Source organism: Rossellomorea marisflavi (assembly GCF_009806575.1).
Lineage (GTDB): Bacteria > Bacillota > Bacilli > Bacillales > Bacillaceae_B > Rossellomorea > Rossellomorea marisflavi_A.
On the sequence record NZ_CP047095.1, the window covers coordinates 559043 to 616713 of the forward strand.

The 57671-nt window shown below is 48.5% G+C and carries 60 protein-coding genes and 1 pseudogene (2 of these 61 running past the window's edge); 35 read left to right on the plus strand and 26 right to left on the minus strand.

The genetic code is table 11. From position 1 onward, the window contains the following. The 3 genes in view from D5E69_RS02865 to D5E69_RS02875 are tightly spaced (each overlapping or abutting the next) and all read left to right on the plus strand, a layout consistent with a single transcriptional unit that may run on beyond the window. Positions 1-408, plus strand: partial view of a DUF4350 domain-containing protein gene (locus D5E69_RS02865; RefSeq protein ID WP_053071989.1) — the end only. It extends 717 nt beyond the left edge of the window; only the last 408 of its 1125 coding nucleotides appear in the window; its start codon lies beyond the left edge, outside the window; the stop codon is at positions 406-408. Further along, entirely contained in the window at positions 405-1331 is a 927-nt protein-coding gene (locus D5E69_RS02870; RefSeq protein ID WP_048006773.1) for an AAA family ATPase, read from the plus strand. Before D5E69_RS02865 ends, D5E69_RS02870 begins: the two co-directional genes overlap by 4 nt. Then, complete coding sequence (locus D5E69_RS02875; RefSeq protein ID WP_231888761.1) at positions 1303-2640, plus strand: DUF58 domain-containing protein; 1338 nt, start codon at positions 1303-1305, stop codon at positions 2638-2640. Before D5E69_RS02870 ends, D5E69_RS02875 begins: the two co-directional genes overlap by 29 nt. Here the strand turns inward: D5E69_RS02875 and D5E69_RS02880 are convergent. Continuing rightward, positions 2620-3594, minus strand: a complete 975-nt coding sequence (locus D5E69_RS02880; RefSeq protein WP_048006774.1) for a stage II sporulation protein M — start codon at positions 3592-3594, stop codon at positions 2620-2622. The genes D5E69_RS02875 and D5E69_RS02880 overlap by 21 nt on opposite strands. Positions 3595-3695: 101 nt before the next feature. Between D5E69_RS02880 and D5E69_RS02885 the strand changes: the two genes are divergently transcribed. Next, positions 3696-4496 (plus strand): RDD family protein, encoded by an 801-nt coding sequence (locus D5E69_RS02885; protein ID WP_159129158.1) that lies wholly within the window; start codon positions 3696-3698, stop codon positions 4494-4496. A 159-nt stretch (positions 4497-4655) separates the two neighbouring features. Here D5E69_RS02885 and D5E69_RS02890 read toward each other — a convergent pair whose 3' ends face one another. Together D5E69_RS02890 and D5E69_RS02895 are read right to left on the minus strand one after the other, a co-directional pair. Beyond that, on the minus strand, positions 4656-4943 hold the full coding sequence (locus D5E69_RS02890) for a hypothetical protein (RefSeq protein ID WP_048006776.1): 288 nt from the start codon (positions 4941-4943) through the stop codon (positions 4656-4658). A 96-nt stretch (positions 4944-5039) separates the two neighbouring features. Next, on the minus strand, positions 5040-5834 hold the full coding sequence (locus D5E69_RS02895) for a VLRF1 family aeRF1-type release factor (protein WP_048006777.1): 795 nt from the start codon (positions 5832-5834) through the stop codon (positions 5040-5042). Between the two features lie 211 nt (positions 5835-6045). Between D5E69_RS02895 and D5E69_RS02900 the strand changes: the two genes are divergently transcribed. The 5 genes from D5E69_RS02900 to D5E69_RS02920 all read left to right on the plus strand — a co-directional run bounded on the left by D5E69_RS02900 (position 6046) and on the right by D5E69_RS02920 (position 12659). Then, on the plus strand, positions 6046-6495 hold the full coding sequence (locus D5E69_RS02900; RefSeq protein WP_048006778.1) for a PTS sugar transporter subunit IIA: 450 nt from the start codon (positions 6046-6048) through the stop codon (positions 6493-6495). Between the two features lie 5 nt (positions 6496-6500). Further along, positions 6501-6821 carry a PTS fructose transporter subunit IIB gene (locus D5E69_RS02905; protein WP_048006779.1) on the plus strand — a complete coding sequence of 107 codons (321 nt, stop codon included), beginning with the start codon at positions 6501-6503 and terminating at the stop codon, positions 6819-6821. 20 nt (positions 6822-6841) lie between these two features. Beyond that, positions 6842-7954: a PTS fructose transporter subunit IIC gene (locus tag D5E69_RS02910; protein WP_048006780.1), complete on the plus strand. Its 1113-nt coding sequence runs from the start codon at positions 6842-6844 to the stop codon at positions 7952-7954. 92 nt (positions 7955-8046) lie between these two features. Next, the gene (gene mngB / locus D5E69_RS02915; RefSeq protein WP_148797156.1) at positions 8047-10677 is read left to right on the plus strand and encodes a mannosylglycerate hydrolase; all 2631 of its coding nucleotides are present in this window, start codon (positions 8047-8049) and stop codon (positions 10675-10677) included. Between the two features lie 68 nt (positions 10678-10745). Next, positions 10746-12659, plus strand: a complete 1914-nt coding sequence (locus D5E69_RS02920; protein ID WP_053072513.1) for a BglG family transcription antiterminator — start codon at positions 10746-10748, stop codon at positions 12657-12659. Positions 12660-12755: 96 nt separating this feature from the next. Here D5E69_RS02920 and D5E69_RS02925 read toward each other — a convergent pair whose 3' ends face one another. Beyond that, on the minus strand, positions 12756-13298 hold the full coding sequence (locus D5E69_RS02925; protein WP_048006782.1) for a GNAT family N-acetyltransferase: 543 nt from the start codon (positions 13296-13298) through the stop codon (positions 12756-12758). A gap of 856 nt (positions 13299-14154) precedes the next feature. Here D5E69_RS02925 and D5E69_RS02930 point away from each other — a divergent pair. Further along, positions 14155-14340: a hypothetical protein gene (locus D5E69_RS02930; protein ID WP_148797147.1), complete on the plus strand. Its 186-nt coding sequence runs from the start codon at positions 14155-14157 to the stop codon at positions 14338-14340. Positions 14341-15177: 837 nt separating this feature from the next. On the opposite strand, the gene aldA is transcribed toward D5E69_RS02930, so the two are convergent. Then, positions 15178-16623, minus strand: a complete 1446-nt coding sequence (gene aldA / locus D5E69_RS02935; protein WP_048006785.1) for an aldehyde dehydrogenase — start codon at positions 16621-16623, stop codon at positions 15178-15180. 133 nt (positions 16624-16756) lie between these two features. Here aldA and fosB point away from each other — a divergent pair. Then, positions 16757-17189 (plus strand): annotated as a pseudogene (fosB, locus tag D5E69_RS02940) (metallothiol transferase FosB). A gap of 23 nt (positions 17190-17212) precedes the next feature. Here the strand turns inward: fosB and D5E69_RS02945 are convergent. Both D5E69_RS02945 and D5E69_RS02950 read right to left on the minus strand, forming a co-directional pair. After that, positions 17213-18232, minus strand: a complete 1020-nt coding sequence (locus tag D5E69_RS02945) for an NADP-dependent oxidoreductase (RefSeq protein WP_430757491.1) — start codon at positions 18230-18232, stop codon at positions 17213-17215. A gap of 170 nt (positions 18233-18402) precedes the next feature. Then, positions 18403-18909 (minus strand): peroxiredoxin family protein, encoded by a 507-nt coding sequence (locus tag D5E69_RS02950; protein ID WP_048006787.1) that lies wholly within the window; start codon positions 18907-18909, stop codon positions 18403-18405. Between the two features lie 203 nt (positions 18910-19112). Here D5E69_RS02950 and D5E69_RS02955 point away from each other — a divergent pair, with 203 nt between their 5' ends. Continuing rightward, positions 19113-19826, plus strand: a complete 714-nt coding sequence (locus tag D5E69_RS02955; protein ID WP_048006788.1) for a 5-formyltetrahydrofolate cyclo-ligase — start codon at positions 19113-19115, stop codon at positions 19824-19826. On the opposite strand, the gene D5E69_RS02960 is transcribed toward D5E69_RS02955, so the two are convergent. The 4 genes from D5E69_RS02960 to D5E69_RS02975 form a co-directional block, all read right to left on the minus strand. Beyond that, positions 19811-20371, minus strand: coding sequence for a DUF6434 domain-containing protein (locus D5E69_RS02960; protein WP_048006789.1), 561 nt, complete (start codon positions 20369-20371; stop codon positions 19811-19813). The genes D5E69_RS02955 and D5E69_RS02960 overlap by 16 nt on opposite strands. Before the next feature lie 105 nt (positions 20372-20476). Then, positions 20477-21034 (minus strand): beta-class carbonic anhydrase, encoded by a 558-nt coding sequence (locus D5E69_RS02965; RefSeq protein ID WP_048006790.1) that lies wholly within the window; start codon positions 21032-21034, stop codon positions 20477-20479. An 18-nt stretch (positions 21035-21052) separates the two neighbouring features. Beyond that, positions 21053-21553 (minus strand): hypothetical protein, encoded by a 501-nt coding sequence (locus D5E69_RS02970; protein WP_048006791.1) that lies wholly within the window; start codon positions 21551-21553, stop codon positions 21053-21055. A 128-nt stretch (positions 21554-21681) separates the two neighbouring features. Then, on the minus strand, positions 21682-22332 hold the full coding sequence (locus D5E69_RS02975) for a cobalamin B12-binding domain-containing protein (protein WP_053071995.1): 651 nt from the start codon (positions 22330-22332) through the stop codon (positions 21682-21684). A 260-nt stretch (positions 22333-22592) separates the two neighbouring features. On the opposite strand from D5E69_RS02975, the gene queF reads away from it, so the two are divergent. The 3 genes from queF to D5E69_RS02990 all read left to right on the plus strand — a co-directional run bounded on the left by queF (position 22593) and on the right by D5E69_RS02990 (position 25120). Continuing rightward, entirely contained in the window at positions 22593-23090 is a 498-nt protein-coding gene (queF, locus tag D5E69_RS02980; RefSeq protein ID WP_048006792.1) for a preQ(1) synthase, read from the plus strand. A gap of 118 nt (positions 23091-23208) precedes the next feature. Continuing rightward, positions 23209-24099, plus strand: coding sequence for an EamA family transporter (locus D5E69_RS02985; RefSeq protein ID WP_048006793.1), 891 nt, complete (start codon positions 23209-23211; stop codon positions 24097-24099). 172 nt (positions 24100-24271) lie between these two features. After that, on the plus strand, positions 24272-25120 hold the full coding sequence (locus tag D5E69_RS02990; protein ID WP_048006794.1) for a YitT family protein: 849 nt from the start codon (positions 24272-24274) through the stop codon (positions 25118-25120). A 40-nt stretch (positions 25121-25160) separates the two neighbouring features. Here D5E69_RS02990 and D5E69_RS02995 read toward each other — a convergent pair whose 3' ends face one another. Further along, on the minus strand, positions 25161-25712 hold the full coding sequence (locus D5E69_RS02995) for a DUF6241 domain-containing protein (RefSeq protein ID WP_048006795.1): 552 nt from the start codon (positions 25710-25712) through the stop codon (positions 25161-25163). 357 nt (positions 25713-26069) lie between these two features. On the opposite strand from D5E69_RS02995, the gene D5E69_RS23785 reads away from it, so the two are divergent. The 5 genes from D5E69_RS23785 (at position 26070) to D5E69_RS03015 (ending at position 30918) form a co-directional block, all read left to right on the plus strand. Next, the gene (locus D5E69_RS23785) at positions 26070-26183 is read left to right on the plus strand and encodes an RAxF-45 family protein (protein WP_283957840.1); all 114 of its coding nucleotides are present in this window, start codon (positions 26070-26072) and stop codon (positions 26181-26183) included. Positions 26184-26371: 188 nt separating this feature from the next. Further along, positions 26372-28240 (plus strand): ribosomal protection-like ABC-F family protein, encoded by a 1869-nt coding sequence (gene abc-f / locus D5E69_RS03000; protein WP_159129159.1) that lies wholly within the window; start codon positions 26372-26374, stop codon positions 28238-28240. A gap of 17 nt (positions 28241-28257) precedes the next feature. Beyond that, complete coding sequence (locus D5E69_RS03005; RefSeq protein WP_048006798.1) at positions 28258-29205, plus strand: NAD(P)/FAD-dependent oxidoreductase; 948 nt, start codon at positions 28258-28260, stop codon at positions 29203-29205. 53 nt (positions 29206-29258) lie between these two features. After that, on the plus strand, positions 29259-29768 hold the full coding sequence (locus D5E69_RS03010) for a GNAT family N-acetyltransferase (RefSeq protein WP_048006799.1): 510 nt from the start codon (positions 29259-29261) through the stop codon (positions 29766-29768). Positions 29769-29850: 82 nt separating this feature from the next. Continuing rightward, a complete protein-coding gene (locus D5E69_RS03015) occupies positions 29851-30918 on the plus strand; it encodes a nitric oxide synthase oxygenase (protein WP_048006800.1) in 1068 nt (355 codons plus the stop codon). 39 nt (positions 30919-30957) lie between these two features. Here the strand turns inward: D5E69_RS03015 and D5E69_RS03020 are convergent, their stop codons facing one another. The 9 genes from D5E69_RS03020 to D5E69_RS03060 form a co-directional block, all read right to left on the minus strand. Continuing rightward, a complete protein-coding gene (locus D5E69_RS03020) occupies positions 30958-31185 on the minus strand; it encodes a hypothetical protein (protein WP_048012230.1) in 228 nt (75 codons plus the stop codon). Between the two features lie 213 nt (positions 31186-31398). Next, a complete protein-coding gene (locus tag D5E69_RS03025; protein WP_048006802.1) occupies positions 31399-32118 on the minus strand; it encodes an anti-sigma factor in 720 nt (239 codons plus the stop codon). Continuing rightward, complete coding sequence (locus tag D5E69_RS03030; RefSeq protein ID WP_048006803.1) at positions 32115-32681, minus strand: RNA polymerase sigma factor; 567 nt, start codon at positions 32679-32681, stop codon at positions 32115-32117. Before D5E69_RS03030 ends, D5E69_RS03025 begins: the two co-directional genes overlap by 4 nt. A 1332-nt stretch (positions 32682-34013) precedes the next feature. Continuing rightward, positions 34014-35018 (minus strand): rod-share determining protein MreBH, encoded by a 1005-nt coding sequence (mreBH, locus tag D5E69_RS03035; RefSeq protein WP_048006804.1) that lies wholly within the window; start codon positions 35016-35018, stop codon positions 34014-34016. Between the two features lie 641 nt (positions 35019-35659). Beyond that, positions 35660-37318, minus strand: a complete 1659-nt coding sequence (locus tag D5E69_RS03040; protein ID WP_048014766.1) for a methyl-accepting chemotaxis protein — start codon at positions 37316-37318, stop codon at positions 35660-35662. Between the two features lie 26 nt (positions 37319-37344). Then, entirely contained in the window at positions 37345-38316 is a 972-nt protein-coding gene (locus D5E69_RS03045; RefSeq protein ID WP_048012233.1) for a BMP family lipoprotein, read from the minus strand. Between the two features lie 130 nt (positions 38317-38446). Continuing rightward, entirely contained in the window at positions 38447-38950 is a 504-nt protein-coding gene (locus D5E69_RS03050) for an acyl-CoA thioesterase (protein ID WP_082139677.1), read from the minus strand. Between the two features lie 181 nt (positions 38951-39131). Continuing rightward, entirely contained in the window at positions 39132-39260 is a 129-nt protein-coding gene (locus D5E69_RS03055) for a YflJ family protein (RefSeq protein ID WP_082139377.1), read from the minus strand. A 219-nt stretch (positions 39261-39479) separates the two neighbouring features. After that, on the minus strand, positions 39480-40769 hold the full coding sequence (locus tag D5E69_RS03060) for an MDR family MFS transporter (RefSeq protein WP_048012234.1): 1290 nt from the start codon (positions 40767-40769) through the stop codon (positions 39480-39482). A gap of 216 nt (positions 40770-40985) precedes the next feature. Here D5E69_RS03060 and D5E69_RS03065 point away from each other — a divergent pair, with 216 nt between their 5' ends. After that, positions 40986-41705, plus strand: coding sequence for a DUF6944 family repetitive protein (locus tag D5E69_RS03065; RefSeq protein ID WP_048006808.1), 720 nt, complete (start codon positions 40986-40988; stop codon positions 41703-41705). Then, positions 41675-42532, plus strand: a complete 858-nt coding sequence (locus D5E69_RS03070) for an alpha/beta fold hydrolase (RefSeq protein ID WP_063191773.1) — start codon at positions 41675-41677, stop codon at positions 42530-42532. Before D5E69_RS03065 ends, D5E69_RS03070 begins: the two co-directional genes overlap by 31 nt. Before the next feature lies 1 nt (position 42533). Here D5E69_RS03070 and D5E69_RS03075 read toward each other — a convergent pair whose 3' ends face one another. The 3 genes from D5E69_RS03075 to D5E69_RS03085 form a co-directional block, all read right to left on the minus strand. Continuing rightward, positions 42534-42911: a hypothetical protein gene (locus tag D5E69_RS03075; RefSeq protein ID WP_048006810.1), complete on the minus strand. Its 378-nt coding sequence runs from the start codon at positions 42909-42911 to the stop codon at positions 42534-42536. Between the two features lie 119 nt (positions 42912-43030). Then, the gene (locus D5E69_RS03080; protein WP_063191774.1) at positions 43031-44263 is read right to left on the minus strand and encodes an aminopeptidase; all 1233 of its coding nucleotides are present in this window, start codon (positions 44261-44263) and stop codon (positions 43031-43033) included. Positions 44264-44467: 204 nt separating this feature from the next. Beyond that, a complete protein-coding gene (locus D5E69_RS03085) occupies positions 44468-44926 on the minus strand; it encodes an RrF2 family transcriptional regulator (RefSeq protein WP_048006812.1) in 459 nt (152 codons plus the stop codon). Between the two features lie 161 nt (positions 44927-45087). Here D5E69_RS03085 and hmpA point away from each other — a divergent pair, with 161 nt between their 5' ends. Next, positions 45088-46260, plus strand: a complete 1173-nt coding sequence (gene hmpA / locus D5E69_RS03090) for an NO-inducible flavohemoprotein (protein ID WP_063191776.1) — start codon at positions 45088-45090, stop codon at positions 46258-46260. 38 nt (positions 46261-46298) lie between these two features. Here hmpA and D5E69_RS23335 read toward each other — a convergent pair whose 3' ends face one another. Then, positions 46299-46466: a hypothetical protein gene (locus D5E69_RS23335; protein WP_197084330.1), complete on the minus strand. Its 168-nt coding sequence runs from the start codon at positions 46464-46466 to the stop codon at positions 46299-46301. Positions 46467-46596: 130 nt separating this feature from the next. Here D5E69_RS23335 and D5E69_RS03095 point away from each other — a divergent pair, with 130 nt between their 5' ends. Next, positions 46597-46974: a DnaJ family domain-containing protein gene (locus D5E69_RS03095; RefSeq protein WP_048006814.1), complete on the plus strand. Its 378-nt coding sequence runs from the start codon at positions 46597-46599 to the stop codon at positions 46972-46974. A 51-nt stretch (positions 46975-47025) separates the two neighbouring features. On the opposite strand, the gene D5E69_RS03100 is transcribed toward D5E69_RS03095, so the two are convergent. Further along, entirely contained in the window at positions 47026-47211 is a 186-nt protein-coding gene (locus tag D5E69_RS03100) for a hypothetical protein (protein ID WP_048006815.1), read from the minus strand. Between the two features lie 152 nt (positions 47212-47363). Here D5E69_RS03100 and motA point away from each other — a divergent pair, with 152 nt between their 5' ends. The 11 genes from motA to D5E69_RS03155 form a co-directional block, all read left to right on the plus strand. Then, positions 47364-48155, plus strand: coding sequence for a flagellar motor stator protein MotA (gene motA / locus D5E69_RS03105; protein WP_048006816.1), 792 nt, complete (start codon positions 47364-47366; stop codon positions 48153-48155). Next, positions 48142-48933, plus strand: coding sequence for a flagellar motor protein MotB (motB, locus tag D5E69_RS03110; protein ID WP_048012240.1), 792 nt, complete (start codon positions 48142-48144; stop codon positions 48931-48933). Before motA ends, motB begins: the two co-directional genes overlap by 14 nt. Before the next feature lie 163 nt (positions 48934-49096). Next, the gene (locus D5E69_RS03115) at positions 49097-49636 is read left to right on the plus strand and encodes a nucleoside deaminase (protein WP_148797134.1); all 540 of its coding nucleotides are present in this window, start codon (positions 49097-49099) and stop codon (positions 49634-49636) included. A 54-nt stretch (positions 49637-49690) separates the two neighbouring features. Further along, entirely contained in the window at positions 49691-49867 is a 177-nt protein-coding gene (locus D5E69_RS03120) for a hypothetical protein (protein ID WP_159129160.1), read from the plus strand. Between the two features lie 130 nt (positions 49868-49997). Then, positions 49998-51389 (plus strand): alanine/glycine:cation symporter family protein, encoded by a 1392-nt coding sequence (locus tag D5E69_RS03125; protein ID WP_048006818.1) that lies wholly within the window; start codon positions 49998-50000, stop codon positions 51387-51389. A gap of 819 nt (positions 51390-52208) precedes the next feature. Beyond that, complete coding sequence (locus tag D5E69_RS03130; RefSeq protein WP_159130313.1) at positions 52209-53159, plus strand: ABC transporter permease; 951 nt, start codon at positions 52209-52211, stop codon at positions 53157-53159. Continuing rightward, positions 53152-54102, plus strand: a complete 951-nt coding sequence (locus D5E69_RS03135; RefSeq protein ID WP_048006819.1) for an iron chelate uptake ABC transporter family permease subunit — start codon at positions 53152-53154, stop codon at positions 54100-54102. The genes D5E69_RS03130 and D5E69_RS03135 overlap by 8 nt, the downstream gene beginning before the upstream one ends. After that, positions 54099-54860, plus strand: coding sequence for an iron ABC transporter ATP-binding protein (locus tag D5E69_RS03140; protein ID WP_048006820.1), 762 nt, complete (start codon positions 54099-54101; stop codon positions 54858-54860). Before D5E69_RS03135 ends, D5E69_RS03140 begins: the two co-directional genes overlap by 4 nt. Positions 54861-54889: 29 nt before the next feature. Further along, a complete protein-coding gene (locus tag D5E69_RS03145) occupies positions 54890-55825 on the plus strand; it encodes a siderophore ABC transporter substrate-binding protein (protein ID WP_048012243.1) in 936 nt (311 codons plus the stop codon). Positions 55826-56264: 439 nt separating this feature from the next. Further along, positions 56265-57359, plus strand: a complete 1095-nt coding sequence (locus D5E69_RS03150; protein ID WP_053071998.1) for a carbohydrate kinase — start codon at positions 56265-56267, stop codon at positions 57357-57359. Positions 57360-57377: 18 nt separating this feature from the next. Further along, positions 57378-57671: the 5' end (the start) of a pseudouridine-5'-phosphate glycosidase gene (locus D5E69_RS03155; protein ID WP_048006822.1), read on the plus strand. 642 nt of this gene lie beyond the right edge of the window; 294 of the gene's 936 nt are visible here — the first part of the coding sequence; it begins with the start codon at positions 57378-57380; its stop codon lies off the right edge, out of view.

The following is a 57671-nucleotide window of genomic DNA, read 5'->3' on the forward strand; positions in this document are numbered from 1 at the left end:
TTTTTGTTGCAGCTCATCATCTTGACCATCCTCTGGCTCTGGCTGAAAGGGAAGCGCTTTGGAGCCATCGAAACGGTCAGGGAAGAAACGGTCAGGTTCAGCGATGAACGGATACGGGCACTGGGCTCCTGGTACATAAGGAGGAAGCTTTATAAGGAATCCCTCCACATACAGGCGGACTTTGTAAGGCAATCCCTTCAAGACCGCTGGGGCATCCCGACATCAAAGGAATGGCCGGATATACAGGATTCCCTGAAGAGAAGGGTCAAGCTTCTCCCCGATAAGAAGATCATGGCGATCACAGAAGGGCTACCGGTCGTCCTGCAGAAAACACGGTTGGATCAAGTAGAATACGTAAAATGGTCACAAGCGATTGAAGAATTGAGGAAAGAGGTGGAGGATCTGTGAATCAAGAAATAAGCGTACTATTGAATAAATATGAAGAGAGAATCATCGGTCAATCTACGAACCTGAGATTATTGCTTTCTGCTGTACTGGCAGGGGGACATGTCCTCGTGGAGGGTGTGCCGGGTACAGGGAAGACGCAGATGGTGAAGACGCTGGCAAGATTGATCGGCGGTGGATTCAACAGGATCCAATTCACCCCTGACCTTCTCCCGAGCGATATTACGGGGAGCACCATCTACAATATGAAAGAAAGCTCCTTCCAAACACTGAAGGGACCGATCTTCACCAACATCCTATTGGCGGATGAAATCAACCGGACACCTGCAAAGACTCAGGCGGCCCTGTTGGAAGCGATGGAAGAGAAACAGGTCACCATCCAGGGGAAGACGTATACCCTCGAAGAAGTATTCTTCGTCGTAGCAACACAGAATCCTTTGGAGTTCGAAGGGACGTACCCACTTCCGGAAGCCCAGCAGGATCGCTTCCTCTTCAAGCTTGATGTCGATTTCCCTTCGTTTGCAGAAGAGAAGCAGGTACTGGCACAGGTGATTGCGGGGATTCGAACAGAGTCGGATGCTCCGGTCATGGACCTTGCCACCTTCCTCTCCATCAGGAATGAAATTGAAGGGGTGACCATCAACGACGCCGTGTTGGATTACATCATGCAGATCGTCCGGCGTACCCGTGAGACGGAATCAATCCGCTTCGGAGCAAGTACACGTGCCGCCATTTCCATTGCGCGGGCTGCACGGGCATGGGCATACCTTCAGGAGAGGGACTACGTGACCCCGGATGACGTTAAGATCGTGGCGAAACCAGCTCTAAGGCATAGGATCCAGCTATCCCCGCATGTAGAATTGGAGGGATTGACCGTTGACCAAATCATCCAGGAACTTGTTGGGTCGGTTACTGTTCCAAGATAAGGGGATCCTGCCGACAGGAAAACTCCTCATGGTACTCGGGATCGCTTCGATCCTCCTGGTCATAGCAGGGGGGTTCGGTCTGCCGTGGCCCCTTGTTTTCATGATCGATGGACTTTTGATCGCGCTCAGCCTGTGCGATCTTCTCCTATCACCCAAGAAAAAAGAGGTGGGGATGTCGAGACAGATTGAGAATCAGGTGGAACGTGGCCTCGAATATAAAGTGGACCTTCACATCCATAACGCTTCCCATCATGAGATGCTCATAGAACTGAAGGACGGGCTCCCGCAAGTATTTGAAGCCCGCTTCCCTCTGAAGGGCAAGATCCCGGCTTCGAGCAGTTTAAGCGGAGGCTATAGCATGGTCGCACCTGTCCGGGGGGATTACAATCTTAGTCGTATCTATCTTCGCTACAGGAGCCGATTGGGGCTATGGGCAAAGCAGAAAACATTTGAAACGGACGATGCTGTCAGGGTCATTCCGGATCTTACCGAGACGAGGAAGGTTCTTGAAGACGCCCAGCAGTACCTTATGTATGAAGGACAGAAGATCAGGAAACAAAAGAGCGGATCAGGAGAGTTTGCTAAGATCCGGACATATGTCACGGGTGATGACCCACGTATGATCAACTGGCGTCAGACCGCCAAGCTCCAAGAAGTCATGACCAACGAGTATGAGCCGGAACACGGGAAATATATCACCATCCTGATCGATTGCGGCCGGATGATGGGGGCAGAACTGAAAAAGGGAAATCGCCTTGAAAAATCACTTGAAGCAGCCATGACCGTTGCGGCGGCTGCATTGAAGAACGGTGACTATGTTTCCGTCATTGCCTTCAGCAGGGAAATCAAGGTGTATGTGCCACCGGCTAAAGGCATGGCCCATATGCAGACGATCCTTGAACAGATTTACTCGCTTCAAGTGGATGCAGCGGAATCAAATTATGCCCTTGTGTTCCAGCATATCCAGTCGGTGCAACGAAAACGCAGTCTCCTTCTTTTATTCAGTGATGTGCATACATTCTTGAATGAAGATAGTCTCCTCTTTCATTTCCAACGTTTGAGGAGGCAGCATCTATTCCTGACAATCGGAGTGGAAGATGAGACGGTTATGGAAAGAAGTAAGGATGAGCCAGTCGGTGTGAAAGCGGCCATGATCAAAAGCATGGCGCAGCAACAGATCATGGAGAAGAGGAAAGAAAAGATGAAATGGGAAAAACAAGGCCTCCATATGCTGGAGGCCCGTGAGGAGAAACTGGCTTCAACGGCCGTTTCCCATTATATCGATGTGTTAAACAGAGGACTCTTGTAATCTGTTCCTTCCCAAAAGGAGCTTCCCGATGGCGACATAAAGGATGAGTCCCAGAACGGTCACCAGTGCCACTCCATACTTCATGGACAGCGGTATCGCTGCCGGCGTGATGAATCCCTCGATGAGGCCGGCGATGACGAACAGCGGAATCGTTCCGAGAACGAGCTGAACGGATCGTTTGGCCTGCACCTTGAGGTGATATCCCCTCGAAAGTGTGCCGGGGACAAAGAGTTTATACCCCATGAGAAGCCCGGCTCCACCGGCAATGAAAATCGCTGTCAGCTCGATCATTCCATGAGGGACGATATATGCCCAGAATTCATAGGTATGTCCGGCATTGGTGAACACGGCAGCGAGGGCTCCAAGTAGGATGCCGTTCATGATGAGCACGTAGGTTGTCAATAGACCGAATGTGATGCCGCCTACGAATGCGAGGAAGGCAACCTGGATGTTATTCGTCATGATGGCTCCAGACATGGTCGGTGAGTCGACATTTCCATCGATTTCACCGGTTGAGGAAGGATCGACGGATTGGGCCATGTTGTCGGGCAGGATCGAATAGGCCGCAAGGGGGTCGCCGATGACGGCAATGAAAGCCCCTGCTGCTCCCAGGAAAAACAGGATCATGGCGATGACGACGGCTTTCCACTGTTCGAGGAGAAGGCCGATAAAAGTAGTGGAGAAGAATCGTCGTACCTGTTTTCCACTGGACAGCTGGTCATTGTATAAGAGATTATGAGATTTGGAAACAAGGCCGTTCAAGTATTGAGTGACATCTTCTTTTGGATAGTAGGTCTGGCTGTAAGAGAGATTCTGGGCCGCCTTTTGATAGAGCTTATTGAAGCGCCGGATTGCATCCCCTGAGGTATTTTTCTTTTTCTGGAGGATCGTCACCATCTCTTCGAGGCGCTTCCAGTCCTCCCGATGCTGTTTAACGAACTGTTTGACGTTCATGAGCACACCTTCCTGTCGTTAATGATACCTCTTATTATAGTAATTTTAGGAAAAAATAGAAACTGTTTCGCATGAAATTCAATCGAAAGGAGGTTATTTCCATGATGGAAGAAAAAGTCGAAGTCAAAACCCCCGAATACGTTTCATTGAGATTTGAACCGGCAGGACTCGGAAGCAGGGCAGCGGCCCTCATCATTGATCAGGCAATCATAACCGTTGCAGTTTTATTGATCCTGCTCGTCACGGTCTTAGGTATGTGGGGATTCGATATGTATTTAGGTCTTGGATCGGTATCGCCTTATCTGATCTTGGGAGTCGTGATTGTGCTGTTCATCCTTAGCTGGGGATACTTTGCAGGCCTTGAGTATTTCTGGAATGGGAAGACGATCGGGAAGAAAGTACTCGGCATCCATGTGATGCAGGAAAATGGCCATCGTATCACGCTTCTTTCTTCAGTTATCAGGAACTTGATGAGGATCATCGATCAACTGCCTGCTTACTATGTATTGGGGATGATCATGGTGTATGCCCATCCGAAGCATAAACGTCTTGGCGACCTTGTTGCGGGAACGATCGTGGTTCATGAACGAAGGGCAAAAAGTAAGCGGATGAGCAGGCTGGATAAGGAGATTCAACGAAGGAATCTCAAGAGTGAAGATCTAAAGATCGAGGAATGGAATATGAAACAGCTTGGTGAGAGGGACTGGACCTTGTTGAAAGGATATGCGGAGCGTTTCACCAATTTGCCGCTGGCGAAGCGGAATGAGCTGACGAAGAAGATTGCCACCGTTTTGTTTCCGAAGCTGGAATTGAGCAAGGAGCAGAAGACGTATGAGCAGCTTGAGAATACGCTGCTGATCCTTTATCTGAAGCTTCGCGATGAGTGGGAATATGAATTATAGAAGGGGGCTCTATGCGGTTTCACTGCATAGGGCTTTTTTATTGTGCGCTCTGAATAGCCAGGGGTGAAACATCGAGTGGAGGGTTCCGGTCTCTCCATTATGTAGGTTTACTTTGGAGGAGAATAATGAAACCATTATTCTCCGTTTTTTTTGAACTGATCACTCCATACCAGGAGCCTTTTGGATTTCAAAAATGAGGACAATCGCAGTGATGGCATGGGCGATAAGCCGGATGACAGGGAAGAAATTAAGGAAGGAAGCGATGATTCCAAGTACACTTCCAAGAACGGGCTGGTCTTCCGAGCGGGAAATGAAGAATACTCCCAGGTGCCACAAGGAAATGAGACAGAGAAGATACGGGATGGCTTCACCGGCAAGATTTCCGAAAATCGGCACGGCCAAGAAAAGCTCGATTGAGAAAGATAACCATTTAATTCGTGATAGCATAGGCGCACACCTCCTGTTTTCAGTGTATGAATGGAATGGGCGGATGTGCATGAAAGAATGAAAGATCCCGCCGGTTTCCGGCGGGATCTTTCCGTTCTACGCTAGGATTTTTTCAATTACTTTGTGTTCATTTTCATTGAGGAGATTCTTTCCGATCGTATCATGCACTTCCTTGTTCATGTTTTCCTCCAATACGGCCGCTTCTTCTTTATTGCCTACGAGGACGATGCGGTCCCACTTTTCATCGGCTGCTTTTTTATCCAGCATGCTGGCGAGACTCTTCCACCAGCGCTGCTGGTTCGCCTTGACCCGGTTTTCGAACTCTTCTTTCTGGTTCGACTTGGAGCTTCCCATGCTGGCGTCTGCATGGTGGGGACCTTCGTATTTCCGCCAGTCATCGGTGTCGAGATCGAACTCCATGGATTCGTTTGACAAAAGGTTGCCGAAAGCAGACGTCAAGATCTTGACCTGATTCTGCTGAATGAGGATGAGACCGGTATGGGGGTAGGCCCGTTGCAGTTCCTTCAGGTCGTCAAGCATAGGGTCTTCTTCCCAATAGAAGTTGGTTTCCACCGGGACCTGAAGCTCGATGGCTTCCCAGATGCCGCTGTCCCGGGAGGCGAAAAAAATGAAGCTCCGCGGAAGTTCACGCTCCATACTGTACACATACTCTTCGACTTTTGGACGCAGATCCTTCAATCGCTCCTGTTCCTCGGGGGCGCTTTCCAGGTATTCCTCGAGCCTGTTGAACCCGTTCTTCAAGGCGATTTTCCATTCTCCGCCCTGCTGATCGGGGTCGCTCCGGTCGGTATTCAAATATACGGTCAGCATCTTATCGGGGGCGTGCAGGTGCAGATTCTCCAACTTCTTAATCAGTTTAGGGAAACTCATGGTACTCCTCCTTTAAGCTGTGTATGGTATGTATTTAAACGGAGGGGAATCGTTTTAAACATATATAGGTAAATTTGTATGGAAATAGTGTGTCTGATCTTACGTGTACACTTTTTCCGATTGTTTTGGAAATTCTTTATATTCATCTATGATAGCGATTTCATTATGATTGATTCATAAGCAAATCACAACAATATAAGGGGTGACACAATTGCTACTATCACCGGAGCTGATCTTCCTGGAGAAGGAATTCGACACGAAGGATGATGTCATGAACTTCATCGGGGATGTATCGGTTAAATTCAACATAACAGACAACAAAGAAGCATTGGTCAGGGACCTCTGGCAACGGGAGAAGGAATATTCAACAGGACTAGCTGAATCCGTCGCCCTGCCTCACACAAAGAGCGACGCCGTCATGGAGGCAAGGATTTGCTTCATCCGTTTGAAGAATGAAGTAGACTGGAACTCCTTGGACGGAAAGGACGTAAAGTACGTCTTCGGGATCCTCATGCCGAGCAGCAATCTGGAGAATCTCCATTTGAAAGTCATCGCTTCCCTGGCAACCAATCTATTAGAGGATGAATTCAAGGAGAAGCTCGAGAGCCTTGAGACGGCAGAAGAATTTTATCAGTACTTTACTAATCAAATAGGAGCGTGACCACTATGAAAATTGTAGGCGTAACATCATGTATCGCAGGATTGGCCCATACACCGATGGCAGCGAAAGCGTTGGAGAAAGCAGGAGTGAAGCTTGGGTATGATGTGAAGATCGAGCAGCAGGGGGCCTTGGGGAAAGTAAATGAAATCACCCCTTTGGAAGCATCTGAAGCAGATTTCGTCATCATCGCGGCTGATAAGGCGATTGAAGATATGGAACGCTTCGAAGGTAAACGCATCGTGCGGGTGAAAATTGGTCAGGCAGTCAGCAAAGCCGAGCTTGTACTTCAAAAAGCGGTAGAAGCCGTTCAAAAAGCAAACGCATAGGGGCTAAAGGGGGACTTAAGATGAAAAAGTGGTTATCGGAAGCAAAACAGCATTTGATGACAGGTATATCGTTCGCCCTACCGATCATCATCGGCGGATCGCTGGTGGTCGCCATCGCGAAAATGATCGGATTCGGATTCGGGGTGAGCAACCTCGATGATTATGCAGACGCATCAGGCTTCCTGCATTATGTGTACCTCTTCCAGGGAGTCGGCTGGACGGCAATCGGACTCCTCAATGTGATCCTTGCTGCTTACATCGCCTATTCGATCGGCGGGAAGCCGGCACTTGCCGCAGGATTTGTCGGTGGAAGCCTGGCCATCAGTACGAATGCAGGGTTCCTTGGAGCCGTGATCGCCGGATTCTTTGCCGGTTACCTCACGATCCTCATCAAGAACAAAGTTCAGATCAAGGGAGCAGCGGCAAGCACCGTACCGTTGATCATCCTTCCGCTCATCACCGTCGGCCTGACGGGGATCCTCATGGCCCTGGTATTGGGTGGACCTCTGGGCGCATTGAATCAGGGACTGATTGATTGGATCAATAGCATGACCCAGAGCGGAACGAATAAAGTCCTTCTGGCCGTCATCCTAGGGGCCATGATCGGATTCGATCTTGGTGGACCGGTCAATAAGGCAGCCTGGATGGCCGGTAACGCCTTATTGGCTTCCGGTATCTATCTACCGAACATCATGATCAATATCGCGATCTGCATCCCGCCGCTCGGCTATGCGATTGCGACCGTCATCCGCAGAAGCAAGTTCAACGCAACATTCCGTGAAGCAGGGAATGGTGCATGGATCATGGGGATGATCGGCATCACGGAAGGGGCGATCCCGTTCACCCTCCGTAATCCGCTGAAGATGATCCCGCTCAATATGATTGGATGTGCCGCCGGTGCAGCGATCACGATCCTGCTTGGTGCCTATGACAAGATGCCACCGATCGGTGGACTATACGGAGCCATCTCCATCGGGAATCCGTTCGCATACTTGATCGGAGGAATCAGTGGAGCCCTCATCATCGCCATCGGTGCGGTACTCCTAGGTAACTTCAATGACGAAGAAGAAGTGAAAACATCCAAAACGGCAAAACCAACAGAAGAGGACGAGATCGAGCTCGTCTTAGAATAAATCAATCGCCTGTCACGGAGAAATCCGTGACACGGCTATTTTCCAAGATCACTCATAAAGGAAGAGGAATCTCTTCTCCTCAGGAGGTCATCATGTTGAAAGCAAAAACAAAAGTACACGTCATTCCCCATACACACTGGGATCGCGAATGGTATTTCACAACATCACGGTCGAAAATCTATCTTGCGAAGCAGGTGAAGGAAGTCCTTGAAACGCTTGAAAACAACGAGGATTTTAAGTACTACCTGCTGGATGCGCAGGCATCACTCCTAGATGACTACTTGAAATGGTATCCAGAAGACAGGGGGCGACTGGAAGCGTTGATCGCGGCTAAGCGCATCATGACAGGACCTTGGTATACACAGACCGACCAGCTGGTCATTTCGGGTGAATCCATCGTCCGGAACCTTTACTACGGACAAAGCATTGCAGAATCATTCGGTCACTCCATGGCGGTCGGCTATGTGCCCGACGCATTCGGGCAGGCGGCTCAAATGCCTCAGATCTACAAGCAGTTCGGCATCGATACATTCCTCTTCTGGAGAGGGGTTGCCGATAATCGCTTGAAGCAGACGGAGTTCACCTGGAAGGGGTCGGATGGCAGTGAAGTCTTTGCCGTTCAGATTCCATTCGGTTACTACTACGGAGGAAATATCCCTGAAGGTGAGGACGATATCCTTCCATATCTCAATGAACAAGTCGGGAAGCTCGAAGCAAAAGCGTCTACAGAGCATGTTTATTTCCCGAATGGCTTTGACCAGGCTCCGATCCGCAAAAATCTGCCTGAGCTTATCAACCGATTCAACGAGGTCGATGAGGAACGTGAGTATGTCTTGAACGAGCCAGAGCGCTTCCTTCAGGAGATCAAAGAAGCAGCCACTTCCCTGCCGGTATTGGAAGGGGAGCTGACAGAAGGGAAACACAGCCGGATCCATAAGACCATCTTCTCGACGAGGGCGGACCTCAAGCAATTGAACAACCAGATCGAGAACTTCATCACGAATACATTGGAGCCTGTCCTCACAATCAGCCATTCCCTCGGACACGACTATCCTCATGAGACCGTAGCAGAGATCTGGAAGCTCATGTTCGAGAATGCCGCTCATGATAGCATCGGCGGTTGCAACAGCGATACGACCAATCAGGATGTCTTCTTCCGGTATAAGCAGGCGCGGGATCTCGGGGACAATTTCCTTGAGCTGCATATGCGTATGATCGCTCAGAAGATCAATCAGGAAGAGACCTTCTCCTTCACAGTATTCAATGCACTGCCTTATGTACGGAAGGGATATGTGGAATTCGACGCCTATCTCCCGGAGAAGGAATTCACGATCCGTGATGTCAACGGTGAACAGTTGCCCTTCACCATCAAAGAAAAAACCGAGTTGACCGATTATGTGCTCAATCAGCATATCTATCTCAATCCAAGCAAGAAAGTCTATCTGCCCGAGAAGGTATATGCAGCCAAACTGGTTGTCAAAGTCAATGACATCCCGTCCCTCGGATATTCTCAGTTCTATTTTGATCTGAAAGAAAACGAACTTGGAGATCAACCGAATGAAAAAGTCGATAGCATTGAAAATGACCACTACCGCATCCAATTTGAAGATGATTGCACCCTGACCATTACGCATAAGCCGACAGGAAGCGTCTATAAGAATCAAATGATCTTTGAAGAAAACGGGGACGATGGGGATTCATACAACTACTCACCGCCGCGCAAAGATCTGATCATCAGCTCTGTCGGGTCGGATGGAACGGTGGACGTGGGAAGGAATGCCGTAGAGGAAATCATGAACATCAATCTGTTGATGGAAGTACCACGTGACCTGGAAGAACGGGCCGATGGGAAATGCTCTGTGGATATGCCTCTGTCTGTAACGGTAGTACTTCGTTCAGGAGATCCGCTCATCCACTTTAACGTAGACTTGGATAACCAGGCACTCAGTCACCGCCTTCGCGTAGTGTTCGCAACGGATATTGCGTCCAAGTTCTCCTACGCAGATCAGCCTTTTGGTATAATCAAGAGACCAGTTGCCCTTCCGGAACTGGATGTGTGGGAAGAAGAAGAGTGGCAGGAAAAGCCGATTTCCATCGAACCGATGCAAAGTTTCGTGAACGTGCATGATGAGGGTCATGGATTCACGGTCTTCACAGAAGGAGTCCGTGAGTATGAAATCATCGGGGAGCACTTCGACACGATTGCGCTCACCCTGTTCCGCACGTTCGGATATATGGGTAAAGAGGATCTTCTATACAGACCTGGTCGTGCTTCTGGGGAGAAAATCATCGAGACTCCGGATGCACAAATGATCGGTGAGCTGAAGTTCACCTTTGCATACCAGATGAATACAGGCGGCTTCGATGATGCAGAGCTTGTCAGGACAGCGAAGGAGTACCTGTCGCCGCTTACGGTGTATCAACTGGCAGACTTCCTTAATGGGCGCTTGATCTTCTCGAATCGCGATGAAGAAGCGCAGTTTGAAAAGGAATACAGCCTGTTTGAAGTCAGTCCTGACCACACAGCTGCAGTGAGTGCCATCAAAAAAGCAGAACGGTCGGATGCTTACATCCTGCGATGCTTCAATCCGTACGAGACTTTAAGTTCCAGGGTTGATATAAAGGATCACACGTTGGAAGCAGTGGCCCTGAACGAAACAACAGCTATGGAAAACATCAAGGACTTGTCACACTGTCAGCTACAAACCTACGTTATAAAATAAATGCAATCATAGGGGTGTTCCCCCTATGATTGTTCTCGTTGGGTGGCAGTCGAAAAGAGGAGATGCAATTGAACTTATTCTTGAATAAACGCCTTGCCGGAATCTTTCAATCGTTCCTGGAGAGGGATGGATGGCTGCCTGATGAGATGGCATCCCATTTTGATGTCTCCACGCGCACCATCAGAACCGATATAAAAAAGCTCAATGATAGTCTAGCATCCTATGGAGCCGAGATTGCCCTTGAACGACAGAAAGGGTACCACCTCCTGGTATGGGAAAAAGAAGCGTTTGAGGGTTTATGTGAGCAATTCAACCGCCAGCATGTGGTCCAGGACGACCCGGATTACCGGGTTCAATACGTATTGAAATCCCTCCTGCTATCAAAAGGATACACGAAGCTCGAAGACCTGGCCGATCAGATGTTCATCAGCAGGGCCACGCTGAACAACGATATGAAAAATGTTCGCAGGATCCTGACAGGGTATCATCTGGAACTGTCTTCAAAACCGGGCCACGGGGTAAGAGTGGACGGGGAAGAAAAGAACATCCGATTCTGCCTTGCGAAAAATCTATCGCAAGGTTCCTCCGAAATCGGTCGGACAAGCGCCCTTCATCGCTTTTTTGACATGAAGGAGTTAGAGAAGATCTCCACCATTCTGACGGCTCAGTTTAGACAGCACTCGTTGAATCTGCCGGATATCGCTTTGGAAAATCTCATCATCCATACAGCCATTTCCATCGAACGCATCCGTGCAGAGCACCCCATTTCGGTTTTCGCCACATTTGAAGCGCCGGTCGACTATCAGCAATTGGCAGAAACCATCGTGAGCGACCTTGAGGAAACATTCTCCCTCGAATTCTCGGATGCGGAGAAGATTTACTTCCTTCTTCAGATCATGAGCAAGGTGCGACCAAAGGTGAAGGATGGGGACTACATGGCAGATGAGCAGCATGAGCTCGTCCTCGATATGCTCGAGTACATCTATAAGCGGCATCATTATGATCTCCGCTCCGATACCCAGTTGAAATCAGATCTCATTTCTCACCTGAAGGCCATGTTCTACCGGATCCGATTCAATATGAATATGAAGAACCCCCTCCTGGACCATATCAAAATCAATTATCCCGTTGCCTATGAGGTCACCCTTGGAGCAGTGAAGGAAGTGCAGGACCGGTTCCCGAGCACGGTGAACGATGATGAGCTCGGTTACCTCGTCCTTCATATCGGGGCAGCCCTTGAGCGGAAGTATTTCCTCGAGTCAGACCGAAAAAAAGTGGCACTCATCGTCTGCGGGACAGGGCTCGGCACCGCCCGTCTCCTGGAGACGAAGCTGCGTGCCACCTTCAGGGACCTGGTGATCACGGATCTCATTTCCCTTTATGAATATGAACATCGGGAAAGCATCAGTGAAGACATCGTCATCTCGACAGTCAAATTGTCCAAAAAGAACAAGCCCGTGGCGATTGTCAGTCCTTTCCTGACAGAGGATGAATCGAAGCAGATAGAAGCCATCATGAATGAGTCGATCCTGAAATCCACCATGCTCACGACCTATTTCAGGCCGCTTCTATTCCGCCACATAGAAGGTAAGGTGGACAAGGAGAGCCTGCTTAAAAGCATGAGTGAGCAGTTGGAAGCGGAAGACTTCGTGGATCCGGACTTCCATGCATCGGTTCTTGAACGGGAGTCCCTCGGTTCCACTGCAATCGGAAAAGGGATCGCCATACCGCATCCCCTCGGACTGATTGCCAAGGAAACCATCATCAACATCGCCATCCTGGATCACCCGGTCGAATGGAATGACGGGCATGAAGTAGGTGTCGTATTCCTCATCGCCATGGGGAATAAAAACTACGAAGAAGCAACCAAAATCTATGATCTCTTCATCGAATTCACCGAAAGCAAGCGGTATAAGGAACTGTTGAAATGCCGTTCTTTCGAAGATTTCGTTGCCCTGTCAAACGTCATCATGGATAAATGAAGAACCACCCCGGTTATGAGGCCCGGGGTGGTTTTCTACTTTATGAGTGAGGCATGAAAAAACAGCCGGTTACGTGATGGATGTCTGCTTATGCCCTTAGAATAATTTATACCAGTATAAAGTGGCTTCGATATGTGGGTTATAGGACTGCTTCAGGGTGTCAACACCGCCCAGTTTGAACCCTTGTTTTATGTAAAATCTGCATGCATCGAGATTATCATCCTGTGCTTCGAGCGACATGCCAATAAGACTTCGTTCCAGTGCCCACTCCTCTGCTTGATGTAAGAGCGCCTTCCCGACTCCGCTACCTCGGTACTCTCGTTTCGTTGCGATGTTTTCGATATAACAGAATCGATTCCACTCTTTCACGACTCGAATCTGCCCTATGCAGCGATTGTTCAGATAAGCTAAGAAGACTGTTTTGTCCTCCCGGTTGATATAATGGCTCCATTCAAGGTTGTCGTCGGGAAAACGTGTTTCTGTCGCTTCATCAAAAAGAACTTCTTCGTAGGACCACTTTCCCGATTGTAAGCGGGGGACGACTCGGCCGTATATTCTGAAGGGGTCATTTGTTTTGTTAATGTCTTCTATTAGATCATCGGTTAATGGAGAGATGATGAGTTTGCTTTCGTGAGTCAATCGTATGCACTTCCTTTCTGGTCTGGTTTTGGGATCGATCTTTTTCAGCCGATTGTTGATGTATCCTCTTTTATAATTCCATAAAAAGTGAATGACTCCTTGTTTGGGTGATAAGCATTCTTGGTAGGGGTGTGTCTTTGGATAGGGTCCGTTCCCTTCCGCTGCAGGGATTTGCTTTCCGCGGGGAGCAAGTCGAGCCTCTTCGTGCCTGCGGGGTCTCGATCATCCCCCTTTTCCGCAGGAGTCAAATCCCTTCCGCTCCAGTCCACTCTGTGATGTTGATTAGAAGTGCGATGAATTGCTCTTTCATAGATCAGGAGGTAAAAGGTAAAGTCATTCGAATTTTAAAGTCATCGTTTGGTTCATAGGGAGGGGGGACTCATGAAGAGTGGTCCGTTCCCTTCCGCTGCAGGGATTTGCTTTCCGCGGGGAGCAAGTCGAGCCTCCTCGTGCCTGCGGGGTCTTGATCATCCTCCTTTTCCGCAGGAGTCAAATCCCTTTCGCTTCAGTGCACTCTGTGATGTTGATTAGAAGTGAGATGGATTTCCATTCTAAAGGTTAGGAGGTAAAGTCATTCAAATTTTAAAGTCATCGTTTCGTTCATAGTGAGGGGGGATGCTCATGAAGAGTGGTCCGTTCCCTTCCGCTGCAGGGATTTGCTTTCCACGGGGAGCAAGTCGAGCCTCCTCGTGCCTGCGGGGTCTTGATCATCCTCCTTTTCCGCAGGAGTCAAATCCCTTTCGCTTCAGTCCACTAAGTGCTAGTTGAGTAGGCGGTACTCTTCTAATCATTCTTTCTTTAAAACTAGTTCGAAGAAGAATGTATTTTAAAACTATTAGAGCGGTGATAGAGTACAATGCTCATCAATTCGCACAAAGTGCAGTGCAGCGGAGGCCACCCGACTCCTATGGGAAAAGCGGGCAGGGTGAGACCCTGCAGGCTTGCCGAAGCGGCTCACCGCACGCCCCATGGAAAGCGGGTGGCCGCAGCGGAACGGAACGTCCCATTCTTCCCGCAATCCTATATGAAAACAGGATGTTGATTCCCTGTTTGGATTCCTCTCTTCCCCATATTCACATAACATAGTACACCTTCCCTTAATCCTTTCATAATGGGGAAATTATCTTGCGCCGAACCAGTGGGATACCACTCCGATGCACATAGTGCAGTGTAGCGGAGGTCACCCGACTCCAATGGGAAAAGCGGCTCACCGCACGCCCCATGGAAAGCGGGTGACCGCAGCGGAACGGAACGATCCAAACCTTCCTTCACTCCCCAATTAAAGAAGGATGTCGATTCCCTGTAACGAATCAGTCGAAATCCCGCCTACACCAAAAGAGTCTTATAGACTGAGGAAGGAACCATTTAATAGTTCTTCCACCTCTTCTAAAATATGTTTTATCCCCTAAAAGTCGGGTAAATAAGTACTACTTACAACGATAGGGGAAGATGAACGTTGACCTACTTGAACAGAGGCAAAGAACGGATAAAATTTGACTGTGAAGGCGACCGGATGGACTTACATATTCTTCAATGTATGCAGTGTTCAAGCGAATTCAGGTCGACAATGGAAGAGGCTTTCACGTGTAACACATGCCAAGACGCAAAGTCACCCGTATCCGGATTCAAAGTCATTGGGATGATTGAGAAGCAAATAGGGAATGGGGTGCACGCATGAAAAGAGATCGACTTCTGGAAACAAAGATGGATTTCAATGACATCTTATGGATGACCTCCGGAGTAGCGGTTATCCTGCTCGTCATCATGATGGCCAGCTTTTTCATCATTTCTTAAAATATCGCATCCCGTGCGATATTTTTTTGTTCATATATTTAGAATGAAAACAAGGACCGTCATGATAGACGGTCCTTGTTTTTCATTACCCTTTATAGTTTTCATCATACTCAAGGTAGATGACATGTGTCTCCAAATAGTCATGAAGTCCGTGCTTCCCATCGGCACCGCCTAGTCCAGACTGACCGCGTCCGGCGTGGTACCCATGTATGGCTTCGAAGTTTTCACGGTTGACGAATGTTTCACCGTAGTGAAGTTCATTGGCAGCTCTCATGACTTCGTGCAGGTTTTCACTGAAGATCGAAGAGGATAATCCATATTCCGTATCGTTGGCCAATTCGATTACTTCATCGAAGTCGCTGTAGGTCATGATCGGAAGCACAGGGCCGAAGATTTCTTCCTGGATGATCTCCATATCCTGTTTCACGTCGACAAGGACAGTCGGTTCGAAGTAGAAGCCTTTTCCTTCAATTGCCTTACCGCCTGTAAGGATACGGGCTCCTGCCTCAACGGCGTTGTTGACCATTTCGGATACTTCTTCGATCCGGTCTTTATTCACAAGCGGTCCGATGTCGCTGTCACGGCTTGTAGGATCACCGACCGTTGTGTTTTTCATAGCTTCGGTGATCTTGGAAATGAACTCTTCCGCCACACTTTCGTGTACGTAGACACGCTCTGCATTCGTACAAGCCTGTCCGGAGTTCGTGATCCGCGAGGTTTTGATGCGATCTACGGCAAGGTCGATGTTGGCGTGCTTCGTCACGATGGCCGGTGCTTTACCGCCAAGCTCAAGGTTTACCTTCGTAATGGAATTGGCTGCGGCTTCCATGACTTTTGAGCCGGCAGGGTAGCTTCCTGTCATCGTCACGAGTCCGACCCGTGGATGACCGGCCATGCGGTTACCGATATCGGATCCTTTACCGGTCACCAGGTTGAAGACGCCTTTTGGAAGGCCGATTTCATCGACGATCTTGGCAAATTCACAGGCTGTATTCGGGGTATACTGACTCGGCTTCAGGACGATGGTACAGCCGGTCACGATGGCCGGTGCCACCTTCCTTGCAAGAATGAACATAGGGAAGTTCCAAGGGACGATCCCGGATACAACGCCGATCGGTTTTTTATATACGAGGATGTTTTCGTTCGAACGCTCACTTTGGAGGATTTCACCTTCATAGCGGAGGGCCCATCCTGCCATGTAGCGGAAGTAGTCGATCGCTGTATTGATCTCGTCTTCGGACGCTTTGACAGTCTTACCATTTTCCTCCGTCAGCATCTCGACGAACTGTTCTTTTCGTTCTTCCAGTTTATCGGCCATCTTGTGCAGATAGGATGCACGTTCAGTGGACGGGACCTTTTCCCACGATAGGAATGCTTTATGGGCGGCATCGATTGCCTGATCCACATCTTCTTCGGTTCCTTTTGGGACTTTCGAAATGACTTCTTCCGTGGCAGGGTTGATGACGTCTGAAACTTCACCTGAAGAACTATCTACAAATTCACCATTAATGTATAGCTGATACTGTTTCATGAAGAGCCTCCTCGTAAGTCTTTGAATATGCCTATACTATTCCCTTCTATTGTCCGGAACTAAACATAAGGATAGGTCGAATGGGGTGAAAAGATATGGTAGTATAATGAAAAATAGGGAAAGAGGTAGGGATATGGCGATTCAAGGATTGAACCATTTTTTATTTTCTGTATCGGATTTGGATCGATCGATTGCTTTTTATCAAGAAGTATTTCATGCGGAGCTTTTGGTGAAAGGAAGATCGACAGCCTACTTTGACTTAAATGGCATGTGGCTGGCACTGAATGAAGAAAAGGATATCCCGCGGCAGGATATTCAACACTCCTATACACACATCGCTTTTTCTGTTAAGGAAGAAGATATGGATACCATGTATGATCGGCTGGAAAAAAGCGGGGCGTGTATCCTTGGGGGAAGGGAGCGGGATTCCAGGGATAAGAAGTCGATCTACTGATCCCGATGGTCATAAGTTTGAATTCCATACAGGTACGTTGGAGGATCGGTTAAGCTATTACCGTGAAGATAAGAAGCATATGGAGTTTTATGATGATAGAAAAAAGCCATGATCGATGTGATCATGGCTTTTGGATTAGTTGCCTGGTTCAGCGACTTTTACGAGCTGCTTACCGAGGTTTTTCCCTTCGAACAATCCGAAGAATGCTTCTGTTACGTTGTCCAATCCTTCGGTGATCGTTTCTTCGTATTGAAGTTTTCCTTCGCTGAGCCACTTGCCGAGGTCGGCGGCTCCTTCTTTGAAGCGATCGTTATAATCGTTCACAACGAATCCTTTCATAAGGGCGCTCGTTTTGATCAATCTTGACTGCACGCGCGGTCCGAGGTCTTCTTCTGTTTTGTTGTAGGAAGAGATTGCTCCGCAAACCGGCACACGGGCATGTTTATTCAGGAGGCTGAGGGCAGCGTCTCCGATTTCCCCACCGACATTTTCAAAGTAAACGTCGATTCCATCGGGACAGGCTGCTTCGAGGGACTCCTGGATATCACCTGTCTTGTAGTTGATGGCTTCGTCAAAACCAAGGGTTTCCTTCAGGTAGTTCACTTTTTCATCAGAGCCTGCAATCCCCACCACGCGGGCCCCTTTGATTTTTGCGATCTGTCCAACGGCCGATCCAACAGCACCGGCAGCTCCTGATACGACGACAGTTTCACCTTCTTTGGGCTGACCGATATCAAGAAGGCCGAAATAGGCGGTGAGGCCTGTCATACCCAGGATGCTCAGGTGAGTCGAGATCGGTGCCACATCGGGATCGATGGCGCGCACGGCTTTCTCGCTCGCAAGGGAATATTCCTGCCAAGGGAGCATTCCGACGACAAAGTCGCCTTTTTGGAATTGTTCGGATTGTGAGTCGACAATTTCACCTACGACGCCTCCGGCAAGGGCTTCATTCAATTTAAAAGGTTCCACATAGGACTTGGCATCTGACATGCGACCACGCATATAAGGGTCGACTGATAGATAAAGGGTTTTTACAAGAACCTGTCCTTGGTCGGGGCGAGGTACGTCAATCTCCTTATAGTGAAAATCCGATTCGACAGGTGTTCCGTTTGGACGCGATACAAGTTGAATCTGTTTTTGCTTGTCTGGCAGCATGGCTGATCCTCCTCTTCATTTTTAAAAATATAGTGTATGCAATAGGATGTTTTTCATGCAATTGACCCCTCAATTAAGGGTCATGGATACCGTAACATAAATGGGAATCCCTAAACAAAGAATAAGGCTTAACAAAAAGCCGGTTTGAGTGATCAAACCGGCTCCCTACTTTATTCCTTGATGTTCTTCTGGATGTAGCTGATTGTTTTACGGAGTTCATTCGGATGCGGACGGCCGAATGGACCGGTTTGTTTTTGTTGATAAAGGATTTCTCCCTTTTCATTCACTAGGAAGTATGCCGGCTCACCGTGCTGTCCGTGATCTTCATATGGAGCATCTTCTCCGTGATAAAATACATCAAATGCCTTGATGGCTTCCAATTTTTCATCGGAAAGAATCGGGAAGGTGATATCTTCTTTATCGACCATTTCCTTCAGGTTATCAAGCGAGTCGCTGGAGATTCCGATGATATGGACGCTGTGCTTCTCGAAGTATTCCTTACCTGCCTGGAATTCACGGAGCTCTTCCTGGCAGACGGGACACCAGGATCCCCTGAAGAATACGATGAGGTGCCAGCTGTCATGTTCTTTTTGATGTTGTTTAAAACTGAATGTTTCACCTGCTACGGATGGAAGTTCAAAATCCGGTACTGTATCTTTTAATTGAAACGTTGCCATGATTACATTCCTCCTGTTTGGTTTACACGTTTTGCATGTTTCGTATCTCATGTTTCGTATCTACAGTCCTTATTTTTCCCGCTCTTATGAAGTTGAAACATTTAAGGGATGAGCGATGTGCTTGATGGGTGTATGATAGTCTATTATTGAAGAGTCCGCGAGTCCTTGTGTCATTGGTTTCCGGACCAGAAGGGGATGGTGGCATGGATAAAAGTGAAATCAGGCATAAAGTATGGGGAAAGCTGACGGATGAAAAGCTGGGCCGATTCCCGTTTCCTCTGACAAATCGAATCCCGAATGTGAAGGGGGCAGAGAAGTCGGCTGCCCATGTAAGGGAGCTGGAGATCTATAAGCGTGCAGGCGTCATCAAGGTGAATCCCGATGCACCGCAGCTTCCTTTGAGGGCATCGATCTTGAAGGATGGGAAAATCCTCTTGATCCCGACTCCCCGCTTGAAGGACGGGTTTGTGATGATCAGGCCAGAAGATGTTCCTGAAGGAGAAGCACGTAAGGCAGCAAGCATCAAACATATGAACGCGTATGGACGGGTCGTTCCTCTGTCCGGAATCCCCAGAATTGATTTAATCGTTGTAGGGTCAGTAGCCATCCATAAAGACGGAAGGCGGTTGGGGAAGGGGGAAGGGTATGCCGACCGTGAATATGCGATCCTGAGGGAAATCGGAAACCCGGCAGTACCCGTCCTCACAACCATCCATAGCGCCCAGCTTGTAGGTGATGACATCCCAAGGGATTCCTTTGACCTGGCCGTCGACTATATCGTGACGGAAGAAGGGGTACTGGAGACGAATACACCTTATGAAAAGCCTGCTGGGATACAATGGGAACATGTGACAGATGAAGAGAAGGAGCTCATGCCGATCTTGAAAGAACTGGAACGTCATCAATCCCGGGAATAGCGGTTGCTTCCGGGCTTAGATTTCACCTCGTTCCAGGCGGCTATGGCATCGTTCCTGCTGTGACGGGTGTTGTGGGGGTCGTTGAAATAGTCCCGGATGAAGCGGTTATATTCAAACTGCGGTGAGATGACCCGTTCATAGGACGGGTCTTTTTTCCGTTTCTCCTCATCATGCCAGGCTTGAACGGCATCCCGATAGGTCTTCCCGATGTTTTCCATGAAGTAGTTTTGGATAAAGGTACTGAAATGGAAGTTCGGGATGACGGACTGGAAGAAGGTACGCACGTGCTGACTGCATCGGTGTCCTTCCGGAATGATTGTATCAAGGGAGAGAGTCACCGGTTGAACGGCCTTCGGTCTGGCAGTCCGGGAAGGTTTCAGCATGATCCCGGTTTCGAGGAAATGCCCGATGCGCGTGCTTATTTCTTCTTTGGATCCGGATGCACTCATCCCTATGGATCTGCAGAACAGTTGGAGTTCTGATTTTAGCCAATAGTACTCTCTGAACTGGTTTGCAGGAGTTTCTTTCGATAATTCAGGCCTCATGGTATTTTCCTCCAAATTATGGTTTTATTCTTATAGTATAGAACGTTTGTTCCTTTTTGGGAAGAAAAAAAACACCCGCCCTCAGGCAGGTGTTGGGTCAATGGCTTAGTATCCGTCGACAACAAGATCGAGCTTTCCAGTTGCCGGATCGATGACGAGTCCGTGGACAGGCGTTTTCTTGTCCATGAGCGGATGATTTTTGATCATATCAACGCTGTGGGCGACGCTTTCTTGAACGGAGTCAAAGCCCTTCAACCAGTCGTGTAGGTCGATGCCGGAATAGTTGAGCGTACCCAGGGTATCCTCGCTGATACCGCGTTCTTTCATCTTATCGACCATCTTATGGCTGTCGATGGCGCTCATGCCGCAGTCATGATGTCCGATGACGATGACTTCATCTGCCTGTAGCTCATACACGGCAACGAGAAGGCTGCGCATGATACTTCCGAATGGATGTGTCAGGATGGCGCCGGCATTTTTGACGATTTTGACATCGCCGTTTTTGATGTTCATGGATTTAGGGAGTAGTTCCACCAAGCGTGTATCCATGCATGTGAGGATAACGAGCCGCTTATCCGGGAACTTGGTGGTACGGTACTGCTCATACGCTTTTTCTTCCACGAATTGTTCGTTGTAGTCGAGGATGGTGTTCAATAGAGTCATTGGTTCTTCTCCCTTTCGCTAATTAGTCAACTCCTGCTGAAGCAGGGTTTCAATCTCTTTTATTTTATCCATCACTTCTTGTCGATTCCAGTCCGATGTATTGGAAAGTTTTAAATAAAGGGAGGAAACCTTGGCAAGAGCTTCGTTTCCATTCGGATTTTTCCTTGGAAAAGGAGAGTTTCCCATCAAGTCGAATAGACCATTCATCTTGTCTGATACCTTTTGGTACTGATCATCCTTTGAGATGATGGCAACGTGATAATGCTGGTGATGATCAGAGAATCGATAATGGAGGTCGAATAAACCAAAGGCATTGTCCTTCTTCAAATTGAGCTCCATGGTACCGTCTGGGACCTTATGAATCATTCTGGCAAATTTCGGTGAACTCTCTTCCTCGACGATGGAAAGGAAATTTTCGCCGATATCAAGGAATTCGTAACCAGGGTTGGAGGCATCGATTACGTTGAACTTCCGATCGATCAACAGGTAAGGGATAGGGCATAGGTGCAGGTTTTCCACATGATCACTCCTAGATTAAGGGAGTATGGATGTCATTGCCCTCCTTACGGTTGTTGGAGGTAAGGTGACATGTGGGATAACATTCAGGGAGGCCCTTTTATGATTGGCAAAGCTCGTGGTGGAGGAGGTCAACTTTCCAGTGACACGGATTGTTTCGAAAGGTCGGCAAGATGGCTGTTCAATTCATCCAGATCATTGAAGGTCATTACCTGTTCCTTCTCAAGGAAGTCCAATTTATATTGGGCAACAAGCCTTCCCCCTACTACTATATTAATCTTTTCATTTACTTTTCTAATCGATTCGATGCACGTTTTCAGTTTGCCCAGCTCAGTGGTCATCCCGATTGAAATCCCGACCATCTGCGGTTGCCAGGCTTCAATAAACGTGACGGCATCTTTGATGGGAACATTGGCCCCTAAGAAACGGGTGTTCCATTTATGTTCTTTGAAGATTTCATTTGCCAATTCCAGCCCGAGACTGTGCTGCTCCCCCTCAATGCAGAATAGGAGGGCCTTCGGCTGATCTTTCCCTGCTTTATGTTCATTCATCAGATAAGAGAGGAGATACTTCAAGGTGGCCGTGGCTAAATGCTCATCAGCGACAGTGATTTGATTCTTCTCCCACATTTCACCGATTCTATACATGGAAGGTTTGACGACCTTTTCATAAAAAGACAGGTGATCCATCTTTGATTCAATGGCTGACGAGTGTAGTTCAAGCAATGAATGCACGTCCCCTTGCAGGATTGACTTCGTAAAAGTCTGGACTAGCTGATTCATCTTCATCACTCCTGAGATGGTGAAAAATACCTTATTCTATATTCCATAAATAAATGAAAAATCCTTCTTCCATCACACAATTGTCCCAGTTGACTTTTTGAATGGATTTCCATTATGATAACGCTTGAACAACCAGTTGACAGGCCATGGAGCGTATTGAAAATATACGCCTGGGGCTATCATTCAAGCGTACCAAACATTGGGTGCATTTGCAATGGATACAGGTCCATGCCCCGTACGACTGATAAGGAGGACGTTTCATGTCAGGCAGAAAAGATGAAGATCTTACAGACTTGTCCCTTTTAGGGAATCAAGGTACAAACTATCTATTCGAATATGCTCCTGAGATCCTGGAAGCATTCGATAATAAACATCCCAACAGGGACTACTTCGTGAAATTCAATTGTCCGGAATTTACGAGCCTTTGTCCGAAAACCGGACAGCCGGATTTTGCCACCATCTACATCAGCTATATCCCTGGCGAAAAAATGGTGGAAAGCAAATCGCTTAAATTGTACTTGTTCAGCTTCCGTAACCATGGTGATTTCCATGAAGATTGCATGAACATCATCATGAATGATCTGATCGAACTCATGGATCCACGTTATATCGAGGTCTGGGGCAAGTTCACTCCTCGCGGCGGCATCTCCATCGATCCATACACGAACTACGGGAAACCGGGTACGAAATATGAGGAAATGGCGTTCCATCGCTTGATGAATCATGATATGTATCCTGAGACCATCGACAATCGTTGATGGTGAAGGCGATCCATTGCGATCGTCTTTTTTTTATGTCTCCAGCTTGTTGAATCTAGTAAAATAGGAAGTGGCTCCCGGATAAGGGAAGAGAAATGCAGAAAAGAAGGGACGGAATATGAAATCATATCGTGCATCATTATGTGTGCTCATCGGGGCAAGCAGCTACGGCATCCACGCCTCGGTTGTAAAGCTGGGTCTGGGAAAAGGCTATGCGGTCCCGGATATCACCGGACTTCAATATTTATTCGGCTTGGTGATGCTGTTCGCCGCCTTTTTATTCACACGCAAGGTGAAGATGACGGTCGGACAGGTGTCCGCACTCTTGGGAGTAGGGGTGTTTTTAAGTTTAACGGGGATTTTTTATGGCATGAGCCTCAGTCTCATCCCTGCGTCCATCGCCGTCGTGATGCTGTTCCAGTTCACCTGGATCGGAGTACTGATTGAAGCCCTCTATGTAAGGAAAGTACCTTCAAAAAAGAAACTGGTTTCGGTCCTGCTTTTATGGATTGGTACGTTATTCGCCGGCGGCTTGGGTTCATCCCGGGGATTTGATTGGACTGGTAACTCGCTCGGACTGTTGTATGGATTCGGTGCTGCCGTCACGTTTGCCTTATTTATGTTTTTCAGCGGGAAGGCAGCAAGAAGCCTACCAACCTTTCAAAAAAGCATGATGATTTCCTTGGGTGGCATACTGGTTGTGCTGGCGGTTTTTCAGCCATCTTTCATCCAACAGCCGTCCAAAATTATTGAAATGACGGATTTCGGCCTGCTGGTGGCCATTTTCGGGAACATCCTACCCGTTGTCTTCTTCGCCATTGGTACACCACATCTTGATTCAAGTATGTCGACGATCATGGGGGCAGCGGAGCTTCCAGCCGCCATCCTGGCTGCCATGTGGATCCTACATGAGCAGGTGGCCATCTTTCAATTTGCGGGGATCGCCCTGATTCTGGCAGGAATCATCATTCCACAGATACAGACAAGACAAAAGAAGAGTTTTGGTTAAAGCGCCGGATTGTTTCGGCGTTTTTTTCTTTTAAAACCCTTTCAATTGTCGCAATTATTAAACCTTATTTATTTAACCGGCTTCCCTTTACAAAGGGGTGCAAAGGGCTTTATAATGCGCGTTGTTCAACTTTTTAAAGGCACGGATTATTCATATAAAGGAGGTTGCGGAGATGCGGCAAAAGATTTTTTCATTCTTGATGATGAACGTCGGAGCATTGCTGGTTGCGGTCAACGTTCATTTTTTCCTATCACCCAATGATTTAGCGACTGGAGGAGTGAGCGGTCTGTCGATTATCATGAATCACGTGTTCCCGGGTATGTCGCTTGGGCTCTTCATGATTCTCATCAATCTGATCTTGTTCGTGGTCGGCCTGATTTTCCTTGGCTTCAGTTTCGGGGCAAAAACGGTGTATGCAAGTTTCGCCCTGTCATTCTATGTTTGGCTTCTTGAGACGGTTGCACCGATCCATGCACCGCTATCAAATGATGTCCTGATCCAGCTCATCATCGGCCAATGCATCGCCGCAATCGGAATGGCCATCGTTTTTCATCAGGACGCTTCCACCGGCGGGACCGATATCATCGCCATGATCCTGAACAAATACTTCAATATCGAAGTGGGGCGCGGGGTCCTGCTATCAGATTTGACCATCGCACTTTCTTCTGCGATCCTATTCGGTCCACAGGTCGGGATGTACGCCTTCTTCGGGGTGATCCTGAATGGCTTGGTGATCGACTATGTACTCTCACAATTCAATTCCAATAAAGAAGTGGTGATCATCAGCCGCCACAGCTCAGAGATCAAGTCGTATATCGTCCACGAGCTTGGAAAGGGTGCAACGGTCCATACGGCGACGGGTGCCTTCACTTCTGATGAGAAGGAAGTCATCACCACGATCTTGGGACGCAAGGATTATTCCCGGTTAAAGGGCTTCATCACGAAAACCGACAACAAGGCATTCATCACCGCCCATACGATGAATGAAATCCTTGGTCAGAACTTTAAACGTTTAGCATAAGAAAAAGCCTGAGGAGCGCCCCTCAGGCTTTTTCATATGTTCATTCCGCTTGCTTGAAGTTATTCTGGATGAAGGCTTCTTCCTCTTCCTTATTCATGATGCCGTAGGCTTCTCCTACTGTGCCGCCTTGGAGGGTCCAAAAGTAGTTATGATCCTTGTCGATGCTAGAGAAATCTTCACTCTTCCACTTTTCGGCGATGTCTTGAAGTTTGTCTTTGTGATCGAAGGAAGAGGCATGAATGGTATCAAGAACGGTTTGGACGGTTTCTGGTATCATGGGGATGGCTCCCCATTTATCTTGTGAGCGGACTTTCTGGTGGGTCATTTTGTGCATGATGGAGACAATATCCTTTTCTTCGGCGTTTTCAGGGATCTTCAAGGTATATTCGATTCCTCCGATGGTACCTGTCTGCTCCCTGACTTCTTCTTCCTTGGTTGCGTAAGGTGAGTTTTTATCTTCAGGTTTTTCAGCTTTTGCTGGGTTTGCCTTCTCCTCGAAAGCCGATGCGTTCTCAAATATTTTATAAGCCCCGAACCCCACAAAGGCGGCTAGCCCTAGTGCAATAAGGGAGATGGTTAAGATTTTTTTCATTCTCAGCCTCCAGGTAAGTTGGGTTGGGGTGTGTGGTTGATTGGGTGTTTGTTTGTAAATCATAGCAAAAAAATAACAAAAAAGCACTATTTTAAGTATAATTTACCATTTGTGAAACAAGTTGATTTTTGCCGTATTTCCAGCCGGAGGAGAAGGACCTTGGGATGAATGAATTCATCCCTGGTCCTTCTCCTCCGGCTGGACTTTTCAGCTTTGCTGAAAAGCGAGGGAACCTTGGTTCACTCGAATTCGGCAAAAATCGCGTATACACAGCACTTATAAAGTGGTTGCCATATCATTCTGAATTGCCTTATAATAACATTATATTATGTGCTACCAAAAGGAGGTGGAATTGAGATGAATCGTTCTGTAGGATTGCGTGGGAAGTATTTGGATTTTATTTACTACTGCCGTGCAATTTTTCATATTGTTGCGTTCAAGGGGACACGTATGCCCTTTTTTAGCAACTGAATATGAATACTGAACGGTAAGAGGTCTCAATTCCAATCACTTGATAGAACGGAAGGAGGGGGCGTTTTTCGCCTTCTTTTTTTATGCCTGATTAAGGATTAAGAAGCCGTGGACTGCTTATGCACGGCTTTTTGTCGTGGATCATGTGCCTCTTGCCGTATTAACGGATGAATGAAAGGAAGAGGAATATGATTATTTGCAGCGCACAACAGATCAGTAAAATGTACGGGGGCCATCCTGTTTTTGAGCAATTGACCTTTGAAATACCCCAGGGGGCGAGAATCGGTCTTGTGGGGAGGAATGGGACGGGTAAGACGACGCTATTCAAGCTTCTTGCAGGAACCGACACCCCTGACTCGGGGACGATTTCGATGAAAAAGAACGCAAAAATCGGCTATCTTGCCCAAATACCGGAGTATCCGGAAGGGACATTGGGAATCGACGTCCTGAAGTCGGCGTTCTCCGATCTCGTGGCCATCGGTGAAAAGCTCAAGGAGTTGGAAGGGAAAATGGGCGAAGGACACGGGGACCTGGACGCGATCCTTGAAGAATATGGACGATTCCAGGATCTCTTCAGCAATGAAGGAGGGTATGAGATGGAGGCGTCTATTGCCATGGTCGTGAATGGACTTGGGATCCAGGGACTTCTTGATAAAGAGTTTTCCTCCTGCAGTGGAGGCGAGCAGACGAAGCTATGCCTAGGATTCATCCTTCTTCAGGAACCGGACCTTCTCCTGTTGGACGAACCGACGAACCATCTTGATATCACCGCCGTCGAGTGGCTGGAGCACTTTTTGACCGACTATAACGGCACGGTGATGTGTATTTCCCATGACCGCTACTTTTTGGATCATGTGATCAATAAGGTGTACCACCTTGAAGACGGGGAAATAACCATGTATCACACCGATTATTCGGGATTTGTGAAAGAAAAGGAAGAGAGGTTGATGATTGAATTCCAGGCCTATCAGGAGCAGCAGAAGAAAATCAAGAAAATGAAGGAGGCCATCAAGCGTCTGAGAGAATGGGCGAATCAGGCGAACCCTCCCAATGAAGGCCTTCACAAGCGGGCACGCAATATGGAAAGGGCCCTTGAGAGGATGGAGAAGCTGAAGCGTCCGGTGCTGGATCGCAGGAAGATGGGATTGGAGTTCGAAGGCGGTGATCGGAGCGGGAAAGTCGTGTTCTCCATGGAGGGTGCTTCAAAGTCCTTTGATGGACGCACTCTCTTCCATGACGCCCATATGGACCTTCGTTTCAAGGACCGCACCGCCATCGTCGGACAGAACGGGACGGGGAAGTCGACCATCGTCAAGATCCTCCTGGGGGAGATGACCGCTGACGGCGGGGACGTGAAGATCGGTAGCAATGTGAAAATGGGGTATCTTTCCCAACATTTTGTGATGGCGGATCCTGAAGCCCGTCTCATCGACGCATTCCGGGATGAAGTGGCGGTGACGGAAGGAGAAGCGCGTCATATCCTTGCGCGGTTCATGTTTTATGGACCGAATGTGTTCCGGAAGGTTGGACAGCTGAGCGGCGGGGAAAAGATGAGACTGCGGCTTGCCCAGCTCATGCACCAGGATCTCAACCTCCTCGTTCTCGATGAACCGACCAATCATCTCGACATCGATTCACGGGAGGTCCTGGAGGAAGCCCTTGAGGAGTTCAATGGTACGATCCTTGCTGTATCCCATGATCGCTATTTCCTCAACAAGCTATTCCAGAAAACGTACTGGATTCACGAAGGGCGGCTCTATTTCTTTGAAGGTCCATACACCTGGGCCAAGGAAAAGCTCCAGGAGCAGATCCCGGTTGAGCGTCCATTGGAGAAAAAGGGTGCAGTGACAAAACCACGTGAAAAAGAAAAAAAGATGGCAACAACTGACACCATCGAAGCAGAGCTTGAAGCACTTGAGACGGAAATTGCTTTGATTGAAGACCGTCTCCAGGCAGAAGAGGACCTTGGGGTGCTCCAGGAACTTCATGAAGAACTGGAACGGCTTGAAGAACAGAGGGAGCTTAAGTACATTCAATATGAAGAACAGCTATCGTGAAAGGGAGGAAGCATATCATGGAGGCAAAAGTGGTGATTGTAGGTGCAGGTTTATCGGGAATCATGGCGGCACGGACTCTTGTGGAAAGAGGGGTAACAGACATCCTCCTCGTTGAAAAGAGCAGGAGCGTGGGGGGGCGACTCGCAACGAGGCGGATCGGAGAAGGGAAGGCAGATCACGGTGCCCAGTTCTTCACGGTGCGCTCCCCGAAATTAGAGAAAGAAGTAGAGTCTTGGCTTCAGAAGGGATGGGTCCGCCGTTGGTTCGGTGATGCCCATCCACGGTACACCGGTACGGAAGGCATGAATGCCCTTGCCAAGAATCTGGCAGCAGGGCTACCCGTGCGTTTGAATACCAAGATCCTTTCCATCACGGAACATCCTGATGGATGCGAGTTGAAGCTTGAGGAAGGCGGGGTGATCAAAGCCGATCACGTGCTCATCACCGCCCCGGCACCCCAGGCAGCGGAGTTGATTGGGATAGAAGTCCCTGTCACTTTCCGTCCCTGCCTCGTTGGGTTGCTGACACTTGGTGGTCCTTCCCTTCTTCCGGCGCCAGGGCATCTGGATGGGGGCAGCCTGCCACAAGGAGTAGAACGGATCGTCGACCATAAGGCAAAGGGGATATCCTCTACGCCCGTATTATCTATCTATATGACAGGGGAATGGAGTGAGGAGCATTTCTCCGAATCAGATGAAAAGGTCCTTGCCCTCATCACGGATCTCGTTCGACCATTTTTGGGAGATGGAAGTAAAGGTAACGGCAGCCAGGTGAAAAGGTGGAAGTACGCCGAAGCGGCTGAAGTCATCAATCAACCTTTCCTAGAGGCGGGCAAAAGGACGGTCCTGTGTGGGGATGCGTTTTTGACGAAAGAAGATGAATCCGGTAAAACACGTTTTGAGAGCGCCTATCTCTCGGGAAAATCTTCTGGTGAATTCCTTGCTGATCGCGTAGGCGAATCCTGAATAGGCATCCCCCATTAACTGCACACTAAAGAAAAAAAGAGGCAGGGATTGGAATGGACCTACAGCTGCAACGAGCTGAACAGAAACAGATCGAAACCATTATGGACATCTATGTGCGTTGTCGGGAAGAGTTGGAACAACAAGGCCTTCTCCAATGGGGAGATCATTATCCGAGCAGGGAGTACTTCCTTCGCGAAATCAAGGCGGGAAGTCTTTATATCCTTTTGGCCGACGGAGTCATTGCAGGATGTGTGACACTGAATGAATGGCAGTCTCCTGAATGGGCTGATATTTCCTGGAAGTATGATGACGAGTGGGTCGTGCACGCCTATTTCCTCGATCCTGTTTACCAGGGGCAGGGATTGGGGTCTGCTTTCTTGAGCGAGTGTGAATCCCTGGCGGCCACCAAAGGGTATAAGAGTATAAGGCTTGATGCCTATGGAAGGAATAAAGGGGCAAATGTCCTGTATGAAAAGAATGGGTATGAATTTCGAGGTTCAATCCGCTTCACGTCCCGTCCTGAAGGCCATCAGGAATATCACTGCTACGAAAAACGCCTGTAATGCAATCCGTCCCAAAGGAAAAAGTCCTATTGGAATGGTATACTAACAGGTACAGTAAAGAAGCAAGGATGAGATACTATTGATGCCACTCCTGGATGAAGCACAGGCCTTTTTGATACAGTTTTATCATGAATCGGAGAAAAGCGGAACGGACCTTAAGGAAAGGTTGCGTGAAGTAAGGGAAGAAATTGATTCCACGGGTACCTATACCCATACGAAAGAGGAATTGACGTTCGGTGCAAAGCTTGCCTGGCGTAACAGCAACCGGTGCATCGGACGATTGTTCTGGAATTCCCTCCAAGTGTTCGACCGTCGGGATGCCACCACGGAAGAAGAGGTGCTGGGCGCTTTGGAAGCCCACCTGGAGTATGCGACAAACGGCGGGAAGATCCGACCGACCATCACGGTATTCAGACCGTCTGAATGTGACGAAGAGGACATCCGCCTTTGGAATCACCAGCTGGTTCGATATGCGGGGTATGAGGACGGAAGGGGGGACCCCCATTCCATCGAATTCACCCAAAAATGCAGGGCACTGGGATGGGAAGGAGAAGGAACGGATTTTGATGTCCTGCCTCTTGTCGTCCAGATCGGCGACCGTTCGCCTGTCTGGAGGTCTATTCCACAAGATCTAGCCCTCGAAGTGCCGCTCCGACACCCTGAATATCCATGGTTCGGGGACCTGGGGCTGAAATGGTACGGGGTTCCCCTCATATCGGATATGGAACTCAAAGTCGGAGGTATTTCCTATAAAGCAGCCCCGTTCAATGGCTGGTATATGGAAACGGAAATAGGAGCCCGGAATCTCGCAGACGAGACGCGCTACAATCTTTTGCCCAAAGTGGCAGGTCATATGGGACTGGATACATCCAGAAACATCACGCTTTGGAAAGATAAAGCCCTTATTGAGCTGAATATTGCCGTCCTCCATTCCTTCAAAGAACAAGGGGTCAACATTGTGGATCACCACACGGCAGCCCAGCAGTTCCGCCTTTTTGAAGAAAATGAAAAAAAGGCAGACCGGAAAGTCACAGGTGATTGGACATGGCTGATTCCGCCCGTATCACCGGCCACGACGCATATCTTTCATAAGGAATACGATAACACGTGGAAATCCACCAACTACTTTTATCAAAAAAAGCCTTACTGACAAAAAAGCCGCTCACAACATCGTGAGCGGCTTTTCTCATTACATGGAATAAGGGGGGCGTTTGGATACTTCATAATAGCGATACCAAAACCGGAACTCATCAAACAGGGTAGAACGGTCGAATGAAAAGTGCTCGAAGAAATCCTCCAGTAGCCACATCTCGGCGTCATCCAATATTCCCGTCACGAACAAGGGCGTCCGGAAGCGTTTATATAAGTCTTCATGCCCATAATAGTGAAACAAGTCTTCCACCTGTTGCTCCGTCAATCCGATCACATCCTTTTGGATAGTTTCTCATGTGAAGACGGTATTTATGCTGTTAAAGTGAAAATGGGTCATGGTACAAGCACAGGTTGTACCACTTGCATAGAATACATTATGTGAAGCCACTCCTTTCATCTTCACACTGGGGGACACCGCCGTCCCCCTCATTACATAAAGAAAAAGAGCTCAGACCGCGCTGAGCTCTTCTTTTGATTCTTAAATATCTGCTGCAAGGACGATTTCCCCTTGGGGCAGCTCGCTATTGGCATCGGGTTCAAGGGACACGGCCACTTGATCCCAATCTTTTTCAGTGAATTCTTCATTGAATTTGAAGATGACCGATCCTTTACCATCACCGCTCGTGACGAAGGTTCCTGCACGTTCGGGCTTTTCATCCTTGATGAGCCAGACCTGGTACACTTCCTTATCGGAGAGTTTCGCAAGGTCCGAAGCCTGCACGACCATGCTGGTTTGCTTTCCTTGCTTGATGATGCTCGCGGTTCCCCTGCCTTCTCCGCTGACAGGAGCAAGCTCTGCGTACTCGACCACCTCATCGATCGTGGCTTCCTCCACCACACGCTTTTGATCTTCAAGCTGGGTGAAGAGGTAGGCGTTGCCGATGATGGACAGGGCCAGTGCGGCAGCGATGGATGGGAAAATCCATGGCCGTCTGCGTTTTTGACGTGGAGCTGCAGCCGGTTCTTGTTTCTCCTCAGAATCATTCAGTATACGGGCGAATACTCTGTCCTCAAGGTCGGTTGGAGGTTCGACCGGCTCAGATGAGTAGGGCAGATACCCGGCTACCGATTCAAGCTCGTTCAGGAACTCCTGGCAATCCGTACAGGAGGCAAGGTGCTTCTCGAACGCTGCTTTTTCAAGTTCAGATAAATGACCGTTGTAGTAATCCAGTATGTGATCGCATTGATGTTGAGTCATTCGAATTGACCTCCTTTCCCTTTCAGACAAGTATGCAGATGTTTCAATGCAAGACGGATCCTGCCTTTGACCGTTCCGAGGGGGGTGTCGGTAGCTTCTGAGATGGACTGCTGTGTCTTACCCTTGAAGTAAAAGAGCTGGACCATCGTTTGCTGATCTTCCTTCAATCCGCTGATGCAGTCGCGTATGGCGGCCCCTTTTTCCTTCCATTCCAGGAGGTCATGGGGCGTTTCATGGTCAACCTGGAGGGTGTCTTTTTCTATATATTCCACGGTCTCATGTTTCTTTCCTTTCCGGATGGCATCCAGGCAGGTGTTCCGGGTCATGGTGAGCAACCAGGAAGAAAATTTCCCTTTCGATTCTTCATAGTGTGCGTGGGTCTTCCAGAGTTTCATGAAGACCTCCTGTATGACTTCTTCGGCAAGCTCGCGGTTTCCTGTCATTTTATATGAAAAGGAGTAGATGAGTTTTTCGTATTGTCTGTAGAGCTCCCGCAGGGCGGATGAATCCTTTTGATGGATGATGCGGTGATACAATTCAATATCCTTTAGATCATGGGACATAACTCGCTCCTAACCTTTGACGTAGTTATCATAAGGATACTAAATAACGGTGCTGAACTCAAAGTTCTACTAAGCTAACGAAAAAGTTTTGGTTTTGGATCACTTTATGTTTGAAAAAGTTGGGTTTAGGGTAAAAAATATGTTTTTTTTATATGATGGAGAATTTTGGTTCAATTTGATGGTTTGGGAAAGGGTTTTACGATCCTGTTTTTTATTGGTGTGTAGTAGGTGAAGAGACCGTTTCGTTTCACTGCGGCCACCCGCTTTCCATGGGGCGTGCGGTGAGCCGCTTCGGCGCTGCCTGCAGGGTCTCACCCTGCCCGCTATTCCCATAGGAGTCGGGTGGCCTCCGCTGCACTGCACTCTGTGCGTAGGAGGGGGAGAGTGCTGGTTCGGAACATGCTAACGCCATCCTGTTTTTATGAGTATATGGAGGAGACAAGACCGTTCCGTTTCGCTGCGGCCACCCGCTTTCCAAGGGGCGTGCGGTGAGCCGCTTCGGCGCTGCCTGCAGGGTCTCACCCTGCCCGCTATTCCCATAGGAGTCGGGTGGCCTTCGCTGCACTTCACTCTGAGTGGAGGAGGGGAGATGTGCTGGTTCGGAACAGGGAATCGCCATCTTTTTTTTATGAGTGTGTGGAGGAGATTAGATCGTTCCGTTTCGCTGCGGCCTCCCGCTTTCCATGGGGCGTGCGGTGAGCCGCTTCGGCGCGCCTGCAGGGTCTCACCCTGCCCGCTATTCCCATAGGAGTCGGGTGGCCTTCGCTGCACTTCACTCTGTGCGAAGGAGAGGAATGTGCTAATTTGAAACGGGAAATCTCCCTCCTGTTTTTGCAATGAGTATGTGGTGAATGCGAAACCGTTCTGTTCTTTGCACTTTGTGCGCAGGAAAGGTAATCGGATAATGCGAAACAGGCCATCACGCATGGTTTCTTTTTTAGTATGACTTTCTAACCCCATTTATGAACGATCACCTCACCATGTCCAGTACCACTGAGTGGATTGAAGCGGAAGGGATTTGACTCCTGCGGAAAAGGGGGATGATCGAGACCCCGCAGGCACGAGGAGGCTCGACATGCTCCCCGCGGAAAGCAAATCCCTGCAGCGCAAAGGAACGGACTAGTTTTCCATCTCACACTTCATTTAGGGCGATTTTGTCTTCAATTCTCATAAAGTGGGCTCGAAACCCCACAGCAGCGCAATGAAACGGACTAGTTTCCAGCTTCACACTTCACTTAGGACAATTTTGTTTTTAACTGGTTTTCCAACGCGCACTCCCCTAAGATTGCAGACAAAAAAAGCCTCCCCATATGGAACAAGGGAGGCGGATGATTATTTTACTTTTTGTAGTTTGTCAATGACCGTGAGGGAGCGCCCTGTTCCGATGGCTACAGATTCAAGCGGGTTCGGTGCCAGGTGGACCGGTACGACGATTTCCTGGCTCAGCCAGTCTTGAAGGCCGTTGAGAAGGGAACCTCCACCAGTCAGGATCACACCGCGATCGACGATATCTCCGCTCAGTTCAGGCGGGCAGTTTTCAAGCGTGGCGCGGATGGTCTCAAGGATATGTAAGAGAGACTCTTTAAGTGCTTCCTGGATTTGCAGTGACGTAAGTTCGATGGTCTTTGGAAGTCCTGTGACGAGGTCACGACCGCGGATTTCCATTTTGCGTTCATCGTGTTCGATGAGAGCCTGACCGACTTCGATCTTCACTTGTTCCGCTGTCCTTTCACCGATCAGGAGATTGTAGCGTTTGCGTACATATTGGATGATGTCTTCATCCATTTGATCTCCACCGATGCGGATCGTGTTGCAGGAAACGACGCCACCGTAAGAGATGATGGCGACTTCTGTTGTTCCTCCACCGATATCGACGATTACGTTCGCCACTGGTTCTCCGACTGGAAGATCTGCTCCGATGGCAGCTGCTACAGGCTCTTCAATGAGGGTGACGGATTTTGCTCCACTGCCACGTACGGCATCTTGGATCGCCCTGCGTTCAACGGATGTTGCACCAGACGGGGTACAAACGACAACGGTAGGTTTTCGGATGGAGAAGCCCAGTTTTTTGCTGGCCTTTCTCATCACTTGCTTTAGCATTTCAGTGGTGACGTCAAAATCTGCGATGACGCCATCTTTCAATGGACGTACGGCCACGATTTTACCTGGTGTCTTCCCGATCATATTCTTCGCTTCTGCTCCTACCGCCAAGACAGATTTCGTTTCTGTGTCGATGGCAACAACGGATGGTTCGTTCAGGATAATTCCTTTATTTTTACTATAGACTAGTATATTTGCAGTACCTAAGTCGATTCCGATTTCAGAGTTTGATAGCATTGTCGTATTCCTCCAACTATAAGAATTCTACACAGTATAACCTTCTATACAGTATAGGAGATTTTCGGGGGTTTTGTCGGTGGAGATATTTACCACCGACAAATTGTTACAAAGGATGACAAAGGGGACGGGTTTGTCATTTAATGAAAAGCTTTAATTACGAGGATTTTAATTACCTATTGGGGTATATAGAAGTGGTAAGGTTTATTCCCTGCGTTATGAAAATTTAAACGTTCTGTAATAATTTTTGAGAGGAAGATGAGGGAAAAACAGGTAGTTTAAAGGGTTTTCAGACGTGGGGAATCCTTCCCGGTCGTTTCGTAGGGGGGATAAATGAAAAAAGAGAGAGGCTGGGACAAAAGTGTTTTCGTCATAGTGAAACCCGAATTCCTTTACCTAGGATAAGGCAAAAGAAATCGGGTTTTTAATTTGATTCATGACCATGACCAGCGGTTGATTGGAGTGCAAGACGAAGACTCCTGCGGGAAGAGTAGCTGATGTGAGAAGGCCTGCCGAGGAGGCTCACGGGCTACCCGCGGAAAGCGAAGTCTTGCACGGAAATCATGAGCGATATAAAGATTCTATACTGATCATGTTCGCATTTTTTGTTTTTGTGCCAACCTCATACCGGCATGAAAGAATCATAGAGTGAATCGTTCCAGTTTTCTCTTCATTTCTTCCGTCATTTCATTCAGTTGTTCGATGCGTTTTGTCATGTGTTCGAAGTACCGGAGCTGCTCTTCGGTGGAGGAAGAGATCTCTTCTGTACCGGCTGCCGTTTCTTCCGTGATTGCCGAAATGTTTTCAATGGCGGAGGCGACTTCCTCCGTCCGTTCATGGGAGGCGTTCATATCATTCTCCAAGACTTCGAGGCTCTCGTGGATGGCGGATACTTTCAGGGAAATTTCCTGGAAGGCATCCTCGGTGACCGTCATGGAAGTGACCTGCTGATTGGAAAGTTCCTGTCCTTTGCGCGAGGCTTCCATGATGCCCGTGACGCCTTTTTGGATATTGCCGACCATGCGGTTGATTCCATCCGTTGCGACGGCTGAATCCTCCGCGAGCTTCCGGACTTCTTCTGCCACTACGGAGAAGCCCCTGCCCGCTTCCCCGGCCCTTGCTGCTTCAATGGCGGCATTCAGGGCAAGGAGGTTGGTCTGTTCTGCAATGTCCCTGACGGCGTGGGACGCCTGTTCGATCTTGGCCGTGTAGGTGGCGAAGGATTCCACAGCTTGCAGGATCACATCGGATGATTCTGATATGGATCTTGCGTACCCTTGTTGTTTCTGAAGTGATTCTCTGCCGTGATCAACTGAGGCAAGGGCCAAGCGTCCATCCGCTGCAGAAGCTGTGCTCTGCTTCACGTTTTTACTGAATTCATCCCCCATGGTTGCCATAAGGGAAGCGGTCGATTGGATATCTTCTGAAATGGACTGGCTGCCTTTTGCCAGTTCTTCTGTGGATACGGCCACTTGACTGGCACTTTCGGCAAGGTTCGTCATCTGAGAGCGTACCTCGTGTGTGAAGGATTCAAGATTGTCCCCGGCTACCTGCACCGATTGCACCGTTTCCCTCAGGTTCAGCATCATGTGATGGAAGGCCGTTTGCAGCTGATCGACCTCGAACTTACTCTTTTTATCTTGTATTTCTCCGATGTTTCCAGTCAGATCCCCTTCGGCCATGCGCTGGGCATTCCGGACCATTTTGTTGATCGGCCTCGTGATCCTTCTTGTGAGGATCGCAGAACTTGTAAGGGAAACAATGACGACAATGAGGAAACCGATCACGGTCGTCCAGATCGTGAACGTGATTTTTTGCTTGTTGGCTTCAAGGATGCCGTCATACCACTTGTTGGTTTCGATGTTCAAGAGGTAGAGGTCATTTAGCGGCCCTGATATCCTGGAGGATTGCCGTCTGATTTCAGCCGGGTTCCGCTCCTCGATGGCTTTTTCCGTTTTGTTTTTCAGCTGTGTGTACTTGATTTCCAGGGTATTCATATAGCGTTTCTGCTCGGTAGTGACCATTCTCTTCTTTAACGTATCCACCCGGGTCGTAGTCGTCTTCATGGCATTCTCAAGGATTTGACGATTTTCTTCAGATGGGGTGGAGGCGTAATAGGACAGGGTCTGCTGGAGGGCGACCATATCGCCTTTTAATTGCTCTGTCCGGACGAGGGTGTTGACGTCATCCTTCGCAGACGTATGCATGTCGATCAGCTGGGACACGATGTAGCCGATGATCAACATGGATAAGATGAGAGGGATGAGCCCTATGATGGTTAAACGATTTTTAATTCTCATGATAACGTGCTCTCCTTAGCTGTTGGTTATGGAGCTTCAACATCGATGTCTCCTGAGATGATTTTTTCCTTTGCTTCATCCAGCTTCTTCATTTGATCAGGCTTTAGGTTGACGATCCTGATTTGAGCGAGGCCGACACCATTCTCACTGAGACCGAGTTCGTACGCAGATGATGTCTGCTTTTTTTCATTTAGTGTATCGTCGATGAAACTGAAAATGGCGATATCGACATTTTTCATCATGGATGTAGCGACGGATTTTTCAGCTATAAAGAACTGATCGGCATCTACACCGGCTGAAAAGACCCCTTTCGCTTGTGCGGTCTTTAAAGAACCGATTCCAGACATTCCAGCTGCTGCATAGATAAAATCGCTTTTCTTTTTGATTTGATCCCCTGCGAGTTTTTCCCCGGCGTTGAGATCATTGAAGCTGTTCGTGTAACCTGTAAGGATGTTAATGTCAGATTTTGCGTAGCGGGCACCCTGCTCGAATCCAGATTGGAATTTATGGATGACCGGCGCATCTTCGCCTCCGATGAAGCTCACTGTGCCTGTTTTGGACGTCATGGCTGCGACCATCCCGACCAGGAAGCTGCCCTCGTGTTCTTTAAATGTGACTGATGTGACATTTTCAAGATCTGAAGTGGCGTCAATCAAAAGGAATGCCTGTTTTGGATGTTTTTTTGCCTCGATTTCGAGCGCTTCTTGGACAGAAAACCCGAGACCGATGATCAAATCATGTTTCTGGTTGATGAGTTCTTCGAGTGCCCCTTCCATATTGCCATCTGGTGCCTCGGCATAATCAAAAATAATCCCGAGTTCATCGCGTGCACGCTCAAGGCCGTTGAATGCAAGGTCGTTGAATGAATCGTCACCGAGACCGCTGTCGGATAAAAGGATTCCAACGCTGTAAGGCTCTGGTGATGAAGTGCTTTTCGTAACGGCTGAACAGCCGGACATCACCACAAGGGTAAGAAGAATCATGATGATTTTTTTCAAGGAATGGTCCCTCCATATCGTATTAGTGCTCGGACAATGTGTCCCACAGTATTATCGGAGAAGGGGAGAGGATTTTGAAGGGCTCTTGAGGAAAATAAAAAAAGATGCCGAATCTTGGCATCTTTTAATTTTAATATGCTTTTCTGAAGAACTCGGCAAGCTCCTGGCTGTGCATTTTTCGTGCTTTTCGGTGCTCTGCGCGGTTCTGGGCGGTTTCGTTGAGCCATATTTCTTCTTCTGATTCAGGTACGACTTCAGGAATGACGGCAGGCTTACCGCCTTCGATTGCGACGAAGGTAAGGAAGGAGATGGCTGCGACGTTCGTTTTGCCTGTAAGGAGTTCTTCCGATGTCACCTTCACGCAGATTTCCATGGAGCTCTTCCCGGTATAGGTGACCATCGCTTCCAACGTGACAGCGTCACCGACCTTGATCGGCTGAAGGAAGTCGACGGAATCCGTCGATGCCGTGACAACCGGTTTCCTGGCATGCTTGGCGGCCGCTATGGAAGCCACGTCGTCTATATAGGCCATTAATTTACCGCCGAACATCGTCCCGTGATGGTTCGTATCGGGCGGGAGGACATGGGCCGTCTTGATTGTTTTTGTTTCTTTCATCGTTTTTTTCTCTCTCAATGAAGTTCACCTCTTGGTATGGATTGCCATTCTATTATGTTTCCTCAAAACCTGCTTTTTGAAACATGGTTTACTGGGAAAAGGCTCCCCTATAGAAGAGTATATCACGACCTTGTCGAAAGGGTTCGTACGGCGTCTTCATGAAAAAAGACGGAACCCTGTTGGCTCCGTCTGGTGGTTGTTATTTTGTGCGTTCAAGCAGGTTTGCAAGAACATGTTTTTTATAGGCTTCGACTTTACGTTCCTCGTAGCGTCGAACGCCTGCTTTTTTTAGTTCTTCCACGTACCAGCCTTTGCTTCCTACATGCATTGAAAAAACATCCTTTCGTTGTATGGTTGGAATCTCGGACCGGCTCGGGTTTTGAGCCGTGATTCTTAATTACAGTTGCTTATTCTAACATCCATGTTTTCTGTGAAAAAGGGGGTAAATGGAATTCGGCATTTTCTGAAAAAATAAAAGGGGAAGATGGGGATGACCTGCTCAAATAACCTAAAGAGGAATGATCACAGAGGACCATTCCCTACGGATTTATTCTATGGGAGCCTTAACTTCTTCCTGCTTTTCATCAAACCGTTTGAACATGAAGTAGAAGATGCCTCCGCTTCCGAGTGCGAGCAGGGAGAGGATGGCAAAGGTCCAATCATAGCCGATGTAAAGGCTCAAGGTGATGGACAAGGGGGCAATCGTCCGGGCAATGGTATACCGGAGGCTGGCCGCAGCAAAATATTGTCCCCGCATATGATCAGGTGCCAACTTTGAAACAAAGGTCTGCTGGATCCCTGCCGTCATCAATTCGGCAAAGGTGAAGATGGCCATGGCGAAGATGAAGACCCAGACCGAGCTCGTCATACCGAAGATAAAGATGGCGATTGCATAGACGATGGATGAAAGGATGAACACATTCCGTTCTTTAAACCTGGTAATGAACCGGGTGACGACAACCGTCAACAGTGCGACGAGGAGCCCGTTTTCCGATAGGATCAAACCGAATACCTGCTCTCCCACAAGAGTCAATGACCAATCCCCGATCGAGAAGAGGGTCACATTATCCACGACGTCCTTTATGTAGACAGGAAGCAGCAGATCGAGCTGCATAAAGGTTTGCCCGACAAGGATACCGGCCACGATGAACAACAGGAACGTCCTGTCTTTCATAATGACCCCATAATCCTTGAATTGATCGGTGATGGCATGATACCAAGCCTGATTCCTGCCTGCCGTGACCTTCAGCTTGGCGGCATCCCGAGGTGCCGTTTCCCTTGTCATCTTCGCCAGCAGGATGGATAGCATCACGCATATCAAGCCTGCGGCAAGCAGGAGTTCAAACCGGTAATTCACATAGAAGATCCCGCCGAGGATCGGTCCGACGACGACCGCAATATTGATGGAGGTATAAAAGACGGCGAAAACATGACTCCGGTCTTTCTCTTCCACGACATCGGCCACCATGGCCTGGCTGGCGGGCCAGTAAAAGGAACCGAAGATCCCGACGAGGCTGAAGCAGATGAATCCGATCAAAGCAGAATCTAGCCAGGGTGAACTGGCAAGGCCGAAGACGAGGAAACCGGCCCCTTGGCCGAATGCAGAAATGACCATCATTCGCTTCCTTCCGAATCGATCTGCGCAGTACCCGCCCATCAAGTTGGCCCCTACGGCAAACACCTGGGACAACACGAGGAGCAGTCCGGCTGTCTGCTTGCCGAATGCTTCCGTAAAATATATCGTCAGAAACGGGAAGAACATCCAAAATGTGATGTTGATTGCCGCTTCCCCGAATAAACGAACTTTTAAATTCCGATCCCAATCCCTGATTCTCATGTATGATTCCTCCCCTCATGAAGGTGGATGGGTGAACTAGATAATCATAGCCCGCACCGTAGAAAGAAACAAGATAGATTTTTTGAATTGATTGTATATTTTTTCTTTTTTGAAACACCTGGTGAAGGGGCTCGGTTTCTGAGGATTCCAATCGTCCAAAGTCGTTTTTCAAAAGGGTGAATATACTATCATAGGAGCATGGAGGGGGCGTCTCGTTTGAACCATTATGAGAATATCTTGACGGGTGCGTGGATCCAGGTCGCAGGGACGGTCATTGCGGCTGTGGGGGAGACTGCGATCCTGAAAGGGGAACAACGGGGCTTCCGGCTTGTTTCCATAGGAAATGGCTTTGAGGCAGCAGGTAATGGAATCCAGGGGGCTGCATCGTTACGCGTGTTCGACGGGACGGAGGGCGAGCGTTTACGTATTGCCGGAGACTGGATTCAAGGAGGCGGGAACGCGGCCAACGTAGTGGCGGCAGAATTGCAGCTCGCCGGTGAAGAGGAAGAGGGTCTCATTCTGGACGTGAAGGGTGATGTGATCCAGGCGGTGGGGGCAGGACTTGAAGCATACGGTGCGACATTATTGGAAGGTCCCTATATTGACCTGCTTGTCTCGGGGAATACGATCCAGGCTCTTGGATGTATCATTGAAGGCATCGGGGAGGTACTTATCATCAAAGGGGACGAAGAGACAGGACTGCCCGTGACCACATTCGGAAGCTATGCCCAGGTAGCAGGCGCCGTCATGGCTGCCGTGGCCCTCACCAAGCGTTATGAAGAAGAGGGACTTCTGGTAGAAAAAAAACGTACGTACCCGTTCAATCAAGGAGATGGTACAATATGGGAGAATATGAGAAATGCCACAATCGGCAGGACATATGGTGGGAGAATGGAGGCAGGGGGATGTTTAAAGAAAACGGTGAGTACAAGGTAATGAGTAATGGACTATCCCATTGGGTGAAAGTGGAGGGGCGCGAGAGAGATACAATGCCCATAGTCGTAATCCATGGAGGTCCTGGAGGGAACCACTACGTGTTTGAACGAAAAGCAGGTTCCATGATCGCAAAGGAGCGTACCATTATTTATTACGAGCAAAGGGGATGCGGAAGGACGGATAAACCTGAGGATGATGGAGACTACAGAATCGCCGATCTTGTGGAGGATTTTAAAGGACTGCATCGATTGCTCGGATGGGAAAAGGTCGATTTGCTCGGTTATTCCTTCGGTGCAGAGCTTGCACTGGAGATTGCCTATACTCTTCCCAATACCGTGAATCGGCTCGTTCTTTCTGCGCCGAGCATGATGCAATCCCCTCTTCAAAAGCTTGTACAGATATCAGGGTTTGTATCGGTGGGAGCACCCGGAATCCGTTCTGATGCCACAATTGAAGAGGCGTATCGGGGCCTTTGGGATCATGCGGATACAACACTGGTGGACAAGCTCCTCTTCCAGGATCCATCGCTCGCTGCGATGAATCGGAAGTGTTGGGAGGAAAGCGCCCTTATCAACACCGGCCTTATGATGAGGGCGCTGGAGAATGATACCTCCCGTCCGTCGCTTGAAGAGCGCCTATCGGACATTCCTCATCCTGCTCTCATATTGGTTGGTGCGTTTGACCGCAACACTGGAATTCCTGTAGCCAGCCTCATTCACGACCGGTTGCAGCATAGTGCATTGACCATCCTGTCAAAAAGCGCTCATTTTCCCGATATTGAAGAACCTGAGGTGTTCACTCGGTACGTGTGCTCATTTCTACGTTGAACTAGGAAGCTATTTCCCTGGATCGACCGGTCTTCAGGGTGACCACGATGCTTGCGATGCTGACGATCACTCCGAAGAGAGCAAGCAGGCCCATCCCGATGCTTTTTGAAAAAAAGAAAGAGATAGGGATGATCCCCAGAAACGAGATGACCACAGGGATCTGGATGATCGATGAGATGATCCTCACGATCCGGTTGCCAAAGAACGAGAGCGCGAGGAGCGGGATGAACAGCAACACCGTCAGGCCGATCGACAGCCACACACCCAATGGCTCATCATAGGAAACCGTATTCGGGCCTGTCGGATGTAAAGCAGCGACCAAGATGCATGCGACGGCCGTTACAAGTGTAAGGATCATAAGTGAAACCCGTTTAAACATAAGTAAACCTCCTTTGTGGAACAATCGGTTTTATAATACCACAAAGATTTCCATAATGTTCATCTTTTTCATGAAAAAGCCTGTGCATCAGTGAGATGCACAGGCTTGAGGAAAACAGATCAGAACGCCCATCCGCCGTTGCGGAAGACCGGTTCTGAGGAACCGTCTTCTTTGATTCCGTCGATATTCATTTTATCGGATCCGATCATGAAGTCGACGTGGGTGATGCTGTTGTTCAATCCATTTTTTTCGAGCTCTTCTTTGCTCATTTTCTTGCCGCCTTTGATACAGAATGCATAAGCGCTGCCGATGGCAAGGTGGTTGGACGCGTTCTCATCGAACAGCGTATTGTAGAATAGTACATTGGACTGTGAAATCGGTGATTGGTGAGGAACCAGTGCGACTTCCCCAAGGTAGTGTGAACCTTCATCCGTGTCTACAAGACGCTTCAGGATGTCTTCACCTTCTTCAGCTTTCACATCGACGATCCGACCGTTTTCAAAGGTGACGGAGAACTTATCGATGACATTTCCTCCATAGCTCAACGGCTTCGTGCTTGCCACTGTGCCGTTTACCCCTGTTTTCAGTGGAACGGTGAACACTTCCTCCGTCGGCATGTTGGCCATGAACGTATGTCCTTCTTCATTCACACTACCGGCTCCGACCCAAAGATGGCCTTTCGGAAGCTCGATGGTCAAATCGGTGCCTGGAGCTGTGTAGTGAAGCTTGTGATAGTTCTTCCCGTTAAGGTATTCGACCTTCTCATGAAGGTTGGCATCGTGATCCTTCCATGCTTGTACGGGATCTGCCTGATCGGCACGGACAGCCTTGAAGATTGCATTCCAAAGCAGGTCGACCTGCTCCTCTTCAGGAGCATCCGGGAATACCTTGGCAGCCCATTCCTTGGAAGGTGCCGCGAGTACGCACCAGCTGACCTTGTCCGACTGGATGTACTGGCGGTATTTGGACATGGCTTCCCCGGCAGCACGCTGGAAGTTGGAGATACGTTCGGGATCCACGCCTTTCAATAGGTCCGGACTGGATGAAACAACGCTCATGAAGGCAGCTCCGCTTTCTGCAAGGCCTTCCACCTGACCGGCACGCCAGAACGGGAATTCCTTGAATGCTTCATCTGGTGCAAGCTCATATTTGGTACGGGCAACAACGTCATCGCCCCATTCCACGTAGACATGCTTCGCGCCTTTTTCGTATGCCTTCTTGACGATAACACGGACGAATTCAGCTGCATCAATGGACGTATTGATGACAAGAGTCTGATCTTTTTGGATATTGACCCCGACTTCAACGGCAAGACTTGCGTATTTGTCGAGATATTGGTTGAAATTTGACATGTGTATGTATCCCCTTTTTTTCAGAATGTTCACTTACATTCTTATTTTATCAGTGCTGTCCCGGTTTGCAAATGTTTCGACTGAATATAGTATGTGCAAAAGGAGTGCAGGATAGTTGAAAAGCTGATGGAAAGGGGGAAAGCGTCCTTTTCTTTTCATGATGAAAAAGAGCCTTCCCAGACGTGATGTGGGATGGCTCATCTTTCATTTAGACGGATCAGGTTCGCTGGTCTCCTGGAAGAGGAAGCGATAATCCATCGGATTCCTGACAATGTCATTCAGTGTATATTCGTCGAGAACCGAGAGATAGGCATTCAAAGCCTTTCCCAGTACATGCTTAAGCCCGCATACAGGCGTAATGATGCAGGAGTTGTTAGCGGCATCGAAGCACTCCACAAGGTGGAAGTCCTCTTCTGTCTTCCGGACGATTGTTCCGATATTGATATCCTGCGGGGATTGGGCAAGCTTGATCCCGCCGTTCCGTCCGCGGATCGTCTCGATGACGCCCATCTTGCCGAGCTCGTAGGTCACCTTCATGAGGTGGTTTTTTGAAATGCTATAGGCATCTGCGATTTCTTTTATATTCGAGAGTTCATCCGATGGTTTAGATGCCAAAAAGATCAGCACGCGCAGTGAGTAATCTGTATATAAAGTTAGTTTCATCTCTCTCACCCTTCCGTTCCCTTGGACTCATTATACAAAAGTGAATGCCTGCGTGTCTAAATGTGAATGTTTTGTTAAAGGAGTATTTTGTATATTGTTTTTAATGGGTCGCAGGCATATCATAAAGATGTATTAAAAATATATCTTTAGAGGTGAAGGATATGTTATCTCAAAGAACCATTGACATCGTAAAATCAACCGCACCGATCCTGGAAGCAAGAGGCATCGACATCACCACTGTATTTTATAAGAATCTATTTACCGACCACCCTGAACTTCTCCATATCTTCAACCACACCAATCAAAAACAGGGGCGTCAGCAAACCGCCCTGGCGAACGCCGTCTACGCAGCAGCCCTTAACATCGATCAGCTTCACACCATTCTCTCCGTCGTCAAGCAGATCGGTCACAAACATAGGAGCCTCGGCGTCAGGGCCGAGCACTATCCGATTGTGGGAGAACACCTGCTCCGGGCCATCAAACAAGTCCTTGGTGACGCTGCAACGGAAGACATCATCTCGGCCTGGGCGGATGCTTACGGAGTTATAGCTGATGCATTCATAGGAGTGGAAAAGGAATTATATGAGCAGGTCCGGAATCAGAGAGCCGGATTTGCTGATTTCAAGTCTTTCATCGTGGCTAAAAAGGTGAGGGAAAGCGACGTGATCACTTCGTTCTATCTTGAGCCGGCAGATGGAGGAGAGGTGCCGGGCTATGATGCAGGACAATATATATCCGTACGCCTGAACATCCCAGGAGAAACCTATTCCCATATTCGCCAATACAGCCTTTCAAGTTCCCACCATCCGAACTTTTTCCGCATCTCAGTAAAAAGGGAGGGGAAAGGCACAGTGTCTGCCTATCTCCATGATCAGTTCAAGGAAGGAGAGGTGCTTGAAGTAAGCGCGCCGGCAGGAGATTTTGTCTTGAATGACGAGAACACCCCTCTTGTGTTGATAAGCGGCGGAGTCGGAATCACCCCGATGATGAGCATGCTTGAAACAACCTTCAGGAATCAGCCGTCGAGAACGGTCTCTTTCATCCATGCGTCCCGGAATGAAGCGGTCCAGCCTTTCAAAGCAGAAGTGGAAAGAGTGATTCAAGGTCACCCCGACGCGAAGTGTTCCTTTGTATATGGGACCCTGTCTCTATCGGAAGAGCACTTGGAGGATGATGGGGCAGACTATTATGTATGCGGTCCTGTAATGTTCATGAAGGCTGTAATAGAGAGGTTGAAACAACTCGGAGTACCAGTAGCCAAGATCCATTATGAATTCTTCGGACCCGGCCTTGATCTCGCGGGTGTGGAAGAAGTAGAAAAAACGCATTCATAAGACAAAAGGGTTCCGGTACCGGAACCCTTTCTTCATGATCAGAGACGATGTTCGTCCTGATCTACCCTGTTCTTGAACGCTTCCTGCGTCACGATATATTCTTCATCGCCCGCCGGTTTTTCAGAATGTGGTTTCTCTTCTCCGCCATTTGGGAAGTTCCCGGGATGGCCTTTTTTCTTTGATTCGTATGCTTTTCCGCGTGACATATTCTTCACTCCTTATGGATGGATGAGGATAGTTTTTACTTCGCAGGGTGGAAATATGTCAAGGAATCGTCGCATGGAGGATGAGTCTTCAGGTGAATATGGACTATACTGGTAGTAAGGAGGGATGGGAATGGATTTTTCAACGTTGATGTCAGAGCAGCGGATCAGGAAGGCCTATGAAGATGGAGAGTTCAATGAACTTCCGGGTTTCGGGAAACCGATGGATCTGAATGATGATGCCGGGATTCCCGAAGAGTTGAAGATGGCCCATCGGATGATGAAGAATGCCGGGTACTCAACGGAAGAGGCGGGACTGAAGCGGGAGATGATGAGGATCGAGGATCTGATGAGGACATGTGAAGATGATACAGAAGCCAAGGCGCTCCAGAAGGACCTGAATGAAAAGGTGCTCAAGTACAATGCCATGCTGTCGAAAAAGCGGGTGAAGACGAATTCATCTGTATTCAAGGACTACCAGCGCTCCATTGAAGATAAGCTGATGGGCTGAGAAAAAGCATGAAGGAAAGGGAACGGGACCCTTTCCTTCATGCTTTTTTGTTTATTTACGCGGTTCGTCGGGCCGGAACAGGAAAAGGGAGATGACGCCGGAGAGCAGGGCACCGCCAACGATGAGCAGGGCACGTTCCCTTCCTGCCAGTTCTGAGTATTGTGTAGTGACCATCCAGTTTGCCGCGATGGCGACAAGAACCATGATGGCCAGGATCGTAATGATTCGACGTTTCAAGATGACACATCCTTTGTTGATTCATTGCTCTTAGTTTATCATAGAACGCTTCCGCTCAGCCAAGAAATGAATAGTAGTGGATTCCTACTCAAAAAAAGTAAAACGGGTCCGATATTAGGAGTAGACTATGTTGAATAAGGTGGAGCGATCAGATGGATAAAACGTCATTTATAGGTGTCATACTTGGATTGGTTGCAATCGGAGTCGGAATGGTCTTCAAAGGGGTTAGCCTCATGGCACTCATCAACCCTGCGGCCATCCTTATCATCCTGTTGGGGACCGTGGCTTCCGTGGTCATAGCCTTTCCCACGTATGAAATCAAGAAAGTACCAAAGCTGTTCGGGATCCTTTTTAAAGAACAGAATGTCCAGGACCCGAAAGAAATCATCGCCTTTTTCTCTGAGATGGCGGACCTTGCCAGGAAGGAAGGCCTGCTTGCATTGGAAGCAAGGATCCAGGAACTCGATGACCGGTTCTTAAGGGACGGTCTTTCCCTTGCCATAGACGGTCAGACGGGGGATTACATAAGGGATGTCCTTCACGAAGAGATCGATGCCATGGAAGAGCGTCATAGCGCGGGTGCACAGATTTTCTCACAAGCAGGCACATATGCTCCTACCCTAGGGGTTCTCGGAGCCGTCATCGGCTTGATTGCCGCACTCAGTCATATGGACAATACGGAAGAATTGGGGCATGCAATCTCAGCCGCATTCGTGGCGACCCTCCTCGGGATCTTCACGGGTTACGTGCTTTGGCATCCGTTCGCCAATAAACTGAAGCGCAAATCGAAACGTGAATCCCAATTGAAAATGATGACGGTGGAGGGGATCCTCTCGATCATTGAAGGGGAGTCACCGCGGATCATCGAGCAGAAACTGGCTTCCTATCTGCCTGCAAAAGACCGGTATAACCTGATGAAGGAGGAAGAAGATGAGACGGCGTAAGAAAAAGCGGGAAGATGATCATATCGACGAATCCTGGCTGCTGCCTTACTCTGATCTTCTGACCCTGCTTGTGGCGCTTTTCATCGTTCTCTATGCCTCGAGTTCGGTGGATGCACAGAAATTCCAGGAATTATCCCAGGTGTTCAGCGAAATCTTTAAGGGCGGAACCGGCATGATGGATTACCCAAGTCCTGTCGCCCCTCAAGATTCAAGTGATCAGAAGGAAAAGCAGGGAGCTGCTGCTGACAAGAAAGAAGAAGAAAAACCAGTGGACAAAGAAGATATCAAGAAACAAGCCTTTCTTCAAGATCAGGAAGAACTGCGTGAAGTACAGGAAAAGATTAATCAGTACATCAAAACCAATAACCTGCAGCTTCAGTTTGTCACGAAACTGACGGATGAAGGTCTGCTGCTGACGATTAGGGATAACGTCCTCTTTTCTTCAGGTTCTGCTGAAGTGGAGAGGAATGATCAGGATGTGGCAAAAGAGCTTTCCTCCTTGCTCGTGATGAATCCACCCCGGAATATCATCATCAGCGGGCACACAGATAACGTACCGATCCGCACGGCCAACTATGATTCGAACTGGGAGCTGAGCGTCATGCGCGCCGTGAACTTCATGAAGATCCTCCTGGAAAATCCGAACCTCGAACCGGAATGGTTCAGCGCCAAAGGGTTCGGGGAATTCGAACCCATTGCCGACAACTCGACAGCAGAGGGTCGGGGGAAAAATCGTCGCGTAGAAGTACTGGTGTTGCCGAGGGTGACGCAGGAATAATAAGAATTCGAACCGCAAGCCTGGTGCTTGCGGTTTTTATGTTTGAAGAATGGGATTCGAGTTGTGAAAAGGAAATATTCAACAAATGTATTTGGGGTATGATAAACTGATTTTATAAAAATTACCATTTTTTATAAAAGGGAGTCAAGAAAGGACGGGGCAAATGGATAGTGAAAAAGATCGATGTTCCCTGGAACTTGCACTGCAAGAAGCATCACAAGCATTGGAAGAGAATACGTATCCGGTTGGTGCAGTGATTGTGGATGGAGATGGGAAAATCGTTGCAACAGGACGCAATCGGGTCCATACGCGAAAGGATGCAACAGCGCACGCTGAAATGGAGGCGATCCGGAACGCAGGCGAATCCATATTCAAGGCTAAAGTGAATCGCGAACATTTTACGATGTATACCTCTTTGGAGCCTTGTCCGATGTGCACTGGCGGAATATTATTTTCCAATATTAGCCGGGTGGTCTGGCTGCTTAATGATGATATGGGGTTCGGAGGATATAAAAAAATACAGGGTGCGGAAGTATTCGATTCTAAATTTTGCAAAGTTGAAGCAGTGGAAGAGCCATTCAATGATCTGAAAGAGAGGCAAAAGGAATTAATGGCACGCTGGTTAACTAATCATAACCACGTTCATAACCTTCGGAAGGTAGCTACCGAACAAGGAATTGAAAGGAAGAACGCAATACCGTAACATTAAGTAAGTGGTAAAACGAAGGTATCCAAAATAGGAAAGGCTGGGAATTACATGTTCAAAAGGTGGATCGGTTTCATCATTGTGTTACTCGGGGCAATCGGGCTGGTGGTCAATGTTTCATTTTTTAAAGGCAGCGAATACTATGACGTCATTCGTGTGATTTCTGTTATCCTCTTCCTGGGTGGAGGTTTATTCGTACCGGGTTATCTGCGCACGGATAAAGAGTAAGAAAACCAAGATTGATTCCTTTTCATGTTTACCTTGTTCAATTCAGGGAAAAGTTCCATCACTAGGAAGCCGCACTATACATAACGTTCATAGCACTTTTTTTCGCGGCTAACTTAAAGGAGAGATGAGAATGGAAGGTTTTCTGGATTGGGTAGGGAAGATATCGGAGTGGCTGTGGGGTCCGCCCCTCATAGCCATATTGGGACTAACAGGATTGTATTTGACGATTCTGTTGGGTTTCATCCAGTTTCGGCACCCACTCTACATATTCAAGCAAACAATCGGAAGTGTATTTAAAAAACCAAAAGGCGAAGGGACGGTCACACCCCTTCAGGCCCTGACATCGGCCCTGTCATCCACCATCGGTGCAGCCAATATCGTCGGCGTCCCGGCAGCAATCATGTTCGGCGGACCCGGCGCGGTCTTCTGGATGTGGGTCATCGCCATGATCGGAATGGCCCTGAAGTTTTCGGAAAGCGTCCTTGCCGTACGGTACAGGGAAAAGAATGAACAGGGTGAGTTCGTCGGAGGTCCAATGTATTATATGACAAAGGGACTCAACATGAAGTGGCTGGGAACCTGGTTTGCTTTTGCCCTGATGATCGAATTGATCCCTAGCGTCATGGTACAGGGAAATGCCGTGTCTTCAACCGTTCAGGAAACCTTCAACATAGACGGCTGGATAACGGGTGTCATCGTTGCAGCGATCGTTCTACTCATCGTATTCGGAGGAATCAAGCGGATCGGGAAGGTAACGGAAATCTTCGTACCCTTCATGGCGCTCTTCTACGTCGGTGGTGCCATTGTGATTTTATTCATGAATCTCGGTGCCGTACCTGAATTCTTTAAACTGATTTTCTCCAATGCGTTCCAGCCTATGTCCGCGATGGGCGGATTTGCTGGTGCAGCCATTGCGGAAACCATCCGCTGGGGATTTGCCCGTGGACTCTATTCCAATGAAGCAGGACTCGGAACAGCTCCCATCGCCCATGCCGCTGCTCAGACGGATCACCCGGTCAGACAAGGTTTATGGTCGATCATCGGGATTGTCATCGATACGATGATTGTTTGTACGGCAACAGCATTTGTTGTCATTTCATCTGGTGTGTGGACGGGTGAGAATGCCATGGATGATCCATCCGCTTTGACAACGCAGGCATTTTCTCAATACTTTGGGGATTTCGGAGGGATTTTGGTGACACTTTCCTTGATCTTCTTCGTCCTCTCGACAATCATCGTCATCGTCTTTTATGGGGCGAAGCAGGCGGAATTCCTGTTTGGGCATAAATTCGGACAGGCGTTCAAGGTTGTGTATGTGGCCGGGATCATTCTCGGTTCGGTCGGTGCAGCCCAGACGATCTGGCAGTTCCTTGACCTCGCACTTGCGGCGGTACTGCTGCCCAATATCATTGCTGTGCTTCTTCTGAGTAAAGAGGTGAGAAGACTCACGACAGAGTTCTTTACGTCGGATCAGTATTATTTGAAGGATGTTGGGAAAACGAAAGGGAAGAAAGCTTCTTGATGATATGACCCCGTTTTGATACGGGGTCTTTTTTTGTGCGTTCTGATTTCTATGCCGGTTATCTGTTCCACTGCGGATGGAAGGAGTTTTTGACCAATGATCATATGCAATGTGGCTCGTTCCGTTCCGCTGCGGGAGCCCGCTTTCCACGGGGCTTGCGGTGAGCCTCCTCATTCTTGCGGGGTCTCACCTGCGCGCTATTCCCGTAGGAGTCGGACTCCCTCCGCTGCACTTCACTCTGTGATAGGGGAGGGGGCTATGGGTTCGTGGTCCAGTGGAGATGGATCCACCAACTTGTTTGTGTGGAGTCAATGACCAATGATCATAGGCAACGTGGGTCGTTCCGTTCCGCTGCGGAATGGAAGAGGGTTATGGGGTTGATGTTTCAGCAGGTATATTCCTACCATTCTTTTAAGTTCTTATAGCACAGGTAAGTCCCATTAACTAAGAGCTGCATATGTACCCTGACCCACCCATCCCCTTAAGAATCGAAGAGTGTATTGAAGCGGAAGGCGCTTGACTCCAGCAGAAAAGAGCGGCGAGACCCCGCAGGTACGAGGAGGCTCGACGTCCTGCACACAGGAAAGCAAGCGCCTGCAGCGAAAAGAAACAATCCCCATTCTATCAATCCCCACTAAATAGCCAATCTCTATTAAAAATATCAATAAGAAAATAGTACCACTAATAATGATAATCATTTTCAATTAGTCGTTGACAGTCTATCAACCCCTCTTGTAATATGGTTGTTATACAAATGATAATGATTTTCAATTGCAATTAAGTGAAAGGAAAGATTGAGGGTATGACATGATCGTGCTACTGAAAAAAAGATATTTACTGATTTTACTGATCCTCCTCTCAGCCCTTTCTTTATTTGTCGGAGTGAGCAGCATCTCGCCGGCAGATTTACTCAGCGGAAGGACCGATGAGGTGGAAGTGTTCCTGGTCAGCAGGCTGCCGAGGCTTGTGGCGATCCTACTGGCGGGAGCGGGGATGAGCATTGCCGGTCTCATCATGCAGAGCCTGAGCCGGACTAAGTTTGTATCTCCGACCACGGCGGGGACAATGGATGCGACAAGGCTCGGGATCCTTGTATCGATGATCATTTTCGTCGAGGCATCCACGATGGAGAAGCTTCTTGTGGCGTTTGCCTTTGCCATGGCGGGCACATTCCTGTTCATGCAGATCCTTGACCGGATCAAGTTCAAGGATGCTGTCTTCATTCCCTTGGTGGGGCTGATGCTTGGGAATGTCCTGTCGTCGGTCACGACTTTTTTCGCCTACAAGGCGAACCTCATCCAGAATATGTCTTCATGGCTGCAAGGAGATTTCTCCCTCATTATGAAGGGAAGATACGAGCTTCTATACATAAGTGTACCGGTCATATTACTTGCCTACCTCTTCGCCAATCGCTTTACGGTTGCGGGAATGGGAGAGGAGTTTTCGAAGAATCTGGGGATGTCCTACAGGAGCATCGTGAACATCGGGTTGATCCTTACATCACTCGTTACGGTGGTCGTGATTCTGACGGTGGGGATGATTCCATTCCTCGGGCTCATCGTCCCGAATATCGTCTCCCTGTTCAAGGGGGATCACCTCCAGAAAACGCTGCCTCATACGGCCATCCTGGGAGCGATTTTTCTTCTCGTCTGCGATATCCTCGGAAGGGTCATTATTTTCCCGTATGAAATCTCCATCAGTCTGATGGTAGGGGTCATTGGAAGTGGGATCTTCCTCTACATGCTTTTAAGGAGGAAGGGATATGAGTAATCGGACAAAACTGACGCTATTGACGGTCGCTGCCCTTGTGGCAATAGGGGCTTACCTATTTTACGGGCTGAATGGCAGCTATGAGTATGCCCTGCCGCGAAGGGGGATGAAGACGCTAGCCATGATCCTGACGGGTGTAGCCATTGCCTATTCCACCGTGGTGTTCCAGACAATCACCCATAACAAGATTCTCACCCCAAGCATCATGGGACTTGATTCCCTCTACATGCTGCTACAGACGATCATGATCTTCTTCTTGGGATCGAGTCACTACCTGATGGTCAGTAAGAACGCGAATTTCTTTCTATCCATCGCAGCCATGATCGTGTTTGCTCTGCTGCTCTATCAGCTCATGTTCAAAGGGAGCAAGCAGCCGATCTACTTCCTGCTTCTCATCGGTATCATACTCGGGACGTTTTTCCAGAGTATATCCTCATTTCTTCAGGTCCTGATCGATCCGAATGAATTCCTGAGTGTGCAAGATAAGATGTTTGCAAGCTTCAACAATATCAGTTCCGACCTCGTTTGGGTGGCGGGAGGCGTCATTATCCTTGTGTTGATCTATGGGTGGAGGCAAATGGCTGAACTTGACGTTGTGTCGCTGGGCAGGGAAACGTCGATCAATCTGGGGATCCCGTACGACAAAGTCGTGAGACGTATGCTCGTCCTATCATCGATCCTGATTGCCGTCTCGACGGCACTGGTGGGTCCCATCACCTTTTTCGGACTTATCGTGGCCAATCTCAGCTACCAGATGTTCAAGACGTACCGCCACGGCATCCTTATCGCAGGTGCCGCAATCATCAGCGTCATTGCCCTGGTGGGCGGTCAGTGGCTCGTGGAACGGATCTTTACGTTTTCTACGACCCTCAGTGTCATCGTGAACTTTATCGGAGGGCTCTACTTTATCTATCTATTATTGAAGGAGGCGAAGTCATCATGATCGAGATCAGGGGATTGTCGAAGAAGTATGGGAAGAAAAAAGTGGTGGCCGACGTGTCGGTCACGATTCAAAAGGGTCAGATCACTTCGTTCATCGGTCCGAACGGTGCCGGGAAATCCACCCTGCTTTCCATGGTGAGCAGACTCCTGGATTCCGATAGCGGGGAAGTCATCATCGATCAGCATGATAGTAAAAAGATCAAATCGAATGATATGGCGAAACGGGTGGCCATCCTGAAACAGTCCAATTTCCTGAATGTGCGCTTAACGATCAAAGAGCTCGTCTCATTTGGCCGCTTCCCCTATTCAAAGGGGAGGCTGACGGAAGAAGATGAAAAGGTGGTTCAGCAATCCATTGAGTATATGAATCTGAAAGAGCTTCAGGATCAATATCTCGAGGAATTGTCGGGAGGTCAGAAACAGCGGGCGTTCATCGCCATGGTCATCGCCCAGGACACGGATTATATCCTGCTCGATGAGCCGCTTAATAACCTTGATATGAAGCATTCTGTGCAGATCATGAAGATCCTCCGAAAGCTGGTGGATGAACTGGGGAAGACGGTTCTCATCGTCCTCCACGATATTAATTTCGCTTCGGTCTATTCCGACCGGATCGTGGCCATGAAGGAAGGGGCAGTCGTCAAGGAGGGACCGACACAGTCGATCATCCAGACGCACTCCCTGAAGGAAATCTATGATATGGACATACCCGTCCAACAGATGGACAACTGCAGGATCTGCGTGTACTTCAATTCATAAAAAAACATATAAAAGGAGAGAAATCAATCATGAAAAAATGGACATTCCTTGCTTTAACACTGGCAATCTTACTTTTACTGGGGGCATGCGGAAAGAAAGAAGAATCCTCCTCTTCGGCTGCATCGGACGACAAGACAATCACCATTAAACACGAACTGGGAGAAGCGAAAGTAAAAGAAAATCCGGATAAAGTCGTCGTGTTCGACTTCGGTGTCCTTGATACGCTTGATGAACTTGGCATTAAAGTGGATGGTGTCCCGCAAGCGGCTGTCCCTCCGTACCTTGAGGACTATAAAAACTCCGATTACACCAATGTCGGCAGTCTGAAGGAACCCGATTTCGAAGCCATTCATTCCTTGAAGCCCGATGTGATCTTCATTTCGGCGCGTCAGGCGGACCTTTACGATGAATTCGCCGAGATTGCCCCGACAGTGTATATCCCTGTGGACAGCACGGATTATGTAAATTCATTCAAAAGCAATATGAACACCATTGCGAAGATCTTCAACAAACAGGATGAAATGAAGAAGGAGCTTGCAGAGGTCGATAAAGAAGTGAAAAGCATCCAAGAAGAAACGGAGTCCCTCGATTCCAACGCCCTTGTGATCATGGGAAGTTCAGAGGACATCAGCGCATTCGGACCGGAGTCCCGTTTCGGGATCATCCATGACGTCTTCGGATTCAAACCAGCTGATGATGGAATCGAGAAATCTACACACGGTCAAAAGGTGACCTATGAATATGTGAAGGAGCAGAACCCTGGTATTCTGTTCGTCATCGACCGGGACGCGGCATTCGACCCGAAAGCAAGCATCAAGGAATCGTTTGAAAATGATCTTGTCAAAAAGACGGAAGCCTTTGAAAACGACCATATCATTTACCTGAACGGAGCAGAATGGTACCTGTCAGGAGGAGGTCTTCAATCCATGAAACATATGATTGAGGATGCGAAAAAAGCACTTTAATAGAGAATGATAACCCATTTTCAAAGAGGCTGGGACATAAGTGTTTTGGTCATAGTAAAAAGCGAATTCATTTGCCTAGGATCAGGCAAATGAATTCGCTTTTTTATTTGTTCCATGACCATGACGATTTTATTGTTTCCAGCGGTTGATTGGAGTGCAAGACGCAGACTCCTGCGGGAAGGGTAGCTGATTGGAGACCCCCTCAGGCATGCCGAGGAGGCTCACGGGTTACCCGTGGAAAGCGAAGTCTTGCACGGAAATCATGAGCGGTATAAAGAACATAAACCCCTTTTCTTGTTGTGGAAATAAACGCATGAGTCGTGCCTTTATTCCCTTAATTCTATATTTTAAAAAATATATTTAAATTCAGACTTGTTTATTTTTGGACAAAAGTTTAAAATATTAACAAATGTTACATTTTTTTATAGGGGTGGAGTGAGTGAACGAAAAAGAGAAGCTTTTGCTTACCTACATAGAAGAGAATCCTTTCATGACCCAGCAGGAAATATCCGAGCGGAGCAATATGTCCCGATCGGCCGTGGCAGGTCATATATCGAGTCTCATGAAGCAAGGAAAGATTCTTGGACGTGCCTACGTACTTCCAAGAAGAAAAGGTATCACCTGTATCGGAGGTGCCAATGTAGACCGGAAATTTCAGTTCATCGACCGGATGATTCCTGAAACGTCCAACCCCGCAACAACAGAACAAACGACAGGCGGCGTGGCCAGGAATATCGCTGAGAATCTGGGCAGGCTTGGAAGTGAAGTCAACCTTGTGACTGTAGTCGGGGAGGACACGGAAGGAAGCTGGATCCTCGATCAAACGAAGACGCATGTCGACATATCCGCTTCCCAGAGGCTGAGTGAAGCAACGGGTACCTATTCGGCCATCCTGGATGTAGATGGGGAGATGATGTTTGCCCTCGCAGACATGAATATCTATGAGAAGATCGATATTCCGTTCATTGAAAAGCGGTGGGCCGTCATCGGGTCATCGGAGATGGTGATGCTGGATACGAACTTCCCGCCTGATGTGATTGAATACATCATCAGACGATGTGCATCAGAAGGGGTACCGTTGACGATCATCCCGGTATCTGCTCCCAAAGTGAAGCATCTTCCCGAATCATTGGAAGGGGTTACCTGGTTCATCTGCAATAAAGGAGAGGCCGAGATGTATCTCGGCATGGAAATCGAAACGGAGGGCGATTTCTTTAAAGCCGCCAAAGCCATCACGCAGCGCGGAGCCGAACGGGTGGTCATCACGAGAGGTGAGATGGGTCTGATCTACTACACGGCCTATCAGGAAGCAAGTGCGATCCTGCCGCCTAAGGTGGATGTTGCTGATGTGACGGGGGCAGGGGACGCACTAGTTGCAGGCATCATTTATGGCTATCTGAAAGGCTCTGATACAGACGGTTCCTGTCGGATCGGCGTTTCCTGCTCCACCATTACGATCCGTTCTCATTTTACCGTCTCCCCGACCTTGAATCAGGGGAATCTGCAAGAAGAATTCAGCAGTTATTTCAATTAAATCGGAGGAATGAAAATCATGGATTTGACATCATATTTGGAGTTTTCTAGAGAAGTACAAGAGGCGCGTCAATCAGGACAAGCAATCGTGGCACTCGAGTCCACGATCATTTCCCACGGAATGCCGTATCCACAAAACGTGCAGATGGCAAGGGAAGTAGAAGATATCATCCGGGAGAAGGGTGCCGTACCGGCCACCATTGCCATCCTGAATGGGAAAATCAAGATTGGTCTGTCCGATGAGGAATTGGAGTATCTTGGTCAGGCAAAGGATGTCATCAAAGCGAGCCGAAGGGACCTTCCTTATATCCTG

Excerpts from the sequence above, each read along its gene's own strand:
- D5E69_RS02880 (WP_048006774.1), bottom strand. The coding sequence starts at position 3,594 with ATGAACGTCAAACAGTTCGTTAAACAGCATCGGGAGGACTGGAAGCGC.
- D5E69_RS02885 (WP_159129158.1), top strand. The coding sequence starts at position 3,696 with ATGATGGAAGAAAAAGTCGAAGTCAAAACCCCCGAATACGTTTCATTG.
- D5E69_RS02890 (WP_048006776.1), bottom strand. The coding sequence starts at position 4,943 with ATGCTATCACGAATTAAATGGTTATCTTTCTCAATCGAGCTTTTCTTG.
- D5E69_RS02895 (WP_048006777.1), bottom strand. The coding sequence starts at position 5,834 with ATGAGTTTCCCTAAACTGATTAAGAAGTTGGAGAATCTGCACCTGCAC.
- D5E69_RS02905 (WP_048006779.1), top strand. The coding sequence starts at position 6,501 with ATGAAAATTGTAGGCGTAACATCATGTATCGCAGGATTGGCCCATACA.
- D5E69_RS02910 (WP_048006780.1), top strand. The coding sequence starts at position 6,842 with ATGAAAAAGTGGTTATCGGAAGCAAAACAGCATTTGATGACAGGTATA.
- mngB (WP_148797156.1), top strand. The coding sequence starts at position 8,047 with ATGTTGAAAGCAAAAACAAAAGTACACGTCATTCCCCATACACACTGG.
- D5E69_RS02930 (WP_148797147.1), top strand. The coding sequence starts at position 14,155 with ATGCTCATCAATTCGCACAAAGTGCAGTGCAGCGGAGGCCACCCGACT.
- aldA (WP_048006785.1), bottom strand. The coding sequence starts at position 16,623 with ATGAAACAGTATCAGCTATACATTAATGGTGAATTTGTAGATAGTTCT.
- D5E69_RS02945 (WP_430757491.1), bottom strand. The coding sequence starts at position 18,232 with ATGCTGCCAGACAAGCAAAAACAGATTCAACTTGTATCGCGTCCAAAC.
- D5E69_RS02950 (WP_048006787.1), bottom strand. The coding sequence starts at position 18,909 with ATGGCAACGTTTCAATTAAAAGATACAGTACCGGATTTTGAACTTCCA.
- D5E69_RS02955 (WP_048006788.1), top strand. The coding sequence starts at position 19,113 with ATGGATAAAAGTGAAATCAGGCATAAAGTATGGGGAAAGCTGACGGAT.
- D5E69_RS02960 (WP_048006789.1), bottom strand. The coding sequence starts at position 20,371 with ATGAGGCCTGAATTATCGAAAGAAACTCCTGCAAACCAGTTCAGAGAG.
- D5E69_RS02965 (WP_048006790.1), bottom strand. The coding sequence starts at position 21,034 with ATGACTCTATTGAACACCATCCTCGACTACAACGAACAATTCGTGGAA.
- D5E69_RS02975 (WP_053071995.1), bottom strand. The coding sequence starts at position 22,332 with ATGAATCAGCTAGTCCAGACTTTTACGAAGTCAATCCTGCAAGGGGAC.
- queF (WP_048006792.1), top strand. The coding sequence starts at position 22,593 with ATGTCAGGCAGAAAAGATGAAGATCTTACAGACTTGTCCCTTTTAGGG.
- D5E69_RS02985 (WP_048006793.1), top strand. The coding sequence starts at position 23,209 with ATGAAATCATATCGTGCATCATTATGTGTGCTCATCGGGGCAAGCAGC.
- D5E69_RS02990 (WP_048006794.1), top strand. The coding sequence starts at position 24,272 with ATGCGGCAAAAGATTTTTTCATTCTTGATGATGAACGTCGGAGCATTG.
- D5E69_RS02995 (WP_048006795.1), bottom strand. The coding sequence starts at position 25,712 with ATGAAAAAAATCTTAACCATCTCCCTTATTGCACTAGGGCTAGCCGCC.
- D5E69_RS23785 (WP_283957840.1), top strand. The coding sequence starts at position 26,070 with ATGAATCGTTCTGTAGGATTGCGTGGGAAGTATTTGGATTTTATTTAC.
- abc-f (WP_159129159.1), top strand. The coding sequence starts at position 26,372 with ATGATTATTTGCAGCGCACAACAGATCAGTAAAATGTACGGGGGCCAT.
- D5E69_RS03005 (WP_048006798.1), top strand. The coding sequence starts at position 28,258 with ATGGAGGCAAAAGTGGTGATTGTAGGTGCAGGTTTATCGGGAATCATG.
- D5E69_RS03010 (WP_048006799.1), top strand. The coding sequence starts at position 29,259 with ATGGACCTACAGCTGCAACGAGCTGAACAGAAACAGATCGAAACCATT.
- D5E69_RS03015 (WP_048006800.1), top strand. The coding sequence starts at position 29,851 with ATGCCACTCCTGGATGAAGCACAGGCCTTTTTGATACAGTTTTATCAT.
- D5E69_RS03025 (WP_048006802.1), bottom strand. The coding sequence starts at position 32,118 with ATGACTCAACATCAATGCGATCACATACTGGATTACTACAACGGTCAT.
- D5E69_RS03030 (WP_048006803.1), bottom strand. The coding sequence starts at position 32,681 with ATGTCCCATGATCTAAAGGATATTGAATTGTATCACCGCATCATCCAT.
- mreBH (WP_048006804.1), bottom strand. The coding sequence starts at position 35,018 with ATGCTATCAAACTCTGAAATCGGAATCGACTTAGGTACTGCAAATATA.
- D5E69_RS03040 (WP_048014766.1), bottom strand. The coding sequence starts at position 37,318 with ATGAGAATTAAAAATCGTTTAACCATCATAGGGCTCATCCCTCTCATC.
- D5E69_RS03055 (WP_082139377.1), bottom strand. The coding sequence starts at position 39,260 with ATGCATGTAGGAAGCAAAGGCTGGTACGTGGAAGAACTAAAAAAAGCA.
- D5E69_RS03060 (WP_048012234.1), bottom strand. The coding sequence starts at position 40,769 with ATGAGAATCAGGGATTGGGATCGGAATTTAAAAGTTCGTTTATTCGGG.
- D5E69_RS03070 (WP_063191773.1), top strand. The coding sequence starts at position 41,675 with ATGTTTAAAGAAAACGGTGAGTACAAGGTAATGAGTAATGGACTATCC.
- D5E69_RS03075 (WP_048006810.1), bottom strand. The coding sequence starts at position 42,911 with ATGTTTAAACGGGTTTCACTTATGATCCTTACACTTGTAACGGCCGTC.
- D5E69_RS03080 (WP_063191774.1), bottom strand. The coding sequence starts at position 44,263 with ATGTCAAATTTCAACCAATATCTCGACAAATACGCAAGTCTTGCCGTT.
- D5E69_RS03085 (WP_048006812.1), bottom strand. The coding sequence starts at position 44,926 with ATGAAACTAACTTTATATACAGATTACTCACTGCGCGTGCTGATCTTT.
- hmpA (WP_063191776.1), top strand. The coding sequence starts at position 45,088 with ATGTTATCTCAAAGAACCATTGACATCGTAAAATCAACCGCACCGATC.
- D5E69_RS23335 (WP_197084330.1), bottom strand. The coding sequence starts at position 46,466 with ATGTCACGCGGAAAAGCATACGAATCAAAGAAAAAAGGCCATCCCGGG.
- D5E69_RS03095 (WP_048006814.1), top strand. The coding sequence starts at position 46,597 with ATGGATTTTTCAACGTTGATGTCAGAGCAGCGGATCAGGAAGGCCTAT.
- motA (WP_048006816.1), top strand. The coding sequence starts at position 47,364 with ATGGATAAAACGTCATTTATAGGTGTCATACTTGGATTGGTTGCAATC.
- motB (WP_048012240.1), top strand. The coding sequence starts at position 48,142 with ATGAGACGGCGTAAGAAAAAGCGGGAAGATGATCATATCGACGAATCC.
- D5E69_RS03115 (WP_148797134.1), top strand. The coding sequence starts at position 49,097 with ATGGATAGTGAAAAAGATCGATGTTCCCTGGAACTTGCACTGCAAGAA.
- D5E69_RS03120 (WP_159129160.1), top strand. The coding sequence starts at position 49,691 with ATGTTCAAAAGGTGGATCGGTTTCATCATTGTGTTACTCGGGGCAATC.
- D5E69_RS03125 (WP_048006818.1), top strand. The coding sequence starts at position 49,998 with ATGGAAGGTTTTCTGGATTGGGTAGGGAAGATATCGGAGTGGCTGTGG.
- D5E69_RS03135 (WP_048006819.1), top strand. The coding sequence starts at position 53,152 with ATGAGTAATCGGACAAAACTGACGCTATTGACGGTCGCTGCCCTTGTG.
- D5E69_RS03140 (WP_048006820.1), top strand. The coding sequence starts at position 54,099 with ATGATCGAGATCAGGGGATTGTCGAAGAAGTATGGGAAGAAAAAAGTG.
- D5E69_RS03145 (WP_048012243.1), top strand. The coding sequence starts at position 54,890 with ATGAAAAAATGGACATTCCTTGCTTTAACACTGGCAATCTTACTTTTA.